The sequence below is a fragment of the Massilia sp. CMS3.1 genome, from assembly GCF_051262535.1.
In the GTDB taxonomy this organism is placed as follows: Bacteria; Pseudomonadota; Gammaproteobacteria; order Burkholderiales; family Burkholderiaceae_D; genus Telluria.
Window position 1 is genome coordinate 1 of sequence record NZ_JBIMES010000018.1, and the last position, 56,472, is coordinate 56,472.

Consider the following 56,472-nt stretch of genomic DNA (forward strand, 5'->3'; position numbering starts at 1 on the left):
ACGCTCACCCGTGGCTTTTTGTTTTAGAACAAGCGCGACATGAGTTGGGGAACGGGTGTAGTCTGGAACGAGTCCAACTGAGGATGCCCACTTTCCAAGGCGCCCAGCATGACCACGTCCATACCGACAGCAAACGCCGCCTTCCTCATCGATGCAGGGGGAACCATCGCAGCCTGGAACAACGCCTGCGAAAAGCTGCTCGGGTTTACGGCCAATGCAGCCATCGGCCAGCCGCTCGGCATGCTGTTGATCGGCACTCTGCCCGAAGACAGCGAAGAGCGCTGGCGCGGCTTGGCCGAAAACCACGGCCGCACCAACACCGTCGTGTTACGCCATGCCGGTGGCGGCACGGTGAATGCCGAGCTGGCACTATCGCCGCAAATCGGGCTCGACGGCGTTACCCGGGTCTGGGTTGCCGCCATCGACAATGTCCATGACGAGACCACGCCCGAGTCGGTACTGGTCGGACGCACGCCGCTCGCTGCCGTCATCGATTTCCTGCCGGGCACTGTTTACGCGCTCAACCGCGACGGCCGCTTCGTGCTCTGGAACCGCAATCACGAACGCGTGACCGAAATGGCTCCCGAGGAGATGGGAGCGGCGAGCGCGCTCGAACTGTTCGACCTGCAAACCCGCCCCCGGATCGCCGAGAGCATCCGGCGCGTGTTCGAGCATGGCGAGGAAGTGACCATCGAGGCCGACGTCATCTCGCGCAGCGGGCGCGAAATACCGATGCTGCTATGCGGCGCGCGGGTCAATTGCAATGGCGGGCAGTACCTGTTCGGCATGGGCATCGACATCACGGCCCGGCGCCGGCAGGAGCGCATGCTGCGCCTGCGCGAACGCGCCCTGCATGCGGCCGACAACGGCATCGTCATCACCGGCATCGACGGGCGCGACTGCCCGATCGAGTACGTCAACCCGGCCTTCGAGCGCATCACAGGCTACAGCGCCATTGAAGTCATCGGTCGCGATTCGCGCTTTATGGCTGCGCCCGACATGGACATGAACGAGCACTTCCAGGTGGACGAGGCGATCGCGAAACGTCAACCCGTCAACGTGGTGTTTCGCAATCTGCGCAAGAACGGCGAACTGTTCTGGAATGACCTCTCCATCACCCCGGTGCAGGACGAGCGTGGCAGCGTTACCCATTTCATCGGCGTCATCATGGACGTCACCGCGAGCAAGCAGCGTACTGCCCACCTCGAGCACGAGGTCAACCACGACCCGCTGACGGGCCTGGCCAACCGCAACCTGCTGTGGGACCGTCTCGAGCAGGCCCTCCACATGGCGCAGCGCCAGAAGTCGCTCATCGGCATTCTGCTGATCGACCTGAACAACTTCAAGAACATCAACGACACCTTCGGTCACGAGGCGGGCGACGTGGTGCTGAAGGTGGTCGCGCGGCGCCTGCTGGCCTCGGTGCGCGACAGCGATACGGTGGCGCGCCTGTCGGGCGACGAGTTCGTACTGGTGCTGGTCAACCAGCCCTCGCTGCGCTACACGCTGCGCATGATTGCGCGCTTGCGGCGCGGGCTGACCCAGCCGGTGACCTTCATGCACAGGGAGATCGAAGTGGGTGCCAGCCTCGGCGTCGCGGTCTACCCGCACGACGGGCTCACGGCCGCTGACCTGGTGCGCTCTGCAGATGTCGCCATGTACCACGCCAAGGCAACGGGCCGTAACGAGATCTATTTCTTCTCGAACGAGATGAAATCGGCTACCGAGGCGCGCGAGCTGCTCGACACCGGCATGTCGCATGCGGTCGAACGGGGCGAACTGTTCATGCTGTACCAGCCCTGCATCGATGCGAGGAGCGGCAAGGTCACCTGTTTCGAAGCGCTGCTGCGCTGGCGCCACCCCGAGCAGGGTGTGCTGCTGCCCTCGAGCTTCCTGGCGGAGGCCGAAGAAAACGGCCGCATCGTCGAGTTCGGCGCCTGGGTGCTCGACCAGGCCTGCGCATTCCTGCGCGACCTGAAACACCTGGGCGTGAACGACGTGCCGGTCACAGTCAACATCTCGGCACGCGAGTATGGCCAGCAGGATTTTGTTTCAAACATCGTGTCGCGCTTGAAGGCCTACGGCCTTGCGCCGGAAAGCCTGCAGATCGAATTGCGTGAGGAAACCCTGATCCGCAACCCGGGCCAGGTGCGCGAGCTGGCGGTGCGGCTGCGCCAGCTCGGCCTGACGCTGTCGATCGACGAATTCGGCCACGGGATGACCGATCTCGGCTTCCTGCGCGAGCTGTCCGTGGGTCAGTTGAAACTCTCTAAAGAAGCCGTGCACGCCATTACCGACGAGCTTGACGCCGACGGCAGCACCATGGCGCGCACCCTGATCGACATCGGCCACAACCTCAGGATGCCGGTCATCGGCGAAGCGGTCGAAACGAACGCCCAGCGCGACTTTCTTACGATGCATGGTTGTGAGGCGCTGCAGGGCTTGCTGCTCAGTGAACCAATCACGCTCGATGCGGCACGCGACATGGTGCGCGACCGGATGCCGGCGTAGCCCCCCGGCAAGCATGCCGATTGCCGCTTAACCTTCGTTCGTAATCCGCCGGATCAGCGCCCCGAGCACATCATCGGCCATCGCATTGTCCACCTGGCAGGTACCCGCATTTTCATGCCCGCCACCGCCGTATTCGAGCATCAAGCTACCGATATTCGTCTTCGAGCTGCGGTTCAGGATCGATTTTCCAGTCGCAAATACCGTGTTCTGGTTTTTCAGCCCCCACAGCACGTGGATCGAGATGTTTGTTTCGGGGAACAGCGCGTAGATGATGAAGCGGTTGCCGGCGAAGATGGTCGTCTCTTCGCGCAGGTCGAGCACGACCAGGTTGCCGTGCACGCGCGCGCAGCGGCGGATCTGTTCCTTGCACAGGTTGCTGTGCTCGAAATACAGGGTCGTGCGTTCCTGCACGTCGGGCAGCGCCATGATCTCATCGATCGAATGGTTGCGGCAGGCCTCGATCAGATCCATCATCAGCTGGTAGTTCGAGATGCGGAAATCGCGGAATCGGCCCAGGCCCGTGCGCGCGTCCATCAGGAAGTTCAGCAGGTTCCAGCCGGCCGGATCGAGCACCTCCTCGCGCGAAAAGCGCGCGCTGTCGCCTTTATCGACCGCCGCCATCATGTCGAGCCAGGCGATCGGGAACGACTTCTCGCCGCCGTAGTAATCCCAGACCACGCGCGCAGCCGACGGTGCATCGGGCTGTATGACGTGGTTGGCGCGCACGCCGCTGTTGCGAATCGTCTCGGACAGGTGGTGATCGAACGCCAGATGGGCGCCGGCTACATACGGCAGGTTGGTCGTGATGTCGCGGTCCGTGATCGCGATTTTGCCGTCCTGCATGTCCTTCGGGTGGACGAACAGGATGTCGTCGATCAGGTTCAGGTGCTTGAGCAGGACTGCGCACACCAGGCCATCGAAGTCACTGCGGGTGACGAGGCGGAATTGAGTTGGAATGGCAGACATCGGCGTACCTTTCGTCGAAAATGAGGTGGGATCGTCTGCCATCATACCGCGCAATGTTTCCACTCGCTGAACTTTATAGTGATTTTCAGCAACCAATTAAGGAGCCCCCGCGCCGCTTCCTGCATTCCACGCCCCGGATCGTGCAGGCTGTCGCAAAGCACATGCCGGGCGTCGGACCCCAGGGTAAAGTTGCAACATTCCAACACCCCGGAGGCCGTGGCCTGCCATTCAAACAAGGCAAACCGGCACCGGGCGGCGCGGACGGGGTACACTCGCTGCGCCCACGAATCGAAGACAAGACCTGACATGCAAGCGCGCAGCTCCACCCACCATTATTTTTCCGGCGTCCTATCGTCGCTCTACCGCGCTTTCGATGCCGTCGCCACCTGGGTGACCCAGCTGTCGTGGTGGAAGTTCTTCCTGTTCGCGGCGCTGACCCTGATCGCCGGCGCCATCCTGCAGGAAGAACTGTTTTCGAATGGCGAAGTCGAGATCGCAGCTGCTGAGCGTGCCGCGCGCAAGGACGCGGTCAGCATCGTCATCGACGACAGCGGCATCCGATTCAACCCCCGCAACAAGCCCAAGCCCGGCAACCCGGACGGCCCTGCGGTCGTCTCCCCGCCCCTGCCCACGGTGCCGCCGAGCGTGCCGGCGACGACGCCCGACCTGGCCTTGCCGAAAGGCGCACAGCCAGGCAGCGACTCGGTCCACATCGAATTGCCGCCGCAAATCGCCGAAGAACTGTCGGTGGCGATCGAAGGAGCGGTGGATGATGCGGCCGAAGCGAAAGTGTCGCGTTATCACAAGCAGGCTTCGACCTGGTTCAACAGCTTCGTGTTGCTGCTGGTACTAGCCCTGTTCGGCATCAAGGCACTGATGGGGGGCAAGAAGCGCGCGGAGCAGCAAACCCGGAGCGCGAACGCCGCCGCGGAGCGCGAGTCGATGCAGCGTCAGCTGTCGGAAGCGAAGATGCAGATGATGCAGGCGCAGGTCGAGCCGCACTTCCTGTTCAATACGCTTGCCTCGGTCGAGCACCTGATCGAGACCAACCCGCCACGCGCCTCGGCCATGCAGCGCAGCCTGATCCAGTACCTGCGCGCGGTGCTGCCGCAGATGCGCGACAACAACCTGGTGACGAACCTCGGGCGCGAAGTCGACATGGTGACCGCATATTTAGACCTGCTCAAGATGCGCATGGAAGAGCGCCTGACGGTCGACATGCGCATCCCCGACGGCCTGCGCAGCGCGGCCTTCCCGCCGATGATGCTGCAGTCGATGGTCGAAAATGCGATCAAGCATGGTCTGGAATGCAAGCCCGAGGGCGGCACCCTGAAAATCGTGGCCGATGTCGCCGACCACAAACTGCGCGTCACCGTCACCGACGACGGCGTGGGCTTTGGCGTGGTGCCCAGCACCGGCACCGGACTCGGTTTGCCGACCATCCGCGAGCGCCTGCGCCTGCTGCACGGCGAGGCCGGCCAGCTGCACATCGCCGCCAACAGTCCGACCGGCGTGATCGCGATGGTAGAGGTGCCCTACCAGGTGTCGCGCTGAACAAAACACTGCCGAAGCATCGGCTATTTCCGGACTTGCCCCCAGGGCCGATTCGTTGAATAATTGTCACTTCTCTTTTCCGCCAGGACCCGCGCCATGCCGACCGCAATTATTGCCGATGACGAAAGATTGATGCGCGACCAGCTGCGCATGCGCCTGGAACAGGTCTGGCCGGAACTGGACATCGTGGGCGAGGCGAAAAATGGCGAGGAAGCGGTCGAACTGGTCGGCCAGTGCAAGCCGGATTTCACCTTTCTCGACATCCGCATGCCCGGCAAGACCGGTATCGAAGCGGCGCGCGAGATTGGCGAGCGCAGCCAGATCGTGTTCGTCACCGCCTACGACCAGTATGCGGTCGAGGCTTTTGAGCGCGGCGCCGTCGATTACGTGCTCAAACCCTCCGAGCCCGAGCGCCTGAAGGTGACGGTCGAACGCCTGAAAGCCCGCCTCGACAAGCCGGGCGTGGTGGTCAACGACAGCGTCACCGCGATGCTGTCGCAGCTCGCCGAAAAAATCGCGGCACCGAAACCGAAGCACCTGCAATGGATCCAGGCCAGCATCGGCCAGGACTTGCGCATGATTCCGGTCGAGGACATCCTGTTCTTCCGTTCCGACGAAAAATACACCTGCGTGCAGACCTCGACATTCGAAGCCCTGATCAGGAAGCCAGTGCGCGACCTGGCCGACGAGCTCGATCCGGCGCTGTTCTGGCAAATCCACCGCGCCACGCTGGTCAACGTCAACGCCATCGAAGGCGTCACGCGCGATATTCGCGGGCGTCACCTGGTGCTGGTCAAGGGGCGGCCGGAGAAGCTGGAAGTAAGCCGCAGTTTCTTGCATCTTTTCAAGCAGATGTAGCAATCGCTTGCACGCCGGCGTTCGTAACGCGACTGTTCCTGCTTGTGCCGGCTCAAGCATACCGCCCCCTGCCCGCCGTATCGTAGCGTTTGGTCCGCACACGCGGACGTTACCGCAGGCATATCCACATGAAACGACAGCGCAGTGCGCGCCCGCCCGGGCGTGGCCTGGCGATGTTCGCGCTCGGCTTCCTGGGCGGGCGCCTGCTGGCCCGGGTCGACGCCGACGGCGCGGCCGACGCGCCGGCCCATCACAGCAGGCGCATCGTCCACAACGCGGGCGAAGCGATCATCGCGGCCGACGAGAGCAGCCGCATCGTGCTGGCCAATCCGGCGGCGGCCGGCATGTTCGGCGTCACGGTGCAGCAAATGGAAGGCAGCCCGCTGGCGAGCTTTATCCGGGCACCGCACCTCGATGCCGCCGGGCCGCCAGAGTATTTCCAGGCCGATGGCCGCGCCGGACGCCGCGGTGGCGACTACGCCGGAACGGGCCTGCGCGCCGGGGGCGAACCGTTCGCCATCGAAGGCTCGATTGCCGACGCCCGGCAGGACGGCGGCACCGTCTACACCATCATCCTGCGCGACGTCTCCGAGCGCCAGCGCGTGCAGCGCAAGCTGGCGCGTTCGCACGACCAGCTGCGCCAGTTATCTTCCGCGCTGCAGACCATCCGCGAGGAAGAGCGCACCCACATCGCGCGCGAACTGCACGACGACCTCGGCCAGCTGCTCGCCTCGCTGCGCATGGACCTGAGCTTGCTGACCGAAGCCTGCGGCGCCACGCCGAACGCACTGCGCCTGATCGGCGGCATGGACAGCAACCTGCTGACCGCGATCACCTCGCTGCGGCGCATCGCCACCAACCTGCGCCCGCGCGCCCTCGATGAAGGCGGCCTGTACTTTGCCCTGCAGGGCTTGCGCGACGATTTCGTCGAGCGCCACGGCATCGCCTGTCAACTACTGGCCGACGAAGCCGAGTTGCGTCTGGACGACAAGGCCAGTACGGCGATCTTCCGCATCATCCAGGAAGCCCTGACCAACATCGCGCGCCACGCGCAGGCCAGCCAGGTGACGATGAATCTGTACCGCATCAACGGTGAACTCCTGATCACGATCCGCGACGACGGCCGCGGCATCCCCGAGGAAGACCTGGAAAAGGCCGAATCGCTGGGCCTGGTGGGCATGCGCGAACGGGTCTGGGCGTTAAGGGGCGACATCAGCATCGGCGCCGACGAAGGGCCCGGCACCCGCATCGACATCGTGCTGCCGGTGACCAGCCATACGGTATAGCTGTTGTTGTTTTGCGGTGTCAGCCTGTCATCAACCGGACATATTGCGTCGATAAGATGCGCTGGACCTTGAGTTTGTTGCAATGCCAACTCAATCCTTCGCCCTACTTATTGGAGATCTCCATGCAATACAAAGCCCTGGCCGCCGCGCTGATCACGACCCTTCCGCTGTTCGCGCATGCGCAGACCAACGTCACCGTCTACGGCATCATGGACGCCGCCGTCGCCATCGAGGACACCGACGTACCAGGCGAAAAGCGCCGCACGGTCATCAACTCGGGCAACCAGTCGAGCAGCCGCCTGGGCTTTCGCGGTACCGAAGACTTGGGCAATGGCCTGAAAGCGATCTTCAACATCGAGGCCGGCGTCGCCATCGACACCGGCGCAGCCGACTCGAGCCTGTTCGGCCGCCGCTCGGTCGTCGGCCTGCAAGGCGGCTTCGGCCAGGTGACGGTCGGCCGCGAATACAGCCCGATCGCCTCGGTCGCCGCCGCGACCGACGTCCTCGGCCAGGGCTTCTACGGCAGCAACCTTTCCGCCTTCACCACCAACCGCCTGACGCGCCGCATCTCCAACTCGGTCAACTTCAAGAGCGCCCCGATGTCCGGCTTCAGCCTGCTGGCCGCCTACGGCGCCGGCGAGCGCACTGTCGATCCATCGGGCGACCTGATGGGCGTGGCGCTGGAATACGCGAATGGCCCGTTCTACGCGGGCGCCGGCTACCATCGCCTCGAGCGTCTGGCAACGGAAGACGACAAGGAAATGGCGTTCGGTGCCGGTGTCAAGCTGGGTGACTTCGACGTCAAGGCCAACTACCTAGCCGCCGACCAGGCCGGCGCGAACAACGAGTTCGAGCAGATCAACGTCGGCGCAGCCTACACGATGGGCGTGAACAAGTTCTTCGTGAACTTGCAGCGTAACGAGATCGAAAGCGGCGCGCGCGGTAATGCCTGGGCGGTGGCCTACTCGTACGCGTTGTCGAAGCGCACCAACCTGTACACCAGCTACGGCTCGATGCGCAACAACGAGCGCGGCGTCTTCGGCCTGAACTCGTCGTCGACGGCCGTGAACCCGACCACGACCGGCACCACCCCGGTCAACGTCGCAGGTGCCGATCCGACCGTGCTGTCACTGGGTGTGCGTCACGCGTTCTGACGATGTGAGTGTGTTGTCGTAACAGCCGGGACATGTGATACCACATGTCCCGGTTGCAGCCTTATTTCAAGCGGCAAGTCAAAATCCAGAAGAACTCGACCCGCTCGATCTTGATCTCCTTGCTCACATTCCCCAGCCGCTTCCTGAGCGCGCTGTCCGACTGATAGCTCTTGGGCAGCTCGAAACGTTCCCCCTCCGGGGTCGTGAGGATCTGGTACGTGGTTCCGTCCGCATCGGTGCGGGCGATGGTCTCGCTGAAGCCCTCCACGAACGAATCGTCCAGCAGCACCAGCAGCACGTCCTTGCCCAGGCGTTGTTTGAGCGTCGCCAGCAACTGCTCCTGCTCTTTCTTGTTCAAGTGCGACCACAGGAAACTGACCAGCACCGCCGAGAATTTACCGATGTCTTCCGGCAGGTCGAGCGCGTCCGCCACGCGAAAGCTCACTTTGCCCTCCGCCATCGGACGCTCGCGGGCGACGTCGACCAGTGAGGGGTTGATGTCGACCGCCAGCACCGACTGCGCCGATTCTGCCGCCACTTCGGTCCAGAAACCGGTGCCGCAGCCCAGTTCCAGCACCGTATGCCCGGCCAGCACGTTGCCGAGGTGGATGCTCATGTCGTCGATGTCGTCGTCCATGTCCGGCTCGAGGTACTTGTCCTCGAGCGCTTCGCCCAGCAGGGCATAATATTTCGTTACTTGTTGATTGTTCATGTTTTTCTCTGACAGCTCGTCGCTTTACAGCTCGTAGTTTTCGCCGCCGCGCATCGCGGCTTCGACCATCTTGCGCGTCAGGCTCGGGGCCAGCAGCTCGATGAAGGTATAAATATAACTGCGCAGGTAGGCGCCCTGCTTCACCGCCACCCGTGACACATTCATGCCGAACAAATGTCCGACCGCAATCGTGCGCAGGTTGCGGTCGCGCTCGGCATCGAAGGCCATGCCGGCGATGATGCCCACGCCCATGCCCAGCTCGACATACGTCTTGATGACGTCGGCGTCGATTGCTTCCAGCAGCACATCGGGTTTTAGTTCGCGCAGGGAAAACGCGTGGTCGATCTTGCTGCGGCCCGCAAACGCGGCGTCATAGGTAATCAAAGGATACCCTGCGATTTCTTCCAGCGACACCGCTTTCGAGCGCAGCAAATCGTGATCCGGCGGCACCACGACGACATGCTCCCACTGGTAGCACGGCAGCGTCACCAGCCCATCCATGGCCGCGATGGCTTCGGTGGCAATTGCCAGGTCGGCCTGGCCGCTCTTGACCATGTCGGCGATCTGCTTCGGGTTGCCTTGCAAAAGAGACAAGCGCACCTTCGGAAATTTGACCATGAACGCCTGCACCACCTTCGGCAGCATGTAGCGCGCCTGGGTGTGCGTGGTGGCAATCGTGAAACTGCCGCTGTCCTGGGCCGCGTATTCCTTGCCGATGCGTTTCAGGCTTTCGATTTCCTGCATGATCAACTCGACCGACTCGAGCACCAGCCGGCCCGGCTCGGTCAGCCCGCGGATACGCTTGCCGTGGCGAGTGAAGATGTCGACGCCGAGTTCTTCCTCGAGTTCGATGATGGCCTTCGACACCCCCGGCTGGGAGGTGAACAAGGCCTTCGCGGCGTCGGTCAGGTTGTAATTCTGGCGTACGGCTTCGCGCACGAAACGCAGTTGGTGAAGGTTCATTCCTGTTGTTCTTGATGGTGAAAACGCCAACCCGTATTTTATGCGATTGCTTATGCTCCTACCGTATATAAGCAAATAAATTGTCAGTCGTTTGGAATAAAGCTCGCCGGGCGTACCATTCAAGCTAGCCAAAGGGTACTGATACCCGCCCCATAGGAAATTTATGTATCGCTACGACCAGTACGACCATCTCATCGTCCGCGAGCGCATTGCGCAATACCGCGACCAGGTTGCGCGCCGCCTGAACGACGAACTGACCGAAGAAGAATTCGTCCCGCTGCGCCTGCAAAACGGGCTGTACATGCAGCGCCACGCCTACATGCTGCGCATCGCCGTGCCCTACGGCCTACTGTCCACGGCACAGATGCGCATGTTCGCCCACATCGCTCGCAAGTACGACCGCGGCTATGGCCACTTCACGACGCGCCAGAACATCCAGTTCAACTGGATTGAGCTCGAGCAAACGCCGGACATCCTGACGGATCTCGCGTCGGTCGAAATGCACGCGATCCAGACCTCGGGCAATTGCATCCGCAACATCACGACGGACGAATTCGCCGGCGTGGCAGCCGATGAAATCATGGATCCGCGTCCGTTCGCCGAAATCCTGCGCCAGTGGAGCACCTTCCACCCAGAATTCATCGCCCTGCCCCGCAAGTTCAAGGTGGCGATCAACGGCGCCGTGGAAGACCGCGCCGCCATCGCGATCCACGACATCGGCCTGACGCTGACCCATAACGAAGCGGGCGAAGCCGGCTTCAAGTTCATGGCGGGCGGCGGCATGGGCCGCACCCCGATCCTCGGCAGCGTGATCCGTGACTTCCTGCCGTGGCAGCACCTGCTGACCTACACCGAAGCCGTGATGCGCGTGTACAACTCGTACGGCCGCCGCGACAACAAGTACAAGGCCCGCATCAAGATCCTGCTCAAAGCGCTGGGCGTCGAGGAATTCTCGCGCCTGGTCGAAGAAGAGTGGCAAGACCTGAAGGATGGTCCGGAAACCCTCACGCGCGAAGAATACGACCGCGTCGCCGCCTACTTCGAGGCGCCGGCCTACGACACCCTGCCGGCTATCGACCCGCTGGCCGCGCATGCCGACAGCAAGCCGTTCGCCAACTGGCTGAGCCGTAACGTGAAACCGCACAAGGTGCCGGGCTATGCATCGGTCGTGCTGTCGCTCAAGAAAACCGGCGTGCCGCCGGGCGACGCGACCGCCGAGCAGATCGACTTCGTGGCCGATCTCGCCGACAAGTTCAGCTTCGGCGAACTGCGCGTGACGCACGAGCAGAACCTGGTGCTGGCGGACGTCAGGCAGTCCGACCTGTTCGAGGTCTGGACCCTGGCGAAATCGAAGGGTCTCGCCACGCCAAACATCGGCTTACTCACCGACATCATTGCCTGCCCGGGCGGCGATTTCTGCTCGCTGGCGAATGCGAAATCGATCCCGATCGCGGCGGCCATTGCCGAGCGTTTCGACAACCTCGACTTCCAGCACGACATCGGCGACATCGAACTGAACATCTCGGGCTGCATCAATGCCTGCGGCCACCACCACGTCGGTTCGATCGGCGTGCTGGGCGTCGACAAGGATGGCAGCGAGTGGTATCAGGTCTCGATCGGCGGCGCGCAAGGCAATGACTCGGCGATCGGCAAGATCATCGGCCCGTCGTTCTCGGCCGGCCAGATGCCGGAAGTGGTCGATCGCCTGCTGCAGGTCTATGTGAGCAACCGATTCGAAGGCGAGCGGTTCGTCGAGACCGCACAGCGCCTGGGCATCGCGCCATTCAAGGAACACGTGTATGCCACGCCGATATCAAAAGGCGCAATGGTAGGGGAAGACCATGCTTGAAGCACATAAAGAAATCATCAAGGGCCGCGAAGTCGCCGCTGACGACTGGAGCGTGCTGCGCCTGGCTGAAGGCGAGGCGGCCGAATCCGTGCTGGTCCCCGAAGGCAAGCTGATCGTTCCCTTGACCGTCTGGCTGGCGCAGAAAGACATGCTGTCGCAGCGCGCCGAACTTGGCGTCTGGATCGCCGCCGACGAGCGCTTCGAAGCCCTCAAAGGCGAGTCCGACCGCTTTGCCGTGATCGCCGTGGACTTCCCGAAGTTCAGCGATGGCCGCGGTTATTCGATCGCCTACAACGTGCGCAAACGCCTTGCCTACACCGGCGAACTGCGCGCCATCGGCGACGTGCTTCGCGATCAATTGTTCTCGATGTCGCGCGTAGGCTTTAACGCCTACGCCACGCGCCAGGACCGTTCGATCCACGAGGCACTGAAGGGCCTGACCGTATTTTCCGAAACCTACCAGGCCTCGGTCGACCAGCCGCTGCCGCTGTTCCGCCGCAAGGAACGCGACGTGCCGCTCGAGCACAGCGACGTCGGCGCTGGTATCTGAAGCACCGATTGGGAACCCTATGAGCGATCTCGCCCTCCGCATCGCCGACACGCAAGCCATCCTGGCGCGCATCGCCACCGAGTTTACGCCGGCCGTGTTCGCTTCCAGCCTGGCCGCCGAAGACATGGTGCTGACTGACCTGATCCTGCGCGCAAAGCAACCGATTGGAATCTTCTCGCTGGAAACGGGCCGCTTGCCGAAGGAAACCCTGGCCGTGCTGGATGCCGTGAAGGCGACCTACGGTGTCGAGATTGCGCTGTTCCGCCCGGACCCGCTCGCCGTGGAGCGCTACGTCACCCAAAACGGCCTGAACGCCTTCTACGACAGCGTCGAGATGCGGCGCGAGTGCTGCCGCATCCGCAAGGTCGAGCCGCTCGGGCATGCGCTGGCCGGCAAGCGCGCCTGGATCACCGGCCAGCGACGCTCCCAGTCGGCCACGCGTTCGGACCTGGCAGTCCAGGAAGACGATCCGGCGCACATGATGGACAAGTTCAATCCGCTGGCGGACTGGAGCGAAGCCGAGGTCTGGGAATACATACGCGCCAACAACGTTCCGTACAACGCCCTGCACGACCGCGGCTATCCGTCGATCGGCTGCGAACCCTGCACCCGCGCGGTCCAGCCCGGCGAGGACGTCCGCGCCGGACGCTGGTGGTGGGAAAACCCCGAGTCGAAGGAATGCGGCCTGCACGTGGTCGACGGCAAACTCATTCGCATCAAATCCGTGGCCGCCTGAGCCACAAAAGTACACAAGGCATCTCATGACGAACCTCTCTGACAACGCCGGCATCCTGGCCACCGTCAATGCGCGCCACCTCGACGCCCTCGAATCGGAAGCGATCCATATCCTGCGCGAAGTCGCGGCCGAATGCAGTAATCCCGCCCTGCTGTTCTCGGGCGGCAAGGACTCTGTCGTGCTGCTGCGCCTGGCCGAAAAGGCTTTCCGCCCCGGCAAATTCCCGTTCCCGCTGGTGCACATCGATACCGGCCACAATTTCGATGAAGTCATTACCTTCCGCGACGCCCGCGTGGCGCAACTGGGCGAACGCCTGATCGTCGGTTCGGTCGAGGACTCGATCAAGAAAGGCACCGTGCGCCTGCGGCACCCGGCGACGGACTCGCGCAACGCGGCGCAGGCCGTGACGCTGCTGGAAACGATCGCCGAACACGGTTTCGACGCCTGCATCGGCGGTGCGCGGCGCGACGAAGAAAAGGCACGCGCCAAGGAACGCATCTTTTCCTTCCGCGACGAATTTGGCCAGTGGGATCCGAAAGCCCAGCGTCCGGAATTGTGGGACCTGTATAACACCCGCGTCCATCCGGGCGAGAACATGCGCGTGTTCCCGATCTCGAACTGGACCGAACTCGATGTGTGGCAGTACATCGCCCGCGAAAAACTGGAACTGCCGACGATTTATTTTGCGCACGAACGCCAGGTCATTGCGCGCAATGGCCTGCTGGTGCCGCTGACCCCACTGACACCGGCGAAAGAAGGCGAAACGGTGGAGACGCAAATCGTGCGCTTCCGGACTGTCGGCGACATCAGCTGCACCTGCCCGGTCTCGTCCGATGCAAGTACCGTCGAATCGATCATCGCCGAAACGGCCGTGACGCAAGTGACCGAACGCGGCGCCACCCGGATGGACGACCAGACCTCCGAAGCCTCGATGGAAAAACGCAAGAAGCAAGGATATTTCTGATGAACGCCATGACGCAGAACCTCACTCAACACAGCCTGCTGCGCTTCATCACCGCCGGCTCCGTCGACGACGGCAAGAGCACCCTGATCGGCCGCCTGCTGTTCGACAGCAAGGGCATCTTCGCGGACCAGCTGGCGGCGGTATCGCGCTCGAAGCACAAGCGCACCGTGGGCGACACGATCGACCTGTCGCTGCTGACCGACGGCCTGGAAGCCGAGCGCGAACAGGGCATCACGATCGACGTGGCGTATCGCTATTTTGCGACCCCGAAGCGCAAGTTCATCATCGCCGATACCCCGGGCCACGAGCAGTACACCCGCAACATGGTGACCGGCGCCTCCACCGCCGACGCCGTGATCATCCTGGTCGACGTCTCGAAGGTGAAACTGCGCGAAGACGGCGGCGTGGATTTGCTGATTCAGACCAAGCGCCATTCGACGATTGCCCACTTGCTCCAGATCGAGCACGTGATTGTGGCCGTCAACAAGATGGACCTGATCGGCTACGACCAGGCGATCTACGACCGCATCGTCGCTGCCTACGCCGAGTTTGCCGCCTCGCTGGGACTGAAGGACGTCACCGCGATCCCGCTGTCGGCCCTCGCCGGCGACAACGTGGTGGACCGCTCCGCGAAGATGGACTGGTACACGGGGCCGACCCTGATCGAGCTGCTCGAGTCGCTCTCGGTCTACGACGAAGCGCACGACGCGCCCTTCCGTTTCCCGGTACAGCTGGTCGCCCGCCACAACGGTCACGAAGCGAACGACTTCCGCGGCTACATGGGCCGCATCGAGTCCGGCAAGGTATCGGTCGGCGACAAGCTGGTGGTGCAACCATCCGGCCAGGGCGCGACCGTGAAAGAGATCGTCACCTTCGACGGTTCGCTCCAGACTGCCAGCGCCGGCCAATCGGTGACGCTGCTGCTCGAGGAATACCTGGACATTTCGCGTGGCGATACGCTGGCCGGCGCGGATGCCCCGGCGACGCTGCTCAAGCAAGTCGTGGCCGATGTCTGCTGGATGTCGGACGAGCCGCTCGACGTGCGCCGCAAGTACTGGATCAAGCATGGCACGCGCCAGACGGCGGCTAAAATCACGAAAGTCGACACCCTGCTGGACATCAACACCCAGCAACGCCATCCAGCCGAAGGCCTGAAGCTGAACGACATCGCGCGCATCAGTCTCAACGTGCAGCAGCCGCTGGCGGCCGATGCGTATTCCGACATCCGCGCCACCGGCGCCTTCATCCTGATCGATGAAGTCACGCACCAGACCGTTGCCGCGGGTATGATTCGCTTCGAGGAATAATACAGGAGCGGCGCATGGCCTTGCTAGAAGACGATTTTCCGGCGCGCTCCGGGAGAGAGGCCGGCAAGGTCTGGCTGGTGGGCGCCGGCCCCGGCGCCGCCGACCTGATCACCCTGCGCGGCGCGCGCTTGCTGGGGCTTGCCGATGTCGTGCTCTACGACGCGCTGGTGACCGCCGATATGCTGGAACTGTGCGCGCGTGCCGAACTGATCTCGGTCGGCAAACGCTCGGGCCAGCGCTCCACGGCCCAGGATGCGATCAACGCCTTGCTGGTCGAATGCGCATTCAAATTCCGCACCGTGGTGCGCCTGAAAGGCGGCGACCCGATGCTGTTCGGGCGTGCCGACGAGGAGTTGCGCGCACTGGAAGCGCAAGGTATCGAGGTCGAGGTCGTTCCCGGCATTACGACCGCGGTGGCCGCCGCGGCTGCAACGAAACAACCTTTGACCAAACGCGGCGTTGCACGCAGCGTCGCGTTTTTCACCTCCAGCACCGGCCCGGAGCAGCCGGAGCACCCAGCCCTGCCGCATACCGACACGCTGGTCCAGTACATGGGCGGGCGCGAGGCCGCCGCGACCGCAGAACGCCTGCTAACACAGGGGCGGCCTGCCGATACGCCGGTGGTAGTGGTGGAAAACTGCAGCAGGCCGGATGAACGCATCGAACGACTGGTGCTATCCGATCTCGCCCATGGACTCGGGGCAGCGCATGGGCCGGTACTGGTGATGATCGGAGAAGCGCTGCGCCTGCGCGAGCATCAGGCGCTCCTTCCTGTGACGGGGCCGCGAAACGGCTGATTGTTCAGGCTGGACAATGGCCGCGGGCGGCGTCGTATTCCTCGATTTGCCCCAACAGCTGGTCGGCCGCAGCATAGGTGTCGGCATTGATCCGGTTCAGGCGCGCAATCGCCGCCTCCAGGCGGGCGCCGGCGCGGCCCGCGCACTCGCGGCTGTGCCAGCGTGCGAGATCGCGCCGCATGCCTGTCAACTCTTCCTTCAATTCTCCCAGCATGCGGCGCAGGCTGCGGTCAGCGTCGACCAGGCCTGGAATGCTGCCGCTGTGCAGGCGCGTCGACAAGCTCGTGATTTTGATGCCGAGCCTGGCGACCCGACGCGCCGTGGCGTCGATATGGCGCGCACAGCGCGTCTGCGCGAACAGGCCGCTTGGCAAGCGCACGCCCTCCCATGATGCAGCCTCGCCCGCGCGTTGGCGCAGGAGGACGGCGAGAATTCGCTTGAACAGGGATGGAAGCATGAAAGCGCGTGATGTAAAGTTGGCGGGCCAGTCGGAATCGCCCGAGCAGTGTCGGTGCATTCATAGAGACTGTCAAACAGGCGCAGGGCAAAAAGGCCATGACGCGGAACAAGCCTTTCGCAGTTCGCACCAAAGCTTGCCGGGACAGTAATGGAATCGGGGCACAGGCGCTTTCCGGGCGGTCGCCGACGCGAAGACGCGGACTCGGGTAAGCTCCTCGTTCAGGAACGACAAGGCGCGCTTGCCGTATGCGGCAGCGGCCTATTTCACAACGAGCGAGGAGAAATCGATGACTGAACAATCGAACTACGTGCCGGCCAAAGTCTGGACACCGCCGGCCTCACCCGGCGGCATGTTCGCCAATATCAACCGGCCGGTTGCCGGCCCTACCCACGAGGCGGAGCTACCCGTCGGCAAGCACCCGCTGCAGCTGTATTCGCTGGCCACGCCGAATGGCGTGAAGGTCACGATCATGCTGGAAGAGCTGCTGGCGGCGGGCCACACGGGCGCCGAGTACGATGCCTGGCTGGTACGCATCAACGAAGGGGCGCAGTTCTCGAGCGGCTTCGTGGAAGTGAATCCGAATTCGAAGATCCCGGCTTTGCTGGACCGCAGCGCAGGTAGTGAAACGGCGCCGGTGCGTGTCTTCGAATCCGGCTCGATCCTGCTGTACCTGGCCGAGAAGTTCGGCGCCTTCCTCCCGGCAGGCATTCCCGCGCGCACCGAGACGCTGAACTGGCTGTTCTGGCAGATGGGTTCGGGGCCTTTGCTGGGCGGCGGCTTCGGCCATTTCTATGCCTATGCGCCGGAAAAGCTGGAATACCCGATCGACCGCTACGCGATGGAAGTCAAGCGCCAGCTCGACGTGCTGGAGCGCCAGCTGTCCGAACACCGTTATATTGCCGGCGACGAGTACACCATCGCCGACATGGCGATCTGGCCCTGGTATGGCGGGATGGTGCAAGGCGAATTGTACGAGGCGGGCGAGTTCCTGTCAGTGCACGAATACAAGCACGTACGACGCTGGGCCGACGAGATCGGCGCCCGTCCGGCGGTCATTCGCGGCCGCAAGGTGAACCGCGTGCGCGGCAAGCCGGAAGAGCAGGTGCCGGAGCGGCACGATGCGTCGGATCTGGATTGAAGCAGTAATGACTGGATGTTCGCAGGGTGGAGTCAGGAGCGGTTCGCCACCCGCTCCACCCTACGAAATCGACCGGACACAATAGTCCGTCATTGCCGCCAGCACTCCGGGGTCTTCTCCGACCGCGCCCACCACCGTCAGGCGCAAGGCAGGATGCGCAACGCGTAAACCCTCGGCCAGCAGCGGCAGGTCGCGCAGCAAATGCCCGCCCTGCCCCAGGAACACCGGCACGATGGTGACCTCATCGACGCCACCGGCCACCAGCTGTGCCACCGTCTCCGGCAAGCGCGGCTCCATCAATTCCAGGAAGGCGAGCCGCACCGTGCAATCGGGCAGCCGCGCCGCCGACAAATCACGCAGGCGTTCGAAGGGCGCCGCCCAGGACGCGGCACGCGCCCCATGTGCAAACAAGACCAGTGCGCTTTTCATCAGTGCCTTTCTACCCAGCGCAGCGCGCCGATTGCCAATAACAGGAATAACAGACTCGGCGCGACCGCCGTCAGGAAGGCCGGCCAGGTCGAGAGCATGCCCAGGTGCGAGAACAGCGAATTGATCAGGATGAAGCCCACACCGATCATGATGCCGATGAAGATCTTCAGGCTCACGCCGCCGCTTCTCGTATGCAGGTAGGCGAACGGCAAAGCCAGCGCCATCAGCACGAAAATCGCCAACGGGTCGATGATCTTTTTCCAGAACGCGATCCGGAAGCGCTCGCTCTCCTGGCGGTTCTCGACCAGATGGCGCGAATACACCGCCAGTTCGTTGGCCGACATGCGCTCCGGATCGCGGCGCGAGACCTGCAGGATCTTGGGCGTGATTTCCGACACCAGGTCCAGGGTCGCCACCTTGCGCGTAGCTACCGCACTGGTCTCCTGGCCATAGGTGCTCTGGATGCTCTGGCCCTGCGGCACCGGCGCGCCCGGGTCGGGCAGCGCGCGGGTGTTGGTGAACTGGGTCTCGCTGACGTCCTTCAGGCGCCAGGTGCCGTTGCCGCTGAAGGTGGCGCTGGCGGCCGTGATCAGGGCGCGCATGCGCATCGCGTTGTCGAACTCGTAGAGGCGCACGTCGATCAGCTGGCCGTCCGGGCGGATCTGGCGCGCGTTGAAGAAGCGCGACCCGATCACCGGCCCACGCGTACCGTTGGCGCCTTCGGCATGCACATTATCCTTGGTCCACATCCCCGAACGGAATTCCGAAGCGAGCGTGGAGCCCTTGGCCGCCGTGCGGACTTTCTCCGCCAGCGGCGCGGTGCGCGGCGTGATCAGTTCGCCGAAGATGAAGGTCACCACGACGAACACGATACCGATCTTGAACAACATCCAGCCGGCCAGGCGCGTCGACATCGAGGACGCGCGCATGATCGTGAATTCCGAGCTTTGGGCGAATTGCGACAAGGCGTAGATGGTGCCGATCAGCGCCGCCATCGGCATCACTTCATACACGTGCCCGGGCAGCATCAGCGCCACGTACAACAGGGCGTGCTGGAACGTGTAAGCCCCCTTGCCGACCGAAGGCAGCTCGGAGGTCAGGTCCATGAAGGAGATCAGGCCGAGCAAGGCAACGAGCACGAAGACGACCGCCTGCATGATGTTGACCGCGAAATAGCGTTGCAGGACTTTCATCGGGGCTCCACCTGGGCCGTGGCAGGCGCGTTCTTCAACAGGCGCTTGCGCTTCCAGGCACTGATCAACACCAGCGGGTGGTAATGATGGTTCACATTCAGGCGCCATGCGAACAAGGCGACGACGATCAATGCCACGACCAGGTGCAGGGGCCACCAGGCCAGCGCGAAATCGATCTTCTCGCGCTTGACGCTGGCTTCGAGCATCTTCACCAAGTTGTTATAGGTGAAGAAAATCAGAAGGGCCAGGATCAGGTTGGCAGAGCTGCCGGCGCGCGGGTTCACGAAGCCCAGCGGAATGGCGAGCAGGATCAGCAGGAAACAGACGATCGGCGCCGAGATGCGCGAGAGCAGTTCCGAGCGCGTGTACTTGCTGTTGACGGCGATCAGCGCCGGGGTCGACAAGGCGTCGAGCGGCACATCGGCGCCGAGCACCGGCATCCTGGTCGCCACCCGCATGCTGTAGCGCTCGAACTCCATCGACTGGAAATCGGCCTGGCCCGGCACGCCCTGGTAGCGGCGGCCGTTCTTCAGCACCAGGTACTGGCCGCCCTTGCCATCGGCTTCGATCACACCTTCGCGCGCAACGACAACCGAGCTGCCCTCGCCCTGGGTGCTGCTGACGAACACGTTCTTGACCACGGTCGAACCGTTGGTGCTGCCTTCGACAAAGAAGACGCGGTCGCTCGACGAGGACTCGCGGAACTGGCCCGGCGCCACCCGCTTGAGGTCTTCGCGCTTCTCGAAGCGCTGGATGAATTCGGCGCTTTTCATCTTGGCCCAGGGGGCCACCACCAGCGACAGCGCGCCCACCAGCAGCACCAGCGGCACGCCGAAAAACAGCACCGGACGGATCCAGGCCAGCAGCGACTGGCCGGAGGCGAACCAGACCACCATTTCGGAATCGCGGTAGCTGCGCGTGATGGCAACCAGTACCGAAATAAAGCTGGTGAGGATCAGGACAGTTGGCAGATAATTCAGTGACTGAAACGCAATCAATGCGACGACGTCGCCTGATGCGACTTTCCCGCCCGCAGCCCTGCCGAGGATGGCAATCAGGGTCCAGGTGATGCACACCGTGAACAATACCGTGAAGGTCGCACCGGCTGCGCTGGCCAGTTCACGATGCAAGGCGCGTTGAAAAATCATTCGATAGTTATAATTGCAGGTTGAGCTGTGGCCACATACGCGCACAAAACGAAACGGAGAATCAAATGGACTTTAGCATAAAAGCATTCGACACAAAAAACACCCTGACCGCGGCCAAGACGGGCTGCGTGGCAGTGGCGGTATTCGAAAACAAAAAACTGTCGCAGGCTGCCGAAGCCCTCGATCAAACGGGTGAAATCACTGCGGCATTGAAGTCGGGCGATATCACCGGCAAGGCCGGTTCGACCCTGCTGCTGCGCGGCGTGGCCGGTATGGCCGCACAGCGCGTGCTGCTGGTCGGGATGGGCGCCGACGAGGCGGTGGGCGAAAAGAACTTCATGACCGCAGTCGGCGCGACGCTCAAAGCCTTCGCGTCGCTGGGCGCGGCAGACGCCATTATCGCATTTCCAATGACGGAAGTGAAAGAGCGCGATCCGAACTGGGCGACGCGTGCGATCGTCATCGCCGCCACCGAAAGCGAATTTCGCACCGATGCGCAAAAAAGCAAGAAGGATCCGGCCCTCACCGGCGTGCGCAAGATCACCCTCGCCCTGCCGCTGGCCGATGGCGCCGCCAAGGCCACGCTGGCGCAATCGATCGCGATTGCCAACGGCATGAACCTGACCCGCGAACTGGGCAACCTGTCGCCGAACATCTGCACCCCGACGTATCTCGCGAGCGTCGCCCGCAAACTGGCCGATGACCATGGCTTCGACGTCGAAGTCCTCGAACGCAAGCAACTCGAAGCGCTCAAAATGGGTTCCTTCCTGGCCGTCGCCCGGGGCAGCGAGGAAGCGCCGAAATTCATCGTCCTGAAACACATGGGCGGCAACAAGAAGGATGCGCCGACCGTCCTGGTCGGCAAAGGCATCACCTTCGACTCGGGCGGCATCTCGATCAAGCCGGGTCCCGGCATGGACGAAATGAAATACGACATGTGCGGCGCCGGCGCGGTGCTGGGCACCTTCCGCGCGATCGGCGAGATGGGCCTGAAGCTCAACGTCATCGGCATCATCGCCACCTGCGAAAACATGCCGTCGGGCCGCGCCACCAAGCCAGGCGACATCGTCACCGCGATGAACGGTCTCACCATCGAAATTCTGAATACCGATGCCGAAGGCCGCCTGATCTTGTGCGACGCCCTGACCTATGCCGAGCGCTTCAAGCCGGCCGCCGTGGTCGACATCGCCACGCTGACCGGTGCCTGCATCGTATCGTTGGGCCACCATAACAGCGGCCTGTTCACGCGCCACGACGCCGCCCACGACGCGCTGGCCGACGAACTGCTGGAAGCGGGCAAGGAAACCGGCGACGGCGCCTGGCGCCTGCCGATCGGCGAGATCTACAACGATCAGCTCAAGTCGAACTTCGCGGACCTGGCCAACATCGGCTCCCCGGGCGGCGCCTCGATCACCGCGGCCTGCTTCCTCGAAAACTTCACCCGCAACTACACCTGGGCCCACCTCGACATCGCCGGCACCGCCTGGAAGAGCGGCGCGGCCAAGGGCGCGACCGGGCGTCCGGTCCCGCTGCTGACGGCGTTCCTGATGAACCGGGTTTGAAACGGTAATTTGAAATAGAAAACGGGCCGCTTCACAAGCGGCCCGTTTTTTTAGTTCTTTAGTTCATTCCCCGCTAGGACACCGGCGCAAAGCGCGGCACCAGCAGCCCCTCGACCTCGATCAGTTCGAAGAACACCGCCTTCGGCCGCGCCCAGATCGAGCCGTCATGGGCGCGGTAGATGATCATGGGCGTGAGGTCGGACTCGAGCGTGGCCTCGCAGACCAGCTCGTATAAACCGCCCTTGTAGTGCCGGTATTGCATCAAGCCTGCTCGGCCGTGGCCTTCTGCTTCTTCTTCAGGCCCTGGATGACCTTCAGCACACCCTCGATGCCGGCGCCTTCATCCATGTCGCTGAACGCGTCGAGCACTTCATTGAGTACGCGGTTGCGTACGGCTGCCTCGTCCGGCTGGACTGCCTTGGCGGCGGCTTCCGCACCGGCGAACTTCGACGGCGTATCACTGGCCGCGTTGGCGCCATGCGCCAGTGCTGCCTGCCAGATCACCCAGCGGCGCTGGGTTTCATAAACGAGGTATTCCTCGGGCTTGTCTTCACGGCGACGGACGATGTGGCCATCGCGCTGAGCCCATGCTTCAAATGCACTGCGCATCTCTGTCCTTTTCATATGGGTACGGATACTCGCTATCGAGATAGCAATATTTCACCATAGTACCATTTCACTACCAAAGCCTTCCACGATTGAATCTCAATCGTGCGCTACCGTGGGCGCAGACGGCAACTGCCGTCCAGTCACGATACTACAACGCGCGTTATGCAAAAACAACTGAATATTCCATGTGAGTAATAATAAGGCAATGTGACGCCATATTCGCAGTCGCTACATCAGGCTGACGCTTCATATTACCCGTGCGCGACGACAATATATTTTAAACCACAAACTTGTCGCCGGAGCACTGCGCTTGTAATTTAAGCAAACAAAATACAAGGCTGTCGTAAATTCGCAGCAAGACGGGAATTTGCAGGAATTGCTACAAAGGTTGATACTGCGCGCAGTCGCGGCGGGAGGTCCGCCGCGTTTCATTTACCAAGCCGACATGAAAATAGCCACCTGGAACGTCAATTCGCTGAAAGTACGCCTGCCCCACCTGTTGCGCTGGCTGGAGACCAACCCGATTGACGTGCTCTGCCTTCAAGAGACCAAGCTCACCGACGATAAGTTCCCGCTTGCGGAAATTAATGCCGCAGGTTATCAGGTCACCTACACCGGCCAGAAGACCTATAACGGCGTCGCCATCCTGTCCCGGTTTCCGATCCAGGATGTCGTCAAGAACAACCCGCGTTTCGACGACGCCCAGCAGCGCATTATCGCCGCCACCATCGAGGGAGTGCGTGTCGTTTGCGCGTATGTGCCGAATGGCCAGGCGGTCGATTCCGACAAATACGTGTATAAACTTGCCTGGCTCAAGGCCCTGCACGCATGGCTGGGTGATGAAATGCGCGCCCATCCCCAGCTGGCCCTGCTGGGCGACTACAACATCGCCCCCGAAGACCGCGACGTGCACGATCCGGCCGAATGGGAAGGCAAGATCCACTGTTCGGAGCGCGAACGCGCGGCCATGACGGCGCTGGTCGACCTGGGCCTGGTCGATTCGTTCCGCATGTTCGAGCAGCCTCTGAAGCAGTACAGCTGGTGGGATTACCGGATGCTGGGATTTCGCCGCAACCGCGGCCTGCGCATCGACCACATCCTGCTCTCGCCCGAGCTGGCGAAGCGCTGCACGGCCTGCGCCATCGACCGCGAGCCGCGCAAGTGGGAGCAGCCGTCGGATCACACGCCCGTCATCGCAACGATCGGTTAGTCAGACGCAAGTGGGCGGGGCCAGGTAAGCGACAGCCTGGTCCGCGACCAGCAGCGCCTGCGCCGCCTCGGCGTCCAACGCGCGCGCGAACAGCCAGCCCTGCACGTACTGGCAGCCATAATCGCGCAGCAGCGCGAGCTGCTCCTCGGTTTCGACACCTTCGGCCACGACCTGCAGCTGCAGGCTGTTCGCCAGCGCCATCACGGCCGCGACGATCGCCCTGTCTTCGCTGCTCGCTTCGAGTTCGCGAATGAAAGCGCGATCGATCTTGATCTTCCGGACCGGGAAGCGTTTCAGATATGCCAGGCTCGAATAACCGGTGCCGAAGTCGTCGATCGACAAGCGCATGCCCATGCGGTTGATCTGGTCGAGGATCTCGAGCGTCTGCTCGCCGTGCTGCATCAGCGCGGTCTCGGTAATTTCAAACTCCACCAGCGCCGGATCGATCCCCGTCTCGTCGACGATGCGCCTGATCGAGGCCACCAGTGCGCGGTGCATGAACTGGCGCGCCGACAGGTTGATCGCCAGGGGCACCGGCGCCAGGCCGGCGCGCTGCCAGGCCATGCTCTGCTCGCAGGCGCGCCGGATCACCCATTCGCCGACCGGCACGATCATCCCGTTTTCTTCCAGTGTCGGGATGAAGTCGTCCGGCAGCACCAGGGCGTGCCCGGGACGGCGCCAGCGCAGCAGCACTTCCATTGCATGCACGCGCTTGCTCGCCATGTCAATGATCGGCTGGTAGAAGGGCTCGAACTCGCCGTTGGCCAGCGCCTGGCGCAGGTTCGATTCGAGCGCGAAGTGGCGCTGCGCTGCGCCGTTCATGCGCTCGGTGAAGAACTGGTAGTTGTTGCGCCCCGCCGCCTTGGCCTGGTACATCGCCGCGTCGGCATGGCGCATCAGCAAGTCGACGTCGGCGCCATCGATCGGATAGACGCAGATGCCGATCGAGGGCGAGATGTGCAGGCTGTGGCCTTCGAAACGCACAGGGTGCCCCAGCACCTCGATGATCTTGTCGCCGATCGCGCTGCATTCCTCCTGCGTCCCCATCCCCGGCATCAGCACCACGAATTCGTCGCCGCCCAGGCGCGCCACGGTGTCGCTCGCGCGCACGGCGTGGCACAGGCGGCTCGCGACTTCCTTCAGCAGGAAGTCGCCGGTCGCGTGACCGAGCGAATCGTTGATGGTCTTGAAGCGGTCCAGGTCGAGGAACATCACGGCCAGGCGGGTGCCGGCGCGCTGCGCGGCAAAAATGGCGCGCTCCAGGCGGTCGGCCAGCAGCGCACGGTTCGGCAGGCCCGTCAGGCTGTCGTGATAGGCCATGTGGTGCACGCGCGCCTCGGCCTGGCGCCGCTCGACAATCTCTTCCTGCAGCAGCGCATTCGCGCCGGCCAGTTCGGCGGTGCGCGCGGCCACGCGCACTTCGAGTTCGTCGCGCGTGCGGCGCACGGCGTCCGTCGCCTCGTGCTGCGCCGTGACGTCGTCGACCAGCCACAGGCTGCGTCCACCGGGATCGTTCAGGTCGAACGGACGCCCCGACAGGCGGCCCCAGAAGGTGGCGCCGCCGCGCCTGGCCAGCAGCCGCTCGCTCACGCTTACCCGGCCGGCGGCGAAGTCGCGCGCCGTGTCGGCGCGCGCCGCCAGCCAGCTGTCGGCATCGGGATAGAGCGACCGTACCGACAGGCCCGTCATGCTGCCCGGCGCGCGGCCGAACAGTTCTTCCATCTTGCGGTTGCAGTGCAGCGTCTGGCCATTCTCGACGACGGCGATGCCCAGCACCGCGGTGTCGAAGATGGCCTGGTTTTCCTGCAGCGCCTCGCGCAGTTGCTGTTCGTCGCGGCGCTGGCGCGTGCGGTCTTCGGCGATCCAGACGAAACCGTGCGACAGGTCGTCCGGATTGACCGGGTAACCGATGACCTTGCCCCAGATCGGCGTGCCGTCCTTCTTGATCAGTTGCGCTTCGGCCTGGTAGGTACGGCCCTCGGCGAACAGCGCATAGGCCGGGCCGGCGATGCGCTCGAATGCGGCCGGATTTGGGTGCAGGCGCTGCACCGGCAAGTCCTCGCACTCCCCCGGGCCGTAGCCGAACATCTCGAGGAAGCCGGCGTTGCAGCGCCGAACCTGCTGTTCGCGCGTAAACATGATCGCCAGCGAAGCGTTGTTCATCAGCGCCTGCAATTCGCGCCGGGCCTGGCGCGTTTCGCTCACATCTTCGATGATCCAGATGGTGCCGGCTTCGCGCCGCCCCGGCACCACGGCGCTGGCGCGCACGCGTGCCCAAAACAGCGAACCGTCGCGGCGCCGGAATTGGCAATCGCTCTTTTCATAGATCGTGCCCTGCGCCAGCGCGGCGAAGGCCTCGTCGCGGAACGCGTGATAAGCCTCGCTGGAGGCGAACATCTCGCCGGGGTCGCGGTCGGCCAGTTCCAGGGCGCTGTAGCCGATCATCTGCGACAGGCGCGGGTTGCATTCCTGGAGCAGTCCCGGCTTGGTGAAGACGATGCCGACCGGCGCATGGTTGACGATGGCCTTCTGCTCGCGCATGGTGGTGCGCAGCGCCGTCTGGCTGCACTCCCAGACGCTGAGGTCGGTGAATACGAAGGTCGCGCCGGGAGCGCCGTAACCGGCCGGCAGGGGCTTCGAGCGCACCTCGACGGCAAGTTCCTCGCCGCCCACGGTCAGCGCGGTGCGCCAGCGCCGTTCGCCGTCCAGGGACGCAGCCAGTTCGGCGGCGGCAAGCAGCGCCGCCTCGCCGCGAAACAGATCGAGCAGTGTCCGTCCCTCGGGCGACTCGCCGCCAAGAACCGCCATCTCGGCATTGGCCGCGACGACGATGCCCGACGCGTCGCAGGCGCAGGCCGGCGCCGCGATCAGGCGCAGTGCCTCTGCCACGCATGCGGGTTTGCTCGACATTCTGTCCATGACTGGAAATCCCCTTCACTGCTGCCTCGGGACGGGCCGCTATATGTTGCACGGATGATAAACCAGGGCGTCGGGAATCTCTACAACGTCTTTACAAAAAAGCCCGGCGGCTGCATGTGGCAGCGGCCGGGCCGATACGAGGCAGGGCGATCAGGATGCGTCGCCAGGAACCCGGACCCACCCTTCCATCAGCACGCGTGCGCTGCGGCTCATGACCGCTTTCGTCACGCTCCACTCGCCACCCACCTGCACCGCTTGGGCGCCGACGCGCAGGGTGCCCGACGGGTGGCCGAAGCGCACCGCGTCAAGCTTGCCGCCGCCGGCCGCGATATTGACCAGCGTGCCCGGCACGGCTGCAGCGGTGCCGATGGCGACGGCCGCCGTGCCCATCATCGCATGGTGCAGTTTGCCCATCGAAAGCGCGCGCACGACCAGGTCGATGTCCTGTGAAGCCACCTGCTTGCCGCTCGATGAGGTGTAGTCGAGCGCACGCGCGACAAAGGCCACTTTCGGCGTGTGCTGGCGGCTCGCCGCTTCGCCGGTATCGGCCATCAGGCCCATGCGCACCGCACCGTGTGCGCGGATGGTCTCGAACATGGCCAGCGCGCGCACGTCGCCGTTGATCGCGTCCTGCAGCTCGGCACCGGTATAGCCGACGTCTTCGGCATTGACGAAAATGGTGGGGATGCCGGCGTTGATCATCGTCGCCTTCAACGTGCCGAGGCCCGGGACATCGAGGTCGTCGATCAGGTTCCCGGTCGGGAACATCGAACCGCCGCCGCCCTCTTCCTCGGCTGCCGGATCCAGGAACTCGAGCTGCACTTCGGCCGCCGGAAAGGTCACGCCGTCGAGCTCGAAGTCGCCGGTTTCCTGGACTTCGCCGTTTGTCACCGGGACGTGGGCGATGATGGTCTTGTTGATGTTGGCCTGCCAGATGCGCACCGTCGCCATGCCGTCCTGCGGGATGCGTTCGCGCGCCATCAGGCCGCTTGAAATGGCGAACGAGCCGACCGCCGAGGACAGGTTGCCGCAGTTGCCGCTCCAGTCCACGAAAGGCTTGTCGATCGAGACCTGGCCGAACAGGTAATCGACGTCGTGGTCCGGGCGCGTGCTGGTCGAGACGATGACCGTCTTGCTGGTGCTCGAGGTCGCGCCGCCCATGCCGTCGATCTGCTTGGCATAGGGGTCGGGGCTGCCGATCACGCGCAGCAGGAACTTGTCGCGCGCCGGGCCGGGGGCTTGGGCCGGCGCGGGGAGGTCTTGCAGGCGGAAGAAGACGCCTTTGCTGGTGCCGCCTCGCATGTAGGTGGCGGGGATTTTGATTTGGGCTTGGTGTGGCATGTGAATGGGTTCCAATGTGTTATGCCGCGACCTTCGACGACGCCAGGAAGTCCTGCGCGAAGCGCTGCAGCACGCCGCCGGCTTCATAGATCGACACCTCTTCGGCCGTATCGAGGCGGCAGACGACCGGTACCTCGATGCGCTGCCCGTCGCGCCGGTTGATCACCAGGATCAAGGTGGCGCGCGGCGTGCGTTCGCCGATGACGTCATAGGTCTCGGTGCCGTCGAGCTCCAGGCTCAAGCGGTTCACGCCCGGCATGAACTCCAGCGGCAGCACGCCCATGCCGACCAGGTTGGTGCGGTGGATGCGCTCGAAGCCTTCGGCGGCGATCGCTTCCACGCCCGCCAGGCGCACGCCCTTGGCCGCCCAGTCGCGCGAGGAGCCCTGGCCGTAGTCGGCGCCGGCGATCACGATCAGCGGCTGCTTGCGCTGCATGTAGGTTTCGATCGCTTCCCACATGCGCGTGATTCTCCCTTCCGGCTCGATGCGCGCCAGCGAACCCGCGCGCACGGTGCCGTCAAGATTGCGCACCATCTCGTTCTTCAGGGTCGGGTTCGCAAACGTTGCGCGCTGCGCCGTCAGGTGGTCGCCGCGGTGCGTGGCATACGAGTTGAAGTCCTCTTCCGGCAAGCCCATTTTGAACAGGTATTCGCCGGCGGCGGAGTCGAGCATGATGGCATTCGACGGCGACAGGTGGTCGGTCGTGATGTTGTCGCCCAGGACCGCCAGCGCCCGCATGCCGGAGAGCGAGCGCTCGCCTGCCAGCGCGCCTTCCCAGTATGGCGGACGGCGGATGTAGGTGCTCATCTCGCGCCAGTCGTACAGCGGGCTGACTTGCTCGCCGTCGTCGACCTGGCGCGCGAACATCGGCGTGTAGACCTTGCGGAACTGCTCGGGTTTGACGCTCTGCGCGAACACCGAATCGATCTCTTCGTCGGTCGGCCAGATGTCGGCCAGCCTGACCGGCGCACCGTTCGCATCCACGCCCAGCACATCCTTTTCGATATCGAAGCGGATCGTGCCGGCGATCGCATACGCGATGACCAGGGGCGGCGAAGCCAGGAAAGCCTGCTTTGCATACGGGTGGATGCGGCCATCGAAATTGCGGTTGCCCGACAGGACGGCAGTGGCGTACAGGTCGCGCTCGATGATCTCTTGCTGAATGCCTGGATCGAGCGCACCGCTCATGCCGTTGCAGGTGGTGCAAGCGAAAGCGACGACACCGAAGCCGAGCTTTTCCAGTTCCGTCATCAGGCCGGCTTCTTCCAGGTACAGCGAGACCGCCTTCGAACCCGGCGCCAGCGAGCTTTTCACCCAGGGTTTGCGCAGCAGGCCGAGCTTGTTGGCGTTACGTGCGATCAGGCCCGCGGCGATCATGTTGCGCGGATTGTTCGTGTTGGTGCAGCTGGTGATCGCGGCGATGATGACGGCGCCGTCCGGCATCAGGCCCAGGTCGTTCTCAACCCGGTTCTCGACCACGCCCGAAATGCCGCGCGCCGCCAGATCCGAGGTCGGCACGCGATTGTGCGGGTTCGACGGGCCGGCAATGCTGCGCACCACCGAGGACAAATCGAAATGCAGAACGCGCTCATAGTCGACATTGGTGAGCGTGTCCGCCCACAGGCCCGTTTCCTTCGCGTAGTCCTCGACCAGTTTCACCTGCTCGTCTTCGCGGCCGGTGAGCTTGAGGTAGTCGATGGTGCGCTCGTCGATGTAGAACATCGCGGCGGTCGCCCCGAATTCCGGGGCCATGTTCGAGATCGTCGCGCGGTCGCCCAGCGTCAGATTGGACGCGCCCTCACCGTAAAATTCGAGCCAGGTCGAGACGACCTTCGCGTTACGCAGGAACTCGGTCAGTGACAGCACGACGTCGGTCGCGGTGATGCCCGGCTGCGGCTTGCCGGTCAGTTCGACGCCGACGATGTCCGGCAAACGCATGTACGACGCACGGCCCAGCATGACGCTCTCGGCTTCAAGGCCGCCGACGCCGATGGCGATCACGCCGAGCGCGTCGACCATCGGGGTGTGCGAATCGGTGCCGACCAGCGTGTCCGGGAAGGCGACGCCATCCTTCACCTGGACCACGGGGCTCATGCGCTCGAGATTGATCTGGTGCAGGATACCGTTCCCCGGCGGGATCACGTCGACGTTCTGGAAGGCCTTCTTGGTCCAGTCGATGAAGTGGAAGCGGTCTTCGTTGCGGCGGTCTTCGATGGCGCGGTTCTTCGCGAATGCGTCCGGATCGAAGCCGCCGCACTCGACGGCCAGCGAATGGTCGACCACCAGCTGGGTCGGCACCACCGGATTGACCAGCGCCGGATTGCCGCCCTCGAGTGCAATGGCGTCGCGCAGGCCGGCGAGATCCACCAGCGCCGTCTGGCCGAGGATGTCGTGGCACACCACGCGCGCCGGATACCACGGGAAGTCGAGGTCGCGCTTGCGCTCGATGAGCTGTTTCAGGGACGGCACAAGGGCCATGGGTTCGCAGCGGCGCACGAGGTTTTCGGCCAGCACGCGCGAGGTGTAGGGCAGCTTGTCCCAGGCACCCGCCTGGATCGAATCGACGGCATCGCGCGCGTCGAAGTAATGCAGGTTCGTGCCGTGCAGGGGTTTGCGGTATGCGTTGTTCATTTTAAATCAATCACGTGCGATCGGCGATCGGCACGAACCGCAGGTCTTCGGGACCGACATAGTTCGCGCTCGGGCGGATGATCTTGTTGTCGATGCGCTGTTCGATGACGTGCGCGGCCCAGCCGGAGGTGCGCGAGATGACGAACAGCGGCGTGAACATGGCGGTCGGCACGCCCATCATGTGATACGACACGGCCGAGAACCAGTCCAGGTTCGGGAACATTTTTTTGACTTCCCACATCACCGATTCGAGGCGCTCGGCGATGTCGAACATCTTCGTCGAGCCGGCCGCTTGCGACAGCGAGCGCGCGACTTCCTTGATGACCACGTTGCGCGGATCCGAGATGGTGTAGACCGGATGGCCGAAGCCGATCACGACCTCCTTGTTCGCCACGCGATTGCGGATATCGGCTTCGGCTTCATCGGCGTTTTCGTAGCGCTTCTGGATATCCAATGCGACTTCGTTCGCGCCGCCATGCTTCGGTCCGCGCAGCGCGCCGATCGCGCCGGTAATGGCCGAGTGCATGTCGGCACCGGTGCCGGCGATCACGCGTGCCGTGAAGGTCGAGGCGTTGAATTCGTGCTCGGCATAGAGAATGAGCGAAGTGTGCATCGCCCGCACCCACTCTTCCTTCGGCGCGTGGCCGTGCAGCAGGTGCAGGAAGTGGCCGCCGATCGAGTCGTCGTCGGTCTGGGTTTCGATGCGCTTGCCATTGTGGCTGAAGTGGTACCAGTACAGCAGCATCGAGCCGAAGGAGGCCATCAGGCGGTCGGCGATGTCGCGCGCGCCGGCGATATTGTGGTCGTCTTTTTCCGGCAGCGCGCAGCCCAGCGCCGAGACGCCGGTGCGCATCACGTCCATCGGGTGGCTGCCGGCAGGCAGCGCCTCGAGCGCCTGCTTCACCGCTTGCGGCAGGCCGCGCAGCATTCTCAGCTTGGCCTTGTAGCCCTTTAGTTCGGCGAAATTCGGCAGCTTGCCGTGCACCAGCAGGTAGGCGATTTCTTCGAATTCGCAGGCGTTGGCGACGTCCAGGATGTCGTAGCCGCGGTAGTGCAGGTCGTTGCCGGATTTGCCGACCGAGCACAGGGCTGTGTTACCGGCGGCAACACCCGACAGGGCGACGGATTTTTTTGGCTTGAAAGCGGGGGCTTGTTCAGTCATGGGAATCTCCACTTCAGGTGTCAATTATCTCTTCTGCGCAGCGAAGAGTGCGTCGAGCTTCTGTTCGAAGTCGTGGTAGTTGATGCGGTCGTACAGTTCGGCGCGGGTCTGCATGGTGTCGACCACAGCCTGCTGGCTGCCGTCGCGGCGAATCGCAGTGTAGACGTTTTCGGCTGCCTTGTTCATCGCGCGGAAAGCCGACAGCGGATACAGGACCAGGCCGACATCGGCGGTGTTGAGTTCATCGACCGTGAACAGCGGGGTCGACCCGAATTCGGTGATGTTCGCCAGGATCGGCACGCCAACCGCTTTCGCGAAGCGCGAGTACATGGCGAGGTCGGTCATCGCTTCCGGGAACACCATGTCGGCGCCCGCTTCGACGCAGGCGACCGCGCGCTCGATGGCGGCGTCGATGCCTTCCACGGCCAGCGCATCGGTACGCGCCATGATCACGAAATTGTCGTCGGTCCGCGCGTCGACGGCGGCCTTGATGCGGTCGACCATTTCCTGTTTCGAGACGATTTCCTTGCCCGGACGGTGGCCGCAGCGTTTGGCGCCGACCTGGTCTTCGATGTGGATCGCGGCGGCGCCGAACTTGATCATAGATTTCACGGTGCGCGCGACGTTGAAGGCCGAAGAGCCGAAGCCGGTGTCGACGTCGACCAGCAGCGGCAGGTCGCAGACGTCGGTGATGCGGCGCACGTCGGTCAGCACGTCGTCCAGGTTCGAGATGCCCAGGTCCGGCAGGCCGAGCGAGCCGGCGGCAACACCGCCGCCCGACAGGTAGATGGCTTTAAAACCGGCGCGCTTGGCCAGCAGTGCATGATTCGCGTTGATGGCGCCGACGACTTGCAGCGGGGATTCTTCTTGGACGGCTTTGCGAAACGCGGCGCCTGCGGATTGGATCATGGGGTCTCCTGGGTGAATCGAGAAATGAATGTCCTATTTCTTTGCAAGGAGCGTGCCAGTCTCCGTGCAGGTGTTGGACAGGCCCAAAACAACATCGTTTCAATCACTTAGCATGACAGGAACTCTGGCTTGAGGCGAAACAATGTTTCATGAAACGTTTCAAGTGAAACAATCGAAACACGATTGCAGTAAAATTGCAACATGCGCTCCTTCTCCCCTCCTTCGCAATACCTTGATAAACCGGTCATCTGGACCGTCTCCGTATCGCGCCTGGCCGACTTGTTTCGCGACATCACGCTTGAGTATGACCACCTGGCGACCATCGAACCGATCGACCTGGGTTTTGACGAAGCGGCGCGCCATATCCGCGAACGGATGGCAGATGAACGCTGCGACGTGGTCATCGCCGCCGGCTCGAACGGCGCCTACCTGAAAGGCCGGGTCTCGGCGCCGGTGATCGTCGCGAAAGCCAGCGGCTATGACGTGATGGGCGCGCTGGCGCGGGCGCGCAAGGTTTCCACGCGCATCGGCGTGATCAGCTACCAGCAACCGCTGCCGGAACTGGCCGAGTTCAGCGCCACGTTCGGGTTAACGGTCGCCCAGCGCAGCTATGTGACGCGCGAGGACGCGCGCGCGGCGATGGACGAGATGAAGGCGGCCGGGATCGAGGTGATCGTCGGTGCCGGCCTGATCACGGACCTGGCCGAGGAAGCCGGTTTGACCGGTATCTTCCTGTATTCGGCGGCCTCGATCCGCCAGGCCTTCGATGACGCGCTGGAGCTGGCGCGCCTGACCCAGCTGGAAGCAAACCGCATCCGGCGCGGCCCGGCAAATGAATCGCGGCGCGCGCGGCGCGGCCTGAACGACTTGCGTGGCGAGTCCGAGGCCATGGAGCGCCTGCGCCAGACCGTGGTGCTGTATGCGCGCTCGCCGGCGACGGTACTGATCGAGGGCGAGACCGGCAGCGGCAAGGAACTGGTGGCCCAGGCGATCCACCGCGAAGGACCGCGCAGCCTGGGCCCGAACCGGCCTTTCGTGGCGGTGAACTGCGGCGCGATCGCCGAGTCGCTGCTCGAATCCGAATTGTTCGGCCATGAGGAAGGCGCGTTCACGGGCGCGCGCCGCGGCGGCCACGCGGGCCTGTTCGAGGCGGCCAACCGCGGCACGCTGTTCCTGGACGAGATCGGCGAGATGCCACTCGCCTTGCAAACGCGGCTGCTGCGGGTATTGGAGGAACGTGAAGTCATGCGCGTGGGTGGTACGCGCCCGGTGCCGATCGACGTGCGGGTGGTCAGCGCGACCCATTGCGACCTGGCGGCGCGGGTGCGCGAGGGCCGTTTTCGGGCCGACCTGTTCTACCGCCTCGCCGTGCTGCGGCTACCCCTGCCGCCGCTGCGCGCGCGCGCGCTCGATATCGTGCCGCTGGCCGAATGGTCGCTCAAGCAGTCGCTCGCGGCGCTGGGCGCCAAACCCCATCCGAACCTGCACGCCGAGATTACGACCTGCGCGCCGCTGTTGCTGCGCCATCCCTGGCCGGGCAATGTGCGCGAGCTGCGCAACCTGATGGAGAGGCTGGCGCTGTTCCTGGCGGCCGAACCGCTGCAGGCGTTGACGCCGAATTTTTTGCTGGGGATCGCGCCGGAGCTGGGCGCGCCTGACGCCGGGATCGCGCTGCCCGCCCCTCCGGCCGCGCAAGCCGTGGCCACGGAAAGCGTCGCCGAGGTCATGGCGCGCTTTGGCGGACAGCGCGATGCCGCTGCGCGCCACCTCGGCATCAGCCGCACGACCTTGTGGCGGCGGCTGAAGGCCGAAACGTAAACAATGCGCTGATCAACGCACGCAGGTGAGGAAGGCCTTGTTTTCCTTCGGGAATGCATCCGATGCGCCACTGCCCAGGTTGACCGCGAAGTGACTGTCGGCCGTGCTGCCGGCGGTGGCCGTCCAGGCATGGCCCGCCGCCCAGCCCTGCCCACTCAGCGCGCCTGAGCTGACCAATGCCGCCAGCTCGAACTGTGTCGGGAGCTTCCAGCCGGTCGTCTTCTGGATGCTCGTATTCTTGCAATACGCGTCCGCCTCGGCCCAGGTCAGCGCGATGGTGGCCGGCATCCAGGTCACACCTGTGCTTGACACATACGCCGCCGTGGTCGTGGGGACCACGCACTGGCCGTTCTCGTTGACCAAGGGCGCGACGCACACGCGTTTCGCTACCGTGAGCACGGCGCTGGTCGAGGTCGGGTTGTAGCTGCCCAGTTCGCCTTGCCGCGCCGTGATCGTGGTGGTACCGGCAATGCCGACGGTGACCATGTCCCCGACGATGCTGGCGACCCGCGTGTCGCTGCTCGCGTAAGAGAAGGCCGCGGGGCTTTTGGAGCTTGGCGCCGTCAGCGCGAAGGGAGGATCACCCTCGGTTTTGCTAATGGCGGGGAATGCGCCGAGCTCAACGCCTTCGTTACTGCCGCAGGCGCTCAACAGGGAGAGCGCGCAGGCCGCGGCAATGGCAAGAATGCGTTTCGTAGTCATAGGTTTGTTCATGCAGTAAATTGATACTTCAGTATAACAGTTGCAACTGAAGCAATTAATAAATTTTATGCCTGGGGAGGCGCTAAGGCTCTTTTAATGACAACCCAAATGCGCGCCTACTTTAGCCTTCAGCCCTGCGCACGCAGGTGACAAATCGCATACGCGCCACGGTTCGCGCCAGTGCAAACCATCGCTCCCGGAAGCGCCGTACCATGTCCTTTTTATTCAGGCCGGGCGCCCATCTGCGCCCGCTCATCGGCGTTCGCGGCGTCCACAAGACGCCGTTCTGGAGGCATCATGCAACGCACTATGCAAGGCGATTTGCAACACGCGTCTCAAGCAGCCATTTTCTCCCTGATCGGCAATACCCCGCTCGTACAAGTCACCCGCATGGACACCGGTCCGTGCCAGTTATTCCTGAAGCTGGAATCGCAAAACCCGGGCGGCTCGATCAAGGACCGCATCGGCCGCGCCATGATCGAGCAAGCCGAGCTTGATGGCAGCCTGAAACCCGGCGGCACTGTGGTCGAGGCCACCGCCGGGAATACCGGCCTGGGCCTGGCGCTGGTGGCCCGCATCAAGGGCTATCGCGTGGTGCTGGTCGTGCCCGACAAGATGGCAGCCGAAAAAATCCTGCACCTCAAAGCCCTGGGCGCCGAGATCCACCTGACCCGTTCCGATGTCGGCAAGGGGCATCCCGAGTACTACCAGGATTACGCCGCGCGCCTGGCGCGCGAGATTCCCGGCGCCTGGTTTGCCGACCAGTTCAACAATCCCGCCAACCCGCGCGCCCACGAAACGACCACCGGCCCGGAACTGTGGGAGCAGACCAGTCACGAACTCGACGCGATCGTGGTCGGCGTGGGCTCGTCGGGTACCCTCACCGGCCTGTCGACTTATTTTGCGCGCGTGCAGCCAGCGCTCGAATTCGTGCTGGCCGACCCGAAGGGGTCGATCCTGGCCGACTACGTCAATACCGGCCACCTCGCCAAGGAAGCAGGTTCGTGGGCGGTGGAAGGCATCGGCGAAGACTTCATTCCCGGCATCGCCGACCTGTCGCGGGTGAAGAGCGCGTATACGATTTCGGACGAGGAAAGCTTCGGCACGGCGCGCGCCCTCCTGCAACATGAAGGTATTTTGGCCGGCTCCTCGACCGGCACCCTGCTCGCCGCGGCCCTGAAATACTGCCGGGCGCAGACCAGCCCGAAGCGCGTCGCCACTTTTGTGTGCGACACGGGCACCCGCTATCTCACCAAGGTCTACAGCGATGGCTGGATGGTCGACCAGGGCCTGCTGCAGCGGCCCAAACTCGGCGACCTGCGCGACCTCGTCGGGCGCCGTTTCGACGCCGGTGAAGTCGTCACCGTGGCGCCGGGCGACACCCTGCTCACCGCGTTCAACCGCATGCGCTCGAGCGACCTGGCCCAGCTGCCCGTGATCGACAACGCTCGCCTGGTCGGCATCGTCGACGAATCCGACCTGCTGCTGCACGTCACGACGGAAGCGTCGCGCTTCCAGACGACGGTTGCCAGCGCCATGACCCGTGCGCTGCAAACGCTGCCGCCCTCGGCCAGCATGGCCCAGCTGCGCGACATCCTCGACCGCGGACTGACCGCCGTGATTGACGACGACGAGCGCTTCTACGGCCTGATCACCCGCTTCGACCTTCTCAACCATTTGCGCAGGACCTTATCGTGAATCCATCGGATACCAAATTTCACCTGGCCACCCGCGTCATCCACGGCGGCCAATCGCCGGAGCCCAGCACCGGCGCCGTGATGCCGCCGATCTTCGCCACCTCGACCTTTGCCCAGGAAAGTCCGGGCGTGCACAAAGGGCTCGATTACGGCCGCTCGCACAATCCGACGCGCTGGGCGCTCGAGCGCTGCGTGGCCGATATCGAAAGCGGCAGCGGCGCCTTCGCGTTCGCCTCGGGCCTGGCGGCCATTTCAGCGGTACTTGAACTGCTGCCCGCCGGCTCGCACATCGTCGCCGGCGACGACATGTATGGCGGCACCTACCGCCTGTTCGAGCGGGTGCGCCGCAAGAGCGCGGGTCACCATTTCACGTACGTGAACCTGGCCGATCCGCAAGCGCTGGCGTCAAGCCTGACGGCGGACACGCGCCTGGTCTGGGTCGAGACGCCAACCAACCCGATGCTCAAACTGGCGGACCTGGCGGCGATTGCGAGGCTGTGCCGCGAGCGCGGCATCATCACGGTGTGCGACAACACCTTCGCCAGCCCGATCAACCAGCGTCCGCTGGAACTGGGCATCGACATCGTCGTGCATTCGACCACCAAGTACATGAACGGCCATTCGGATGTGATTGGCGGCGTGGCGGTGGTCGGCAACGCACCGCACCATGCCGAGTTGCGCGAGCAGCTCGGCTTCATCCAGAATGCCGTCGGTGCGATCCAGGGACCGTTCGACAGCTTCCTGGTGCTACGCGGGATCAAGACGCTGGCCCTGCGCGTGGAGCGCAGCAACGCAAATGCGCTGGACCTGGCAGGTTGGCTCGAACGCGAACCGAAGGTGCGCCAGGTCTATTATCCGGGGCTGGAAACGCACCCGCAGCACGCGTTGGCGCGGCGCCAGATGAGCGGTTTCGGCGGCATCGTCTCGATCGAGCTGGAGTCAAACCTGGCCGGCGCGCGGCGTTTCCTGGAAGCCTGCCGTGTGTTCACGCTGGCTGAAAGCCTGGGTGGCGTCGAAAGCCTGATCGAGCATCCGGCCCTGATGACCCATGCCACCATTCCGCCGGCGCAGCGCGCGGAGCTGGGCATCAGCGACACCTTGATCCGGCTGTCGGTGGGGATCGAGCATGTGGAGGACCAGCGGGAGGATTTGCGGCGGGCCTTGGCGGCGGTTTAGGCCAGGGCCGGCAGCCCGGTACCGGCTGCGCTTCTCAACTTGAAGGTGGCGACCAGCTGCGAGAGCTCGGCCGCCTGCGTGCGCATCGCCTCGGCGGCTGTCGCAGCCTGGTCCACCATCGCCGCATTCTGGCGCGTCGCCAGGTCGATGTCGGCGATCGCGCGGGCGACTTCTGCCACGCCGCCAGCCTGGCCGGCGCTGTCGGCATCGATCGCCGCCAGCAGCTCGGCCACCTCGCGCACATGCTGCAGCACCGCGCCCATGGTCGCACCGGCACCGGCGGCGATCCCCGTACCGGCCGCGATCTCGCCGGCCGAGGCGCCGATCAGGGTCTTGATTTCCTTGGCCGCCGCCGCCGAATGCTGGGCCAGGTTGCGTACTTCGGCTGCAACGACGGCAAAGCCGCGTCCCTCCGGCCCGGCGCGCGCCGCCTCGACGGCGGCATTCAGTGCCAGGATATTTGTCTGGAAGGCGATGCTGTCGATCATGCCGGTGATGTGGACAATCTTGTCCGCGGAGGTTCTCAACGCTTCCATGCGCGCCACCACCTGCTCGACCGCGCGCACACCCTCGCCCGCTATTGTCGATGCGTCCTGCGCCAGCGCATTGGCGCGCCGGGCGCTGGCGTTGTTGCGCACAATCGCGCCCGTCAGGTCATGCATGGCGGCGGCGGTCTGCTTCAAGGCGCCGGCCTGACGTTCGGTACGCGCGCTCAGGTCGTGGTTGCCTTCGGCAATGCCGGTCGAAGCACTGTCGATTTCACGCGCCCCAAGCAGCACACGCGATACGGTGGCAGATACGCCGCTCGTCATGCCGTTCAGGGCGTCGAACAGGCGGCCGATTTCGTCAAACCGGTTGTGGTGGATGACCGGGCGCAGGTCACCGCGCGCCACGTCTTCGGCCAGCGTCACGGCCTGCTGGAGCGGAGCGACGATGCTGCGGGTGAGAAGCCAGCCAAGCACACCGCCGGCGGCCAGCGCTGCCGCACCTAGTGCCAGCAGCAGCATGCGGCTGAAGGCCGACACACTGGCCGAGTCGGCAGCTAGGATCCGTGCCTGGCGCGCCTGGTGCTGCAACAGCGCGTCGAGGCTGGCGGTGTAGCGGGCGAAGGCCGGTTCCAGTGTGCGCGCCAGCAGTTCCTCGGCCTCCTGGGTGCGGCCGGTATCCTTGGCGGAGAAGACGGCTTTCGTCGCTGCGGCCAGCGCCATTTTGTGTTCGCCGATTGCGCGCAGCAGCGCCAGTTCCGCGCCTGATGCCGGAAGCGCGCGCACTGCCGTCGCGATGTCGTTTGCGCGCTTCTCGCCGGCTTGCAGCTGTTCCTTGTACAAGTCGGCCAGTTCGAGGCTGTCACTGCGCGCAACCGACATGATGCGCAGGCCGTTGAGGCGGGCCACGCCCAGCAGGTCCGATGCAAGCTGCTGCTTGGCCAGCTTGTCCTGCACCAGGTCGTGTGTGATCGCATCGGCGGCCTGCATGCGCCACAGTGCGACGGCGGTGATGAGGACGATCAGGAGGGAGACGATGCAGAACGAACCGAGGATCCTGCTTCCGGTCTGGAGTTTGGCGAGGGACATGCGGGTCACGGTAGGTTGGAGTTGCACCAGTGTAACTATCGAATATGACGAGTTCATGAATGGATCGGCCATTTTCCAAACGAAAAAAAACCGCGCACGTGGCGCGGTTATTGAGCAGCCGTCGAGACTTATTCGATCTCGACCGTCTCGGCCGGGGCCGGCGGCGGCAGGACGTCGCCCTCCGGGAACTCGAGCGTGACTTCGTCCTTCTCGTTCAACTCGACCGTGACGCGTCCGCCGTTGACCAGGCGGCCGAACAGCAGCTCGTCGGCCAGCGCCTTGCGGATCATGTCCTGGATCAGGCGCGACATCGGACGCGCACCCATTTGAGGATCGAAGCCCTTCGAGCCGAGGAACTTGCGCAGCTTCTCGGTGAAGATGGCTTCCACCTTCTTCTCGTGCAGCTGCTCTTCCAGCTGCATCAGGAACTTGTCCACGACGCGCAGAATGATTTCCTGGTCCAGCGCACGGAAGCTGATGGTCGCGTCCAGGCGGTTGCGGAACTCCGGCGTAAACATACGCTTGATGTCGGCCAGCTCGTCGCCGGCGGCCTTCGAGTCGACAAAGCCCACCGAGCGCTTGGTCAGGCTTTCCGCGCCCGCATTCGTGGTCATGACGATGATCACGTTGCGGAAGTCGGCCTTGCGCCCGTTGTTGTCGGTCAGCGTGCCATGGTCCATCACCTGCAGCAGGATGTTGAAAATGTCCGGGTGGGCTTTTTCAATCTCGTCCAGCAGCAGTACCGCGTGCGGCTTCTTGGTGATGGCTTCCGTGAGGAGACCACCCTGGTCGAAGCCGACATAGCCCGGCGGCGCACCGATCAGGCGCGACACGGCGTGACGCTCCATGTACTCCGACATGTCGAAGCGAATCAGCTCGATGCCGAGGATGAAGGCCAATTGCTTGGCCACCTCGGTCTTGCCGACACCGGTCGGACCGGAGAACAGGAAGGAGCCGATCGGCTTGTCCTGCTTGCCCAGGCCCGCGCGCGCCATCTTGATGGCCGACGCCAGCGCGTCGATCGCAGGATCCTGGCCGAAGACGACGTTGCGCAAGTCGCGGTCGATCGTCTGCAGCTTGCTGCGGTCGTCCTGGTTGACCGTTTGCGGTGGAATGCGCGCGATCTTGGCGATGATTTCCTCGATCTCGGCCTTGCCGATGGTTTTCTTCTGCTTCGACTTCGGCAGGATGCGCTGCGCGGCGCCGGCTTCGTCGATGACGTCGATCGCCTTGTCAGGCAGGTGACGGTCGTTGATGAAGCGCGCTGCCAGTTCGGCCGCGGTGGAAAGCGCCGAGGACGAATACTTCACGCCATGGTGCTCTTCGAAGCGCGACTTCAGGCCGCGCAGGATCTGCACGGTCTGCTCGACGGTCGGCTCGTTGACATCGACCTTCTGGAAGCGGCGCGACAGTGCATGGTCCTTCTCGAACACGCCGCGGAATTCCGTGAACGTGGTCGCGCCGATGCATTTCAGCTGGCCGTTCGCGAGAGCAGGCTTGAGCAGGTTCGATGCGTCGAGCGTGCCGCCCGAAGCCGAACCGGCGCCGATGATCGTGTGGATCTCGTCGATGAACAGGATGCCGTTCGGCGTGTCCTTCAATTGCTTGAGGACGGCCTTCAGGCGCTGTTCGAAGTCGCCGCGGTATTTGGTGCCGGCCAGCAGCGCGCCCATGTCGAGCGAGAACACGACCGCGTTCTGCAAAATCTCGGGCACTTCTTCCTGGACAATGCGCCATGCCAGGCCTTCGGCGATCGCGGTCTTGCCGACACCGGCTTCGCCGACCAGCAGCGGATTGTTCTTGCGGCGGCGGCACAGGATTTGAATGACGCGGTCGACTTCTTCCTCGCGCCCGATCAGCGGATCGATCTTGCCGTCGGCAGCCGCCTTGTTCAGGTTTTGCGTGAACTGGTCGAGCGGGCTTTCTTTCGTCGCACCTTCTACCTGCGCCTCTTCCACGCCTTCCGACGCCTTCTGGCTGTCGATCTGCTGGTCCTTGCGCACGCCGTGCGAGATGAAATTGACCACGTCGAGGCGCGTTACGCCCTGCTGGTGCAGGTAGTAGACGGCATGCGAGTCCTTCTCGCCGAAGATCGCGACGAGCACGTTGGCGCCCGTGACTTCCTTCTTGCCGTTCGAGGCCGACTGGACGTGCATGATTGCGCGCTGGATCACGCGCTGGAATCCGAGCGTCGGTTGGGTGTCGACCTCGCCCGTGCCGGGCACGGTCGGGGTGTTGTCACCGATGAAATTGGTCAGGGTCTTGCGCAGGTCGTCGATATTGACCGCGCATGCACGCAGGACTTCCGCGGCCGAGGGATTGTCGAGGAGCGCAAGCAGCAGGTGCTCCACGGTAATGAACTCGTGCCGTGCCTGTCGGGCTTCGACAAAGGCCATGTGTAGGGATACTTCAAGTTCCTGCGCAATCATACTTCCTCCATCACGCACTGCAGGGGATGCCCCGCCTTGCGCGCATGCGTTAAGACAAACTCCACTTTGGTACACGCTATATCTTTGGAAAACACCCCGCACACTCCCTTACCATGACGGTGTACGGAAAGCATGATCTGCGTCGCCGTCTCGCGATCCTTGTTGAAGTACTCCTGAATGACTGCCACAACAAATTCCATCGGTGTGTAGTCATCATTCAACAACGCCACCTGATACAGGGGCGGTGGTTTTACGACTTGCCGCTCCAGCAGCTGTTCGGTATCGTGCTTGGTTGCCATGGGCGTATTCTAAAGCGTTCAAGGATGCTGCAAAGCGGAAATATCAGACACTACAATCGGTTCACTTCGATTCGCCTTCATCTTACTTGTTTTCCGTTGAAAGCGCAGATGGCGTTCCGATTGCGAAAATCAAGAGCTGGGTGTGCAGGAGTAAGCATGTCGTATGAAAAAATTAACAACAGCCTCATCAAAGGGCTTGACTTCAAAACTTACTCCATCAACAATGGTTACATTGACATGGTCTTTTATGTACGTGTTGATAAGAAGTGAGCAGGCTGAGGAGGGGGCAAGAAGCTTCTTGCTTTTATGGCTCGTGTGATGTGTTTATATTTGAAAGTTCTTTATGGCAACTGGTACTGTTAAGTGGTTCAATGATTCCAAAGGCTTTGGCTTCATCACTCCAGATGACGGCGGCGAGGATCTGTTCGCGCATTTCTCCGCAATCAACATGAACGGTTTTAAGACCCTCAAAGAAGGTCAGAAAGTCCAATTCGAAGTCACGCAAGGCCCTAAAGGCAAGCAAGCTTCCAATATCCAGGGCATGTAATTCCGCACTGGGAAGCGAGAAACCCCGCCACGCGCGGGGTTTTTTTTCGTCCATGCGAAATGAATAGGAATAGCCCCTCCCCTGCTACAAACAAGCAAGCCCGCCGCTTCGAGACGGGCCCGCAAGCCGCAGCTTGCTTATTGCATCTGTTCAATCATCACATCGCCGAAGCCCGAGCACGAGACCTGGGTCGCGTCTTCCATCAAACGCGCAAAATCGTAGGTGACGCGCTTGGACGTGATCGATTTTTCCATCGACGAGATGACCAGGTCGGCGGCTTCGATCCACCCCATGTGGCGTAGCATCATCTCCGCCGACAGGATGAGCGATCCCGGGTTCACGTAATCCTTGCCCGCGTACTTCGGCGCCGTGCCGTGGGTCGCCTCGAACATGGCGACCGAGTCGGACATGTTCGCGCCCGGCGCGATGCCGATGCCGCCGACCTGGGCCGCCAGGGCGTCGGAGATATAGTCGCCGTTCAGGTTCAACGTCGCGATCACGCTGTACTCGGCCGGACGCAGCAGGATCTGCTGCAGGAAGGCGTCGGCGATCGAATCCTTGATGATGATGTCGCGCCCGGTCTTCGGATTTTTCAACTTGCACCATGGGCCGCCGTCGATGAGTTCGGCGCCGAATTCGGTTTGCGCCAGCGCATACGCCCAATCGCGGAAACCGCCTTCGGTATATTTCATGATATTGCCCTTGTGGACAATCGTCACCGATGGCTTGTCGTTATCGATCGCATATCCGATTGCCTTGCGCACCAGGCGCTCGGTGCCTTCGCGCGACACCGGCTTGATGCCGATGCCCGACGATTCCGGGAAGCGGATTTTCTTGACGCCCATTTCGTTGGTCAAGAAGTCGATCACTTTCTTCACGCCTTCCGACCCGGCCTCCCATTCGATGCCGGCATAGATATCTTCCGAATTCTCGCGGAAAATGACCATGTCGGTCTTTTCCGGCTGCTTCAGCGGCGACGGCACGCCGGCGAAATAGCGCACCGGCCGCAGGCACACGTACAGGTCGAGTTCCTGGCGCAGCGCCACGTTGAGCGAACGGATGCCGCCGCCGACGGGCGTGGTCAGCGGGCCCTTGATCGAGACCACGTAGTCCTTGACAACTTCCAGCGTCTCGGGCGGCAGCCAGACGTCCGGGCCATAGATGCTGGTCGACTTCTCGCCGGCAAAAATTTCCATCCAGCTGATCTTGCGCGCGCCGCCGTAGGCCTTGGCGACTGCTGCATCGACCACTTTCAGCATCACCGGGGTAATGTCCGCGCCGGTGCCGTCGCCTTCGATGTAGGGGATGATCGGGTTCTCCGGCACCTTGAGCGAGAAATCGGGATTGACCGTGATCTTCCGGCCCTCGGCTGGTACGTTAATATGTTGGTACATCGTGTTCTCCCAGGTGGTCGCAGCGCAGTCTGCAGGTTGGCCGCGCGCTCTGCATTACAATAGCGTCGGGATCTGCTAGTCCTCTATAAGACATAAGATGGCAACTTGCATTATGCACCACTATTTTGCCAGATGCCACGACCGGACGGCCAGCGTTTTGCCCGCCCTCCCCGCTTTTGCTCCGAACATTATTCATGCCGCTTATTCTCTTCAATAAACCGTTCCAGGTCCTGTGCCAGTTTTCGCCGCAGGAAGGCCCGCAGGCAAGCCGAAAGTCGCTGGCCGACTATCTCGCCATCCCCGGCATCTACCCCGCCGGCCGGCTGGACGCCGACAGCGAAGGGCTGATGCTGCTGACGGACGACGGTGGCCTGCAACACAAGATCGCCCACCCCGCTCACAAGGAAGCGAAGACCTACCTGGTGCAGGTCGACGGTCTTGCCGACGCGGGCGCCTTGAGCCGCCTGCAGGCGCCGCTCGACCTCGGTGACTTCGTCACCAAACCCTGCCGTGCGGTACGCATCCTTGACCCCGAATGGCTGTGGCCGCGCAACCCGCCGATCCGCACGCGCCAGGACAAGCCGACCAGCTGGATCGCCATCACGCTGGAAGAGGGAAAGAACCGGCAAGTGCGGCGCATGACGGCGGCGGTAGGCTTGCCGACGCTGCGGCTGGTGCGCAGCAGTATCGGGCCGTTTTCGTTGCAGACGCATCCGTTGATGCCGGGGGAATTCGTCGAGGTGCCGGTAGCGGCCTTACGGACCAAAGGACCTTAAACAAAAAAACCCGCCGGCCCTTTCGGGACGGCGGGTTTTTCATGAAACGCAGCTGAACTTACGTGCCCAGCGTTTCCAGCGCAGCATTGAACGTCGCGCTCGGACGCATGATGGCCTTCACCTTGGCGTCATCGGCCTTGTAGTAGCCACCGATATCGGCCGGCTTGCCCTGCACTTCGAGCAGCTCGGCGATGATCCTGGCTTCGTTCTCGGCCAGGTTCTTCGCCAGCGGCGCAAAGTAAGCAGCCAGTTCGGCATCGTCGGTCTGCGCGGCCAGTTCCTGGGCCCAGTACAGCGACAGGTAGAACTGGCTGCCGCGGTTGTCGAGCTCGCCGGTCTTTGGCGAAGGCGACTTGCGGTTGTCCAGCAGCTTGCCGGTGGCGGCGTCCAGCGTTTTCGCCAGGACCTTGGCCTTGGTGCTGCCGGTCTTGATGCCGAGGTCTTCCAGGCTGACGGCCAGGGCCAGGAATTCGCCCAGCGAATCCCAGCGCAGGTGGTTTTCTTCGGTCAGCTGCTGCACGTGCTTTGGCGCCGAGCCGCCGGCACCGGTCTCATACATGCCGCCGCCAGCCATCAGCGGGACGATCGACAGCATCTTGGCGCTGGTGCCCAGTTCCAGGATCGGGAACAGGTCGGTCAGGTAATCGCGCAGGATGTTGCCGGTCACCGAGATGGTATCCAGGCCGCGGCTGACGCGCTCCAGGGTGTAGCGCATCGCACGCACCTGCGACATGATCTGGATGTCCAGGCCGCTTGTGTCGTGGTCCTTCAGGTAGGTGCGCACCTTCTTGATCAGCTCGTTCTCATGCGGACGATATGGGTCGAGCCAGAACACCGTCGGCATGCCCGAGTTGCGCGCGCGCGTCACGGCCAGCTTGACCCAGTCGCGGATCGGGGCATCCTTGACCTGGCACATGCGCCAGATGTCACCCTGCTCGACGTTCTGCGACAGCAGGACTTCGCCGGTGGCAAGATCGGTGATGTTCGCAACGCCTGCTTCCGGCACTTCGAAGGTCTTGTCGTGCGAACCGTACTCCTCCGCCTGCTGGGCCATCAGGCCCACGTTCGGGACGGTGCCCATGGTCTTCGGATCGAAAGCGCCGTGCCATTTGCAGAAGTTGATGATCTCCTGGTAGATGCGCGCAAAAGTCGATTCGGGAATGACCGCCTTGACTTCCTTCAGCTTGCCGTTGGCGTCGTACATCTTGCCGCCGGCGCGGATCATCGCAGGCATCGACGCGTCGACGATGACATCGTTCGGCGAATGGAAATTGGTGATGCCCTTGGTCGAGTCGACCATGGCCAGCGCGGGACGGTGTTCCTGGCAGGCATGCAGGTCGCGCTCGACTTCTTCGCGCTGCGAGGCCGGCAGGTCGGCGATCTTGTTGTACAGATCGGCCATGCCGTTGTTAACGTTGATGCCGAGGCTGTCGAACAGGGCGCCGTGCTTTTCGAACGCTTCCTTGTAAAACATGCGCACGCAGTGGCCGAAGACGATCGGGTGCGAGACCTTCATCATCGTTGCCTTCACGTGCAGCGAGAACAGCACGCCGGTCTCTTTCGCGTCGTCGATCTGCTGCTGGTAGAACGCGAGCAGGGCCTTGCGGCTCATGAACATCGAATCGATGATCTCGCCATCCTGCAGCGAAACCTTTGGCTTCAGAACAATGTTCTGGCCGCTCTTGGTGATCAGCTCCATCTTGACGTCGCGCGCGCCCTGCACCGTCATCGACTTTTCGCCATGGTAGAAGTCGCCATGGGTCATGTGCGAGACGTGGGTGCGCGAGGCCGGTGACCATGGGGCCATCGAGTGCGGGTTCTTGCGTGCGTACTCTTTCACGGCGCGCGGTGCGCGGCGATCCGAGTTACCTTCGCGCAGTACCGGGTTCACGGCCGAACCGATGCACTTGTTGTAGCGTGCCTTGATCGCTTTCGCTTCGTCCGTCGCGGCGTCCGCCGGGTAGTCCGGCAGGTTGTAGCCCTTGTCCTGCAGTTCCTTGATCGCGGCGCTCAATTGGCCGACCGAGGCGCTGATGTTCGGCAGCTTGATGATGTTCGCATCCGCCTCGAGCGTCTTCTTGCCCAGTTCGGCCAGGGCATCCGGCACGCGCTGCTCCGGCGTCAGGTTTTCCGGGAAGGCAGCCAGGATACGGGCCGCGACCGAAATGTCGCTCGACACGACGTCGATGCCGGCGGCCTTGGTGAAGGAACTGACGACTGGCAGGAAGGCGTGGGTCGCCAGCAGCGGCGCCTCGTCGGTCAGGGTATAGATGATGGTCGGATTACTGCTCATGCGCTTTTTCCTCGGTTCTCGCGAACGGTTCGCGATGTATGAAACTCAATAAGTAACGCCCCGGTAATGCTACTCCACCTTGACATCAAGATGAATGACCGCGCGCCGTCAGGGCCACCCGAATCGTGCTGCCGGGAGAGCTCAAGTCTTCTATAAGACATAAGACGAGCGTTTCACATTATGCACCAGTATTTTACTGTGCGCCACAGCTTTAGCAAGCGGCATGCTGGGCCAGAAGGAGTCGAATGACCGCTGCGCGGCGCTCGCCGACCCCGGAAAGCGCTAGGATAGTGAGCAATTATGAGGAGCCGTCATGAGCGTGCGCCAGTCCGATGCATTCATCATTCCCGAGCTGCGCTCTCTCGGCTGGGCCGGCTATCTGCTGGGATTCGCCCTCGGCGGCTTTTTCGACGGCATCCTGCTGCACCAGATCCTGCAATGGCACCACCTCCTCTCGCTCGTCACGCGTGCGCCCTTCCAGGACATCCGCGTGCAGATCCTGGCCGACGGCTTCTTCCACCTGCTGATGTATGTGCTCGCCCTTGCCGGGTTGTGGAAATTGTGGAAGGGCCGGCATCATGTCAGCGGGGACGGCGAGCGCCTGCTGCCGGCGAATGCCGCCATCGGATTCGGCGCCTGGCACATCCTCGACGGCATCCTGTCGCACTGGGTGCTCGGCATTCACCGCGTCAGGCTCGACAGCGACAAGGTGCTGTTCTGGGACCTGCTGTGGTTTGTCGTCTTTGGCGTCGCTTTTGTTGCGCTCGGCTGGTGGCTGCGGCGAGGCAATGGAAGCACCGGCGGCCGCGGCGGCGCGGCGGCATTGGTGCTGGCCGTGCTGGTGGGCGCACCGGTTGCCGCCCTGCCGCCGCCCGACGTGAATACGGTCATGGTGTTCTTCAAGCCAGGCACCCTGCCCGCCCAGGTGTTCGCCGGCATCGAGGCGGTCGACGGACGCATCCTGTGGTCGTCGCCCTCGGGGGATGTGTGGGCACTCGATGTGAGGGACCGCAGCAAGACCGACCTGCTCTACCAGCATGGTGCCTGGGTAGTGAGCAATTCGGCGCTGGCGATCGGGTGCCTGGCGTGGAGCTCGGCAAGGGGGTGATGGACCAAGCAGCCTCCGAAACCGGATAAAAAAACACTCCGAAAGCGGAAAAACCCGACGGGCTTGCGCCAGGCGGGTCTTTCTTCCACTGTACTGCCAGCGCGGCCGGGGCTGCGCGCCAACCGGCTATTAGGCCGACAGGGCTTTCAGGGCAGCAGCCAGGCGGCTCTTGTGGCGAGCGGCCTTGTTCTTGTGGATGATCTTCTTGTCGGCGATGCTGTCGATGGTCGAGACCGACGACTGGAAGATGGTGGTTGCAGCAGCTTTGTCGCCTGCCTGGATGGCTTTGCGGACGGCCTTGATGGCGGTGCGCAGGGTCGAGCGCTGCGAGCTGTTGTGTGCGTTTTGCTTAACTGCTTGACGAGCGCGTTTGCGCGCTTGTGCGGTATTTGCCATGGAATTTCCTAAATCGGGGTCAAGTTGCGTTTGCAAACATTAGCGAGTCAAACTGGCCCATTCCAGTGCCTGCCAAAACATTGTGTCTGCCAACAGAATTCAGTACAGCCCACGATTATAGCGAAGGAATCCTTTACCGGCAATTCATTCTTGATTTTTGCCGGTATACAAACTCCGTAAGGGGTGTCGCCCAGCTATAATCTCGCCCCATGAATCTGCTCAAGACCCTCGCTGCCATTTCCAGCATGACCATGGTGTCACGTGTCACGGGACTGCTCCGCGAAAGCCTGTTCGCGGCCGCCTTCGGCACCTCGAACTTCACCGACGCCTTCAACATTGCCTTCCGCCTGCCGAACCTGCTGCGCCGCCTGTTTGCCGAAGGCGCGTTCTCCCAGGCCTTCGTGCCGATCATTACTGAATACAAGACGAAACACGGCCAGGAAGCCACCAAGACCCTGGTCGACCATGTGGCAACCGTGCTGATCTGGGCAACCGTGCTGGTCAGCATCGCCGGCATCGTGGCCGCGCCGGTCCTGATCTACTGGATCGGCGGCGGACTGCAGCGCGAGCCGGCCGCCTTCGATGCCGCCGTCGTCATGACGCGCATGATGTTCCCCTACATTGCCTGCATGGCCTTCGTCGCGCTCGCCAGTGGCGTGCTCAACACTTGGCGCCAGTTCAAGATTCCCGCGATCACACCTGTGCTGCTGAACCTGTCGTTCATCTTCGCCGCCCTCGTGCTGGCCGACTACTTCGCGCAGCCGATCTATGCAATGGCCGTGGGCGTCTGCATCGGCGGCGTACTGCAGGTCGGACTCCAGATCCCTTCCCTGGTCAAAATCGGCATGCTGCCGCGCGTGTCGATCAATCCGCTGGTCGGCCTGCGCGACGCCGGCGTGCACCGCATGCTCGGCAAGATGGGACCGGCCGTATTCGCCGTTGCCGCCGCCCAGATCAGCCTCCTGATCAACACCACGATCGCGGCCTCACTGGCGGCGGGCGCCGTCACGGCCCTGCAGTACGCGGACCGGCTGATGGAATTGCCGACCGCCCTGCTCGGCGTGGCGCTGGGGACGATCCTGCTGCCCGGCCTGGCGAAGGCCAACACGGAAGGCGACACCCGCGAATACTCGTCGCTGCTCGACTGGGGCCTGCGCCTGACCTTCCTGCTGGCCATTCCGGCAGCGGTCGGCCTGGCGGCCCTCGCCGAGCCGATGATCGCCACCCTGTTCCACTACGGCGCCTTCGACAGCGACGACGTGACTGCCTCGACCCTGCCGTTGATGGCCTACAGTGCGGGCCTCCTGGGCTTCATCCTCGTCAAGACGCTGGCGCCGGCCTTCTTCGCGCGCCAGGACGTACGCACGCCGGTGCGCATCGCCGTCGGCGTGCTGGTCGTCACCCAGCTGCTGAACCTGGCCTTCGTGCCGCTGCTGGGCGTTGCGGGTCTTGCGCTGTCGATCGGCGTGGGCGCCTGCATCAACGCGGCCCTGCTCTATCGCGGCCTGCGCAAGCGCCGGATCTACGAGCCGCAGCCGGGATGGGGCAGCTTCTTTTTCAAGCTGATCGTCGCCGTGTCGGTGATGGGGGCAGTCGCTTGGTTCGGCCAGGCCCAATTCGACTGGATCGGCATGCGCGCCCAGCCGTTCATGCGCGCCGGCGCCCTGCTCGGCATTATTACCGCCAGCGGGATCAGCTATTTCGGCGTGCTCCTTGCACTGGGATTTCGCCCGCGCGAATTCAAGCGCCGCGCCAAATAACGGGGCTCAAACACCCGACTGCGTCGGCACCGACGCCGGCTCGGTGGTCTCCGGCGGCGTTTCCTCCTCGGCTTCTTCGCCTTCTTCGGCTGGCAGCGTCTCCGGCGCCGACGGCGGCACCACTTCGCGCAACACCGCCTGCTCCTCGACCGGGGCAGCCACCGGGACCGCAGGCTGGGGCGGCGGCGGGAACATCGTCACCTCAGGGCCGGCGCCTTGTCCCGGCGTGCCGGCGGTCGCGGCCGGCCCCTGCCCGTTGGCCGTGAAGCGCCATTCCGACAAGTGCCGTTTGCGGTCGAAATTGACAAAGCGCGCATCGAAGTTGGCGATCTTCAGCGGCTGGAATTGCGACAGGCTGTGCACCCCGATAATCGGTCCGCCCTCTGTCGCGCGCACCAGCCCCCACTCGGCGCGCCCCGTGATGGGGTCAACGAATATCCTTCTCAGGTGGCGCCGCGGAGTCGGAAAGCGCGGGTCGCGCAACAAGGCTTCGAGCGAGGTCGGCTGCTGCGGCTGGCCCGCCGGCGTTGCTTGCGCGTAACTGGCCAGCGCCGCGCTGAACTCGGCGCCGATGGCCAGCAATTCGTTTTCCGCTTCGGCGCGCTGCAACAGCGCGCCGACTTTCAAGGTGGCCGCGCCGACCAGCCCGATGATCGTCACGAACACGATCAGGCCGATATACGTGAAGCCGGCCTGGCGCCGGTGCGCGCGCCGCTCCATGTCTACCAGTCGGCGTAGGGCTTGCCGCTGCGGTCGTTACCGGGCGCGCCGCTATGCAGGTCGTAGACGCCGCCCAGCGCCCCGTCCTCGGGCGCGACGACGGTCCAGCTGGTGCTGCTCTCGGTGAGTGGGTCGACCGGAAGCGCGCGCAGGTATTTTTTCTCCACCAGCTGCTCGAGCGAATCCGGATAGCGTCCCGTATCGCTGTAGTACTGGCCGATGATGTCGCGCGTGTTACGCAGGTTTTCGGCCAGGATCGTTTCCCGCGACTTGTCGATGCTCGGAAAAAAGCGCGGCACCGCCAGCGTCAGCAGCAAGGCGATAATGCCGAGCACCACGAGCAGTTCGATCAGGGTAAAGCCGCGCGGGCGCGCCATCGTTGACTTCATGCTCACCACCGGTTGTACGGCACGCCGTTCAGGCCGGGCCGGTTGGAAGTCGAATACACATCGTACACATCGTCGCCTTCGCGCGGCTCATCCGCTTCGCTGGCATAGCTGCGCTTGCCCCAGGTCTCGGCGTCGAGCAGGGATGGATCGGGATTGAACGGATCGCGCGGCAGGCGCCGCAGGAAGAAGATCTTGGCGCGCTTTGGGCTGCGCAGGTCCGGCACGCCCTCGACCAGCAGTTCCAGCTTCGGCGGGTAACCGGTGGCCCCGATGGTGCGCGTGATCCGCCCTTCGTCGAAGGCCCTCTTGTAGGCGTCGATCCCGTGACGCATCTCGCGCAGCGACCGGCGCAGTTCCCCCTCCTGCTTGCGCTGGGCCGTGACCTGCGCCACCGGCACCACCAGCGTGCCGAGCAGCGCCAGGATCGCCAGCGTCACCAGCAGTTCGATCAGCGTGAAGCCGCGGCCGGATCGACGCACGATTACCGGCCCGGGTTTTGCAGCACGCTTTGCGGGGCCGGGATCGGGGTGATCACGACGCCGGAAGGGGCCGGCGTGAGGATCACACCTGCAGGCGCGGGCGCAGGCGCGCCCAGCGATGGCGTGGTCGGCAGCGCCGACGACGGCAGGCCCTGGCCGGGCACAGGTGCATACACGGGCGCCGGCTGTGCCGCGGGCGCCTGGCCCGGCAGTGCCGCGGGAGTGCCGGCCGCCGGCGCACGCACCGCCGTACCCGTCACGACGATGTTCTGCGTTTCCGGACGGCGGCGGAAGTTCGCCTCGGTACCGGCGCCGAACTCCGAGGCGCCCGCCGGCGGACGCTGCAGCGTGCGCACCAGATGCGGCGTGATCGACAAGACGATCTCGGTCTTGTCGAGCGTGTCGTTGGTGCGCCCGAACAGGCGGCCCACGATCGGCAAGTGGCCCAGGCCCGGCACCTTGCTGCCGCTGCTGCGATCTTCGTTGTTGATCAGGCCGGCCAGCACCTGGTTTTCGCCATCCTTCAGCTGCAGCATGGTACTGGCCGAACGGGTGCCGATGCGGTAGGCGACCGAACCCGAGTTGGTGCGCAGCGTATCGACCACGTTGCTCACTTCGAGCGAAATGCGGATCGCCACTTCGTTGTTGAGGTAGATGGTCGGTTCGACGTTGAGCGTGAGCCCGACATCGACATAGGTGACGCTTTCGGTCGCAAAATTGCCCACCGCCCCATTGGTGGACACAGTGGCAGAAATGTTCGGCACCTTGTCGCCGATGACGACCTTCGCCTTTTCCTTGTTGCGCACGCGGATGCGCGGATTGGCCAGGGTATTCGAATCGCCATCGGTGCGGTTCGCGGTGAGGCTGGCCGACACCCCGCTCACCCCGATCCTGCTGCTTGCCAGGCCACGCAGCGCGTCGATCGTCAGCGGCGCGCCGCCGGCGCCCTGCAGCGGCGCGAAACCGAGCGTCGTCGGCCAGGCAATACCCAGCTCGGTGATGCTGCTGCGCTTGATCTCGAGGATCTCGACGTCGAGCATCACTTCCGGCTCGGCCACGTCCTGCAGCGCCACCAGTTTGGTGGCCAGTTTGATCGCCTCTGGACTGTCGCGCACGATCACCAGGTTCAGCTTTTCGTCGATCACGACGTCGCGCGACTTGACAATCGTCTTCAGGGTATTGCCGATGGTCTTGGCGTCGGCGTTGGCCAAATAAAACGTCTTGACCGTCTGCTCCTGGTATTCGCGCAATTTTGCCGCGGTATTCGGATAGACCATCACCGTGTTGCCGTCCATGACCTGCTGTTCGAGCTGGTTGCTCATCAACAGGAAATAAATGGCGGCTTCGACATTGCTGTTCTTCAGGAAGATCGAGGTGCGGGCATCGGTCTTGACGTCCTTGTCGAACACGAAATTCAAGCCCGAGCGCAGCGCGATCACCTCGAAGGCCTGCTTCAGGGCCACGTCGCGGAATTCGATGCTGATCGGAGTGCGGTAGGCGGCGGCCAGGCCGCCCGGCGCCGGCCGCGCGGCCGCCTCGTTGATTTTCGCCATCAACAGGCGCGCCGGTTCATGGTCCGGACGCTCGGTCAGCACCGCCGTGGCGTGCTGACGCGCCGTCTCATGGTCCTTTTGCTCGAAGGCCTCGTTGGCCGCGATCATCAGTTTGACGTGACGGGCGTCGGCCTCGACCTGGCGCAGCCCGGCACGGGCGCGTTCGTTGGCCGGGTCGAAGGCCAGCACACGGGCGTATTCCTGGGCCGCCAGGGCGGCCTCGCCGGCGGCCAACCGGCGCTGCGCACTGTCCAGCAAGCGCGTGGCGGCGCGGTCGCGCGCCCCCAGCAGGGCCGCGCGGAACGCGGCATTGCCCGGATCGGCGGCAACGGCTTCGCGGTACTTGGCCAGGCCGGCTTCGACCTGGTCGCGCGCAACGAGCTCGTTGCCCTCGCGGAAGGCGCCCTGGCCGGCGCAGCCGGCCAGTAGCAAGGCAAGCAGCGTCGTGGCGAGCGCGCGCGGCGCCGGCCGGGACATGCCATTCGGATGACTAGCCATCAGTCGAATGCTCCAATATTAAGCTGCTGAACCTGGTTCAAGGGCAGATAGGTAAGGGTCAGGAAGGGCGGCGCGATGGCGTCGACCCGGTAGGTACCGTCGATGACGGTTTTAGGTTTCACGATATAAGTCTTGCCGGCGCGCGCCAGATACACTTCCCAGGCGCCGTTCTCGAGCGCCTTGCCGAGCAGGGTGAACGGCAGCGGCGGCGCGCTCGGCGGCGGTGGCGGTGGCGGCGCGACCGGCGCGGGCGGCGGCGGCGGTGGTGGCGTCCAGTCGCGGCTGCCGAAAACGTCCGCGCCCCCTTTCACGCCAGCGAGGCCGACCAGTGCATGGCGCGGCAGCAGGCGCAGGATGTGGGGCGCGCTCTTGCTGCCGGGCGCCACCGTGCCGGCCCCGGCCGCCAGCGCCGGCAGCACTGCCGGGCTCTGCGCACGCGCAGCCAGCTTGCCGTCCTCTGCGGTGGGCGCGGCGCGCGCCACCGGCTCGGCCAGATCGCCCTCGGGACTATTGTCGCCAAAGGCCACCAGCGCCGCCGCCGCGACCAGCGCGGCGCCCATGATCATGTGACGCGTCTTCACGGCGCCTCTCCCGGGCGCTCGCCCAGGTACAGGGTCAGGCGCAGGCGCGCCTCCACCTGCGCCTCCCCGATCGTATCGCGCCGGAAGCTGATCTCGTCGAGCGAGGCGAAGGGAATCGCACGCAGCGCCCCCAGCGCGAACTGCCAGATGGCGCCGTAGCTGCCCTTCACCGGCAAACTCACCTGGTAGGTATGCAAGCGCGCATTGCGATCGTAAGCCGCCTTGTACTCGCCCTGGCGCAGCACCAGGCCTGATTTTTCAGCCAGTGCAAACAGCGTCTTGACCTGCTGGCCGGTGTAGCGGCGTTCGCCCAGCGCGCCGTGGAACAGCGCCAGGTGATAGTCGTCGGTGGCCGGAGGCGCGACGCGTACCGGCGCACCCGGCAAAGCGGCCACGCGGCGCGCCAGCACGCGCTCCTGCTCGACCAGCGCGCGCGCGGGAACCAGCCACGCGATTGCCGCCGCCGCGCAGGTGCATAGCAGCAGCGCGCCGATCGCCACCGGACTGGCGTTCGCCAGCGCGATCTGCAGGCGCAGCCAGGCGGCCTTGATGGTGCTGCGCTTCATTGCGGCCTCCATTGGGCTTCGAACTGGAAGCGGATCGGCCGGTTCGGGTCCTGGTCGTTGATTTCGTGACGCGTCAGGGCCACGCCGGCGAACCACGCCACGTTCTGCATGCGTTCGACATAGGCCAGCATGTCGTCGCTGCTGCGCGCTTCGGCCGTGACGCGCAGCACGCGCCGTTTGGCGTCCGGTTCGAGCGCCAGCAGCGCTACCGAGGCGGGCGTCGCCGCCTTGATGGCGTCGTGCAGGTCGCGCCACGGCAGGTTCAGTTGCAGGATGGCGGCGTTCACGGCGCTGGCCTGGGCCGCGGTAAGGAGCGGCGCAGCGGGCGCACGCACCGCTGCCTGGGCGGCCAGGGGCGTTGCCGCCCGCGTGTTGCGCGCCGCCAGTTCCGCCTCGAAGCTTCGCTCCTCGGCCACGTACTGGTTGGCGACCAGCGCCGCAGGCACAGACAGGCAGATCCCCGCGCCGAGCAACACCCAGGCCAGGCGTGGCGTATGGAACAGCGTGCGGCGCAGGCTCCGTGCGGCAAAGTCGATCCGTACGCGCTTCATGCCACGCTCCCGGTGACAGCCAGCCGCGCCGCGCCCGACCAGTCGGATGCGATGTCGCCGCCGAGCAGCATGCACGCCGCGCCGGCCCAGGCGCGCGGCGCACCGCCGCAGACCTGCACAAGGGCCGGCTCCCCGACCCCGACCAGCAAGGCTTCGCGCGCGATATGGGCCGCGAGCCAGGCGCGGTCGCTGCCTGGCGGAATCAAGGCCGTGCGCACGGCCGCGAGCGCGCCTTTCTCGAACACGG

At 63.8% G+C, this 56,472-nt stretch carries 50 protein-coding genes (1 of these 50 only partly in view); 21 read left to right on the plus strand and 29 right to left on the minus strand.

Going from position 1 to position 56,472, the window contains the following annotated elements; translation table 11 throughout:
* Positions 1-108: 108 nt before the first annotated feature.
* The gene (locus ACHAC9_RS21335; protein WP_435763210.1) at positions 109-2,511 is read left to right on the plus strand and encodes a sensor domain-containing protein; all 2,403 of its coding nucleotides are present in this window, start codon (positions 109-111) and stop codon (positions 2,509-2,511) included.
* Positions 2,512-2,538: 27 nt separating this feature from the next.
* Here the strand turns inward: ACHAC9_RS21335 and ACHAC9_RS21340 are convergent, their stop codons facing one another.
* Positions 2,539-3,477, minus strand: a complete 939-nt coding sequence (locus ACHAC9_RS21340; RefSeq protein WP_435763212.1) for an exopolyphosphatase — start codon at positions 3,475-3,477, stop codon at positions 2,539-2,541.
* A 306-nt stretch (positions 3,478-3,783) separates the two neighbouring features.
* Here ACHAC9_RS21340 and ACHAC9_RS21345 point away from each other — a divergent pair, with 306 nt between their 5' ends.
* The 4 genes from ACHAC9_RS21345 to ACHAC9_RS21360 all read left to right on the plus strand — a co-directional run bounded on the left by ACHAC9_RS21345 (position 3,784) and on the right by ACHAC9_RS21360 (position 8,329).
* Positions 3,784-5,031: a sensor histidine kinase gene (locus ACHAC9_RS21345; RefSeq protein ID WP_435763215.1), complete on the plus strand. Its 1,248-nt coding sequence runs from the start codon at positions 3,784-3,786 to the stop codon at positions 5,029-5,031.
* Between the two features lie 96 nt (positions 5,032-5,127).
* Positions 5,128-5,889, plus strand: a complete 762-nt coding sequence (locus ACHAC9_RS21350; protein WP_435763217.1) for a LytR/AlgR family response regulator transcription factor — start codon at positions 5,128-5,130, stop codon at positions 5,887-5,889.
* Positions 5,890-6,017: 128 nt separating this feature from the next.
* Positions 6,018-7,175, plus strand: a complete 1,158-nt coding sequence (locus ACHAC9_RS21355; protein ID WP_435763220.1) for a PAS domain-containing sensor histidine kinase — start codon at positions 6,018-6,020, stop codon at positions 7,173-7,175.
* Positions 7,176-7,297: 122 nt separating this feature from the next.
* Positions 7,298-8,329, plus strand: coding sequence for a porin (locus ACHAC9_RS21360; protein WP_435763222.1), 1,032 nt, complete (start codon positions 7,298-7,300; stop codon positions 8,327-8,329).
* A 61-nt stretch (positions 8,330-8,390) separates the two neighbouring features.
* On the opposite strand, the gene ACHAC9_RS21365 is transcribed toward ACHAC9_RS21360, so the two are convergent.
* Together ACHAC9_RS21365 and ACHAC9_RS21370 are read right to left on the minus strand one after the other, a co-directional pair.
* On the minus strand, positions 8,391-9,041 hold the full coding sequence (locus tag ACHAC9_RS21365) for a class I SAM-dependent methyltransferase (RefSeq protein ID WP_435763224.1): 651 nt from the start codon (positions 9,039-9,041) through the stop codon (positions 8,391-8,393).
* Between the two features lie 24 nt (positions 9,042-9,065).
* Positions 9,066-10,004 carry a CysB family HTH-type transcriptional regulator gene (locus tag ACHAC9_RS21370; protein ID WP_435763226.1) on the minus strand — a complete coding sequence of 313 codons (939 nt, stop codon included), beginning with the start codon at positions 10,002-10,004 and terminating at the stop codon, positions 9,066-9,068.
* A gap of 163 nt (positions 10,005-10,167) precedes the next feature.
* On the opposite strand from ACHAC9_RS21370, the gene ACHAC9_RS21375 reads away from it, so the two are divergent.
* The 6 genes from ACHAC9_RS21375 to cobA are packed head-to-tail and all read left to right on the plus strand — an operon-like array spanning position 10,168 to position 16,207.
* Positions 10,168-11,853, plus strand: a complete 1,686-nt coding sequence (locus ACHAC9_RS21375; RefSeq protein ID WP_435763228.1) for a nitrite/sulfite reductase — start codon at positions 10,168-10,170, stop codon at positions 11,851-11,853.
* Positions 11,846-12,403 carry a DUF934 domain-containing protein gene (locus tag ACHAC9_RS21380; protein WP_435763231.1) on the plus strand — a complete coding sequence of 186 codons (558 nt, stop codon included), beginning with the start codon at positions 11,846-11,848 and terminating at the stop codon, positions 12,401-12,403. The genes ACHAC9_RS21375 and ACHAC9_RS21380 overlap by 8 nt, the downstream gene beginning before the upstream one ends.
* A 19-nt stretch (positions 12,404-12,422) precedes the next feature.
* Positions 12,423-13,139 (plus strand): phosphoadenylyl-sulfate reductase, encoded by a 717-nt coding sequence (locus ACHAC9_RS21385; RefSeq protein WP_435763234.1) that lies wholly within the window; start codon positions 12,423-12,425, stop codon positions 13,137-13,139.
* Between the two features lie 25 nt (positions 13,140-13,164).
* A complete protein-coding gene (gene cysD / locus ACHAC9_RS21390) occupies positions 13,165-14,103 on the plus strand; it encodes a sulfate adenylyltransferase subunit CysD (RefSeq protein ID WP_435763237.1) in 939 nt (312 codons plus the stop codon).
* The gene (locus ACHAC9_RS21395; protein WP_435763239.1) at positions 14,103-15,410 is read left to right on the plus strand and encodes a sulfate adenylyltransferase subunit 1; all 1,308 of its coding nucleotides are present in this window, start codon (positions 14,103-14,105) and stop codon (positions 15,408-15,410) included. Before cysD ends, ACHAC9_RS21395 begins: the two co-directional genes overlap by 1 nt.
* 14 nt (positions 15,411-15,424) lie before the next feature.
* Positions 15,425-16,207, plus strand: coding sequence for a uroporphyrinogen-III C-methyltransferase (cobA, locus tag ACHAC9_RS21400; RefSeq protein ID WP_435763241.1), 783 nt, complete (start codon positions 15,425-15,427; stop codon positions 16,205-16,207).
* 4 nt (positions 16,208-16,211) lie between these two features.
* Here the strand turns inward: cobA and ACHAC9_RS21405 are convergent, their stop codons facing one another.
* Positions 16,212-16,664, minus strand: coding sequence for a hypothetical protein (locus ACHAC9_RS21405; RefSeq protein WP_435763243.1), 453 nt, complete (start codon positions 16,662-16,664; stop codon positions 16,212-16,214).
* A gap of 289 nt (positions 16,665-16,953) precedes the next feature.
* Between ACHAC9_RS21405 and yghU the strand changes: the two genes are divergently transcribed.
* Positions 16,954-17,805 (plus strand): glutathione-dependent disulfide-bond oxidoreductase, encoded by an 852-nt coding sequence (gene yghU / locus ACHAC9_RS21410; RefSeq protein ID WP_435763245.1) that lies wholly within the window; start codon positions 16,954-16,956, stop codon positions 17,803-17,805.
* 60 nt (positions 17,806-17,865) lie between these two features.
* On the opposite strand, the gene ACHAC9_RS21415 is transcribed toward yghU, so the two are convergent.
* From ACHAC9_RS21415 to lptF, 3 genes are read right to left on the minus strand one after another with little or no spacing between them, the layout of a single operon-like run.
* Entirely contained in the window at positions 17,866-18,234 is a 369-nt protein-coding gene (locus ACHAC9_RS21415) for a sirohydrochlorin chelatase (protein WP_435763247.1), read from the minus strand.
* Positions 18,234-19,427, minus strand: coding sequence for an LPS export ABC transporter permease LptG (gene lptG, locus ACHAC9_RS21420; RefSeq protein WP_435763249.1), 1,194 nt, complete (start codon positions 19,425-19,427; stop codon positions 18,234-18,236). The genes ACHAC9_RS21415 and lptG overlap by 1 nt, the downstream gene beginning before the upstream one ends.
* Complete coding sequence (gene lptF, locus ACHAC9_RS21425) at positions 19,424-20,575, minus strand: LPS export ABC transporter permease LptF (protein WP_435763251.1); 1,152 nt, start codon at positions 20,573-20,575, stop codon at positions 19,424-19,426. Before lptF ends, lptG begins: the two co-directional genes overlap by 4 nt.
* A 65-nt stretch (positions 20,576-20,640) precedes the next feature.
* On the opposite strand from lptF, the gene ACHAC9_RS21430 reads away from it, so the two are divergent.
* Positions 20,641-22,137, plus strand: coding sequence for a leucyl aminopeptidase (locus tag ACHAC9_RS21430; RefSeq protein ID WP_435763253.1), 1,497 nt, complete (start codon positions 20,641-20,643; stop codon positions 22,135-22,137).
* Between the two features lie 73 nt (positions 22,138-22,210).
* Here the strand turns inward: ACHAC9_RS21430 and ACHAC9_RS21435 are convergent, their stop codons facing one another.
* Positions 22,211-22,399, minus strand: coding sequence for a DUF1653 domain-containing protein (locus ACHAC9_RS21435; protein ID WP_435763255.1), 189 nt, complete (start codon positions 22,397-22,399; stop codon positions 22,211-22,213).
* Positions 22,399-22,746, minus strand: a complete 348-nt coding sequence (locus ACHAC9_RS21440) for a hypothetical protein (protein WP_435763257.1) — start codon at positions 22,744-22,746, stop codon at positions 22,399-22,401. Before ACHAC9_RS21440 ends, ACHAC9_RS21435 begins: the two co-directional genes overlap by 1 nt.
* 445 nt (positions 22,747-23,191) lie before the next feature.
* On the opposite strand from ACHAC9_RS21440, the gene xth reads away from it, so the two are divergent.
* Positions 23,192-23,956, plus strand: coding sequence for an exodeoxyribonuclease III (xth, locus tag ACHAC9_RS21445; RefSeq protein ID WP_435763259.1), 765 nt, complete (start codon positions 23,192-23,194; stop codon positions 23,954-23,956).
* Here xth and ACHAC9_RS21450 read toward each other — a convergent pair whose 3' ends face one another.
* The 5 genes from ACHAC9_RS21450 to prpB all read right to left on the minus strand — a co-directional run bounded on the left by ACHAC9_RS21450 (position 23,957) and on the right by prpB (position 32,919).
* Positions 23,957-26,866, minus strand: coding sequence for an EAL domain-containing protein (locus tag ACHAC9_RS21450; protein ID WP_435763261.1), 2,910 nt, complete (start codon positions 26,864-26,866; stop codon positions 23,957-23,959).
* Positions 26,867-27,025: 159 nt separating this feature from the next.
* Positions 27,026-28,216 carry a 2-methylaconitate cis-trans isomerase PrpF gene (gene prpF, locus ACHAC9_RS21455; protein ID WP_435763264.1) on the minus strand — a complete coding sequence of 397 codons (1,191 nt, stop codon included), beginning with the start codon at positions 28,214-28,216 and terminating at the stop codon, positions 27,026-27,028.
* A gap of 19 nt (positions 28,217-28,235) precedes the next feature.
* Positions 28,236-30,848, minus strand: a complete 2,613-nt coding sequence (acnD, locus tag ACHAC9_RS21460) for a Fe/S-dependent 2-methylisocitrate dehydratase AcnD (RefSeq protein WP_435763266.1) — start codon at positions 30,846-30,848, stop codon at positions 28,236-28,238.
* Between the two features lie 10 nt (positions 30,849-30,858).
* The gene (prpC, locus tag ACHAC9_RS21465) at positions 30,859-32,010 is read right to left on the minus strand and encodes a bifunctional 2-methylcitrate synthase/citrate synthase (protein WP_435763270.1); all 1,152 of its coding nucleotides are present in this window, start codon (positions 32,008-32,010) and stop codon (positions 30,859-30,861) included.
* Between the two features lie 24 nt (positions 32,011-32,034).
* Positions 32,035-32,919, minus strand: a complete 885-nt coding sequence (prpB, locus tag ACHAC9_RS21470) for a methylisocitrate lyase (RefSeq protein ID WP_435763272.1) — start codon at positions 32,917-32,919, stop codon at positions 32,035-32,037.
* A gap of 201 nt (positions 32,920-33,120) precedes the next feature.
* Between prpB and prpR the strand changes: the two genes are divergently transcribed.
* Entirely contained in the window at positions 33,121-34,737 is a 1,617-nt protein-coding gene (prpR, locus tag ACHAC9_RS21475) for a propionate catabolism operon regulatory protein PrpR (RefSeq protein ID WP_435763274.1), read from the plus strand.
* Between the two features lie 12 nt (positions 34,738-34,749).
* Here the strand turns inward: prpR and ACHAC9_RS21480 are convergent, their stop codons facing one another.
* Positions 34,750-35,439 carry a DUF1566 domain-containing protein gene (locus ACHAC9_RS21480; protein ID WP_435763277.1) on the minus strand — a complete coding sequence of 230 codons (690 nt, stop codon included), beginning with the start codon at positions 35,437-35,439 and terminating at the stop codon, positions 34,750-34,752.
* A 297-nt stretch (positions 35,440-35,736) separates the two neighbouring features.
* Between ACHAC9_RS21480 and ACHAC9_RS21485 the strand changes: the two genes are divergently transcribed.
* Together ACHAC9_RS21485 and ACHAC9_RS21490 are read left to right on the plus strand one after the other, a co-directional pair.
* The gene (locus tag ACHAC9_RS21485; protein WP_435763279.1) at positions 35,737-37,137 is read left to right on the plus strand and encodes a pyridoxal-phosphate dependent enzyme; all 1,401 of its coding nucleotides are present in this window, start codon (positions 35,737-35,739) and stop codon (positions 37,135-37,137) included.
* Positions 37,134-38,312, plus strand: a complete 1,179-nt coding sequence (locus tag ACHAC9_RS21490) for a trans-sulfuration enzyme family protein (protein ID WP_435763282.1) — start codon at positions 37,134-37,136, stop codon at positions 38,310-38,312. Before ACHAC9_RS21485 ends, ACHAC9_RS21490 begins: the two co-directional genes overlap by 4 nt.
* Here the strand turns inward: ACHAC9_RS21490 and ACHAC9_RS21495 are convergent.
* From ACHAC9_RS21495 to clpS, 3 genes are all read right to left on the minus strand, one after another.
* Positions 38,309-39,886 (minus strand): methyl-accepting chemotaxis protein, encoded by a 1,578-nt coding sequence (locus tag ACHAC9_RS21495; RefSeq protein WP_435763284.1) that lies wholly within the window; start codon positions 39,884-39,886, stop codon positions 38,309-38,311. The genes ACHAC9_RS21490 and ACHAC9_RS21495 overlap by 4 nt on opposite strands.
* A 128-nt stretch (positions 39,887-40,014) precedes the next feature.
* Positions 40,015-42,315: an ATP-dependent Clp protease ATP-binding subunit ClpA gene (gene clpA, locus ACHAC9_RS21500; RefSeq protein ID WP_435763286.1), complete on the minus strand. Its 2,301-nt coding sequence runs from the start codon at positions 42,313-42,315 to the stop codon at positions 40,015-40,017.
* Positions 42,312-42,614, minus strand: coding sequence for an ATP-dependent Clp protease adapter ClpS (clpS, locus tag ACHAC9_RS21505; RefSeq protein ID WP_192056713.1), 303 nt, complete (start codon positions 42,612-42,614; stop codon positions 42,312-42,314). Before clpS ends, clpA begins: the two co-directional genes overlap by 4 nt.
* A gap of 343 nt (positions 42,615-42,957) precedes the next feature.
* On the opposite strand from clpS, the gene cspE reads away from it, so the two are divergent.
* Entirely contained in the window at positions 42,958-43,161 is a 204-nt protein-coding gene (cspE, locus tag ACHAC9_RS21510) for a transcription antiterminator/RNA stability regulator CspE (protein WP_020653506.1), read from the plus strand.
* A 137-nt stretch (positions 43,162-43,298) separates the two neighbouring features.
* On the opposite strand, the gene icd is transcribed toward cspE, so the two are convergent.
* Positions 43,299-44,555: an NADP-dependent isocitrate dehydrogenase gene (gene icd / locus ACHAC9_RS21515; protein WP_435763289.1), complete on the minus strand. Its 1,257-nt coding sequence runs from the start codon at positions 44,553-44,555 to the stop codon at positions 43,299-43,301.
* Between the two features lie 194 nt (positions 44,556-44,749).
* Here icd and ACHAC9_RS21520 point away from each other — a divergent pair, with 194 nt between their 5' ends.
* Positions 44,750-45,331 carry a pseudouridine synthase gene (locus ACHAC9_RS21520; RefSeq protein WP_435763291.1) on the plus strand — a complete coding sequence of 194 codons (582 nt, stop codon included), beginning with the start codon at positions 44,750-44,752 and terminating at the stop codon, positions 45,329-45,331.
* Between the two features lie 58 nt (positions 45,332-45,389).
* On the opposite strand, the gene ACHAC9_RS21525 is transcribed toward ACHAC9_RS21520, so the two are convergent.
* Positions 45,390-47,624 (minus strand): NADP-dependent isocitrate dehydrogenase, encoded by a 2,235-nt coding sequence (locus tag ACHAC9_RS21525; protein ID WP_435763293.1) that lies wholly within the window; start codon positions 47,622-47,624, stop codon positions 45,390-45,392.
* A 313-nt stretch (positions 47,625-47,937) separates the two neighbouring features.
* Between ACHAC9_RS21525 and ACHAC9_RS21530 the strand changes: the two genes are divergently transcribed.
* Positions 47,938-48,732 carry a DUF2243 domain-containing protein gene (locus ACHAC9_RS21530; protein WP_435763295.1) on the plus strand — a complete coding sequence of 265 codons (795 nt, stop codon included), beginning with the start codon at positions 47,938-47,940 and terminating at the stop codon, positions 48,730-48,732.
* 129 nt (positions 48,733-48,861) lie between these two features.
* Here ACHAC9_RS21530 and rpsT read toward each other — a convergent pair whose 3' ends face one another.
* Positions 48,862-49,128 (minus strand): 30S ribosomal protein S20, encoded by a 267-nt coding sequence (rpsT, locus tag ACHAC9_RS21535; protein ID WP_110846758.1) that lies wholly within the window; start codon positions 49,126-49,128, stop codon positions 48,862-48,864.
* 209 nt (positions 49,129-49,337) lie between these two features.
* On the opposite strand from rpsT, the gene murJ reads away from it, so the two are divergent.
* Complete coding sequence (gene murJ / locus ACHAC9_RS21540) at positions 49,338-50,888, plus strand: murein biosynthesis integral membrane protein MurJ (protein ID WP_435763298.1); 1,551 nt, start codon at positions 49,338-49,340, stop codon at positions 50,886-50,888.
* Between the two features lie 6 nt (positions 50,889-50,894).
* Here the strand turns inward: murJ and ACHAC9_RS21545 are convergent, their stop codons facing one another.
* The 8 genes in view from ACHAC9_RS21545 to ACHAC9_RS21580 are tightly spaced (at most 2 nt apart) and all read right to left on the minus strand, a layout consistent with a single transcriptional unit that may run on beyond the window.
* On the minus strand, positions 50,895-51,608 hold the full coding sequence (locus ACHAC9_RS21545; protein WP_435763300.1) for a type II secretion system protein: 714 nt from the start codon (positions 51,606-51,608) through the stop codon (positions 50,895-50,897).
* Positions 51,609-51,610: 2 nt separating this feature from the next.
* Positions 51,611-51,997 (minus strand): type II secretion system protein, encoded by a 387-nt coding sequence (locus tag ACHAC9_RS21550; protein WP_435763302.1) that lies wholly within the window; start codon positions 51,995-51,997, stop codon positions 51,611-51,613.
* 2 nt (positions 51,998-51,999) lie between these two features.
* Complete coding sequence (locus tag ACHAC9_RS21555; protein ID WP_435763305.1) at positions 52,000-52,476, minus strand: type II secretion system protein; 477 nt, start codon at positions 52,474-52,476, stop codon at positions 52,000-52,002.
* Between the two features lie 2 nt (positions 52,477-52,478).
* Entirely contained in the window at positions 52,479-54,527 is a 2,049-nt protein-coding gene (locus ACHAC9_RS21560; RefSeq protein WP_435763307.1) for a secretin N-terminal domain-containing protein, read from the minus strand.
* Positions 54,527-55,108, minus strand: coding sequence for a hypothetical protein (locus ACHAC9_RS21565; protein ID WP_435763309.1), 582 nt, complete (start codon positions 55,106-55,108; stop codon positions 54,527-54,529). Before ACHAC9_RS21565 ends, ACHAC9_RS21560 begins: the two co-directional genes overlap by 1 nt.
* Positions 55,105-55,674, minus strand: a complete 570-nt coding sequence (locus ACHAC9_RS21570) for a hypothetical protein (RefSeq protein WP_435763311.1) — start codon at positions 55,672-55,674, stop codon at positions 55,105-55,107. Before ACHAC9_RS21570 ends, ACHAC9_RS21565 begins: the two co-directional genes overlap by 4 nt.
* On the minus strand, positions 55,671-56,225 hold the full coding sequence (locus ACHAC9_RS21575; protein ID WP_435763313.1) for a PilN domain-containing protein: 555 nt from the start codon (positions 56,223-56,225) through the stop codon (positions 55,671-55,673). The genes ACHAC9_RS21570 and ACHAC9_RS21575 overlap by 4 nt, the downstream gene beginning before the upstream one ends.
* A protein-coding gene (locus ACHAC9_RS21580) for a hypothetical protein (protein WP_435763315.1) crosses the window boundary here: on the minus strand, positions 56,222-56,472 show its 3' portion. 529 nt of this gene lie beyond the right edge of the window; only the last 251 of its 780 coding nucleotides appear in the window; its start codon lies off the right edge, out of view; the stop codon is at positions 56,222-56,224. The genes ACHAC9_RS21575 and ACHAC9_RS21580 overlap by 4 nt, the downstream gene beginning before the upstream one ends.

Excerpts from the sequence above, each read along its gene's own strand:
- ACHAC9_RS21335 (WP_435763210.1), top strand. The coding sequence starts at position 109 with ATGACCACGTCCATACCGACAGCAAACGCCGCCTTCCTCATCGATGCA.
- ACHAC9_RS21340 (WP_435763212.1), bottom strand. The coding sequence starts at position 3,477 with ATGTCTGCCATTCCAACTCAATTCCGCCTCGTCACCCGCAGTGACTTC.
- ACHAC9_RS21345 (WP_435763215.1), top strand. The coding sequence starts at position 3,784 with ATGCAAGCGCGCAGCTCCACCCACCATTATTTTTCCGGCGTCCTATCG.
- ACHAC9_RS21350 (WP_435763217.1), top strand. The coding sequence starts at position 5,128 with ATGCCGACCGCAATTATTGCCGATGACGAAAGATTGATGCGCGACCAG.
- ACHAC9_RS21355 (WP_435763220.1), top strand. The coding sequence starts at position 6,018 with ATGAAACGACAGCGCAGTGCGCGCCCGCCCGGGCGTGGCCTGGCGATG.
- ACHAC9_RS21360 (WP_435763222.1), top strand. The coding sequence starts at position 7,298 with ATGCAATACAAAGCCCTGGCCGCCGCGCTGATCACGACCCTTCCGCTG.
- ACHAC9_RS21365 (WP_435763224.1), bottom strand. The coding sequence starts at position 9,041 with ATGAACAATCAACAAGTAACGAAATATTATGCCCTGCTGGGCGAAGCG.
- ACHAC9_RS21370 (WP_435763226.1), bottom strand. The coding sequence starts at position 10,004 with ATGAACCTTCACCAACTGCGTTTCGTGCGCGAAGCCGTACGCCAGAAT.
- ACHAC9_RS21375 (WP_435763228.1), top strand. The coding sequence starts at position 10,168 with ATGTATCGCTACGACCAGTACGACCATCTCATCGTCCGCGAGCGCATT.
- ACHAC9_RS21380 (WP_435763231.1), top strand. The coding sequence starts at position 11,846 with ATGCTTGAAGCACATAAAGAAATCATCAAGGGCCGCGAAGTCGCCGCT.
- ACHAC9_RS21385 (WP_435763234.1), top strand. The coding sequence starts at position 12,423 with ATGAGCGATCTCGCCCTCCGCATCGCCGACACGCAAGCCATCCTGGCG.
- cysD (WP_435763237.1), top strand. The coding sequence starts at position 13,165 with ATGACGAACCTCTCTGACAACGCCGGCATCCTGGCCACCGTCAATGCG.
- ACHAC9_RS21395 (WP_435763239.1), top strand. The coding sequence starts at position 14,103 with ATGAACGCCATGACGCAGAACCTCACTCAACACAGCCTGCTGCGCTTC.
- cobA (WP_435763241.1), top strand. The coding sequence starts at position 15,425 with ATGGCCTTGCTAGAAGACGATTTTCCGGCGCGCTCCGGGAGAGAGGCC.
- ACHAC9_RS21405 (WP_435763243.1), bottom strand. The coding sequence starts at position 16,664 with ATGCTTCCATCCCTGTTCAAGCGAATTCTCGCCGTCCTCCTGCGCCAA.
- yghU (WP_435763245.1), top strand. The coding sequence starts at position 16,954 with ATGACTGAACAATCGAACTACGTGCCGGCCAAAGTCTGGACACCGCCG.
- ACHAC9_RS21415 (WP_435763247.1), bottom strand. The coding sequence starts at position 18,234 with ATGAAAAGCGCACTGGTCTTGTTTGCACATGGGGCGCGTGCCGCGTCC.
- lptG (WP_435763249.1), bottom strand. The coding sequence starts at position 19,427 with ATGAAAGTCCTGCAACGCTATTTCGCGGTCAACATCATGCAGGCGGTC.
- lptF (WP_435763251.1), bottom strand. The coding sequence starts at position 20,575 with ATGATTTTTCAACGCGCCTTGCATCGTGAACTGGCCAGCGCAGCCGGT.
- ACHAC9_RS21430 (WP_435763253.1), top strand. The coding sequence starts at position 20,641 with ATGGACTTTAGCATAAAAGCATTCGACACAAAAAACACCCTGACCGCG.
- ACHAC9_RS21435 (WP_435763255.1), bottom strand. The coding sequence starts at position 22,399 with ATGCAATACCGGCACTACAAGGGCGGTTTATACGAGCTGGTCTGCGAG.
- ACHAC9_RS21440 (WP_435763257.1), bottom strand. The coding sequence starts at position 22,746 with ATGCGCAGTGCATTTGAAGCATGGGCTCAGCGCGATGGCCACATCGTC.
- xth (WP_435763259.1), top strand. The coding sequence starts at position 23,192 with ATGAAAATAGCCACCTGGAACGTCAATTCGCTGAAAGTACGCCTGCCC.
- ACHAC9_RS21450 (WP_435763261.1), bottom strand. The coding sequence starts at position 26,866 with ATGTCGAGCAAACCCGCATGCGTGGCAGAGGCACTGCGCCTGATCGCG.
- prpF (WP_435763264.1), bottom strand. The coding sequence starts at position 28,216 with ATGCCACACCAAGCCCAAATCAAAATCCCCGCCACCTACATGCGAGGC.
- acnD (WP_435763266.1), bottom strand. The coding sequence starts at position 30,848 with ATGAACAACGCATACCGCAAACCCCTGCACGGCACGAACCTGCATTAC.
- prpC (WP_435763270.1), bottom strand. The coding sequence starts at position 32,010 with ATGACTGAACAAGCCCCCGCTTTCAAGCCAAAAAAATCCGTCGCCCTG.
- prpB (WP_435763272.1), bottom strand. The coding sequence starts at position 32,919 with ATGATCCAATCCGCAGGCGCCGCGTTTCGCAAAGCCGTCCAAGAAGAA.
- prpR (WP_435763274.1), top strand. The coding sequence starts at position 33,121 with ATGCGCTCCTTCTCCCCTCCTTCGCAATACCTTGATAAACCGGTCATC.
- ACHAC9_RS21480 (WP_435763277.1), bottom strand. The coding sequence starts at position 35,439 with ATGACTACGAAACGCATTCTTGCCATTGCCGCGGCCTGCGCGCTCTCC.
- ACHAC9_RS21485 (WP_435763279.1), top strand. The coding sequence starts at position 35,737 with ATGCAACGCACTATGCAAGGCGATTTGCAACACGCGTCTCAAGCAGCC.
- ACHAC9_RS21495 (WP_435763284.1), bottom strand. The coding sequence starts at position 39,886 with ATGTCCCTCGCCAAACTCCAGACCGGAAGCAGGATCCTCGGTTCGTTC.
- clpA (WP_435763286.1), bottom strand. The coding sequence starts at position 42,315 with ATGATTGCGCAGGAACTTGAAGTATCCCTACACATGGCCTTTGTCGAA.
- clpS (WP_192056713.1), bottom strand. The coding sequence starts at position 42,614 with ATGGCAACCAAGCACGATACCGAACAGCTGCTGGAGCGGCAAGTCGTA.
- cspE (WP_020653506.1), top strand. The coding sequence starts at position 42,958 with ATGGCAACTGGTACTGTTAAGTGGTTCAATGATTCCAAAGGCTTTGGC.
- icd (WP_435763289.1), bottom strand. The coding sequence starts at position 44,555 with ATGTACCAACATATTAACGTACCAGCCGAGGGCCGGAAGATCACGGTC.
- ACHAC9_RS21520 (WP_435763291.1), top strand. The coding sequence starts at position 44,750 with ATGCCGCTTATTCTCTTCAATAAACCGTTCCAGGTCCTGTGCCAGTTT.
- ACHAC9_RS21525 (WP_435763293.1), bottom strand. The coding sequence starts at position 47,624 with ATGAGCAGTAATCCGACCATCATCTATACCCTGACCGACGAGGCGCCG.
- ACHAC9_RS21530 (WP_435763295.1), top strand. The coding sequence starts at position 47,938 with ATGAGCGTGCGCCAGTCCGATGCATTCATCATTCCCGAGCTGCGCTCT.
- rpsT (WP_110846758.1), bottom strand. The coding sequence starts at position 49,128 with ATGGCAAATACCGCACAAGCGCGCAAACGCGCTCGTCAAGCAGTTAAG.
- murJ (WP_435763298.1), top strand. The coding sequence starts at position 49,338 with ATGAATCTGCTCAAGACCCTCGCTGCCATTTCCAGCATGACCATGGTG.
- ACHAC9_RS21545 (WP_435763300.1), bottom strand. The coding sequence starts at position 51,608 with ATGGAGCGGCGCGCGCACCGGCGCCAGGCCGGCTTCACGTATATCGGC.
- ACHAC9_RS21550 (WP_435763302.1), bottom strand. The coding sequence starts at position 51,997 with ATGAAGTCAACGATGGCGCGCCCGCGCGGCTTTACCCTGATCGAACTG.
- ACHAC9_RS21560 (WP_435763307.1), bottom strand. The coding sequence starts at position 54,527 with ATGGCTAGTCATCCGAATGGCATGTCCCGGCCGGCGCCGCGCGCGCTC.
- ACHAC9_RS21570 (WP_435763311.1), bottom strand. The coding sequence starts at position 55,674 with ATGAAGCGCAGCACCATCAAGGCCGCCTGGCTGCGCCTGCAGATCGCG.
- ACHAC9_RS21575 (WP_435763313.1), bottom strand. The coding sequence starts at position 56,225 with ATGAAGCGCGTACGGATCGACTTTGCCGCACGGAGCCTGCGCCGCACG.